General features: G+C 41.0%; 58 protein-coding genes, 1 tRNA gene and 1 pseudogene (1 of these 60 running past the window's edge). 36 read left to right on the top strand and 24 right to left on the bottom strand.

Translation table 11 applies throughout. The annotated features are described in order from the left end of the window. Positions 1-185: 185 nt before the first annotated feature. Positions 186-929 (bottom strand): annotated as a pseudogene (locus VMUT_RS12150) (SDR family NAD(P)-dependent oxidoreductase). A gap of 225 nt (positions 930-1,154) precedes the next feature. On the opposite strand from VMUT_RS12150, the gene VMUT_RS13175 reads away from it, so the two are divergent. The 12 genes from VMUT_RS13175 to VMUT_RS12095 all read left to right on the top strand — a co-directional run bounded on the left by VMUT_RS13175 (position 1,155) and on the right by VMUT_RS12095 (position 10,897). Next, positions 1,155-1,304: an ATP-binding cassette domain-containing protein gene (locus VMUT_RS13175; protein ID WP_013605699.1), complete on the top strand. Its 150-nt coding sequence runs from the start codon at positions 1,155-1,157 to the stop codon at positions 1,302-1,304. Between the two features lie 39 nt (positions 1,305-1,343). Further along, a complete protein-coding gene (locus tag VMUT_RS13170; RefSeq protein WP_237699670.1) occupies positions 1,344-1,793 on the top strand; it encodes a P-loop NTPase family protein in 450 nt (149 codons plus the stop codon). Continuing rightward, positions 1,753-2,217 carry an ABC transporter permease gene (locus VMUT_RS13045; RefSeq protein ID WP_237699669.1) on the top strand — a complete coding sequence of 155 codons (465 nt, stop codon included), beginning with the start codon at positions 1,753-1,755 and terminating at the stop codon, positions 2,215-2,217. The genes VMUT_RS13170 and VMUT_RS13045 overlap by 41 nt, the downstream gene beginning before the upstream one ends. 178 nt (positions 2,218-2,395) lie before the next feature. Next, positions 2,396-2,818 (top strand): DsrE/DsrF/DrsH-like family protein, encoded by a 423-nt coding sequence (locus tag VMUT_RS12135; RefSeq protein WP_202795177.1) that lies wholly within the window; start codon positions 2,396-2,398, stop codon positions 2,816-2,818. Positions 2,819-2,827: 9 nt separating this feature from the next. Beyond that, on the top strand, positions 2,828-3,103 hold the full coding sequence (locus VMUT_RS12130; protein WP_048057330.1) for a sulfurtransferase TusA family protein: 276 nt from the start codon (positions 2,828-2,830) through the stop codon (positions 3,101-3,103). A gap of 18 nt (positions 3,104-3,121) precedes the next feature. Continuing rightward, positions 3,122-3,547: a hydrogenase iron-sulfur subunit gene (locus tag VMUT_RS12125; RefSeq protein ID WP_048057085.1), complete on the top strand. Its 426-nt coding sequence runs from the start codon at positions 3,122-3,124 to the stop codon at positions 3,545-3,547. After that, positions 3,537-4,916: a CoB--CoM heterodisulfide reductase iron-sulfur subunit A family protein gene (locus VMUT_RS12120; RefSeq protein ID WP_202795176.1), complete on the top strand. Its 1,380-nt coding sequence runs from the start codon at positions 3,537-3,539 to the stop codon at positions 4,914-4,916. Before VMUT_RS12125 ends, VMUT_RS12120 begins: the two co-directional genes overlap by 11 nt. Next, positions 4,903-6,873, top strand: coding sequence for a CoB--CoM heterodisulfide reductase iron-sulfur subunit A family protein (locus tag VMUT_RS12115; protein ID WP_013605694.1), 1,971 nt, complete (start codon positions 4,903-4,905; stop codon positions 6,871-6,873). Before VMUT_RS12120 ends, VMUT_RS12115 begins: the two co-directional genes overlap by 14 nt. After that, positions 6,866-7,159 carry an ArsR family transcriptional regulator gene (locus VMUT_RS12110; RefSeq protein WP_013605693.1) on the top strand — a complete coding sequence of 98 codons (294 nt, stop codon included), beginning with the start codon at positions 6,866-6,868 and terminating at the stop codon, positions 7,157-7,159. The genes VMUT_RS12115 and VMUT_RS12110 overlap by 8 nt, the downstream gene beginning before the upstream one ends. Next, complete coding sequence (locus VMUT_RS12105; protein WP_013605692.1) at positions 7,152-8,267, top strand: 4Fe-4S dicluster domain-containing protein; 1,116 nt, start codon at positions 7,152-7,154, stop codon at positions 8,265-8,267. The genes VMUT_RS12110 and VMUT_RS12105 overlap by 8 nt, the downstream gene beginning before the upstream one ends. A gap of 137 nt (positions 8,268-8,404) precedes the next feature. Beyond that, positions 8,405-8,998, top strand: coding sequence for a LysE family translocator (locus tag VMUT_RS12100; RefSeq protein ID WP_013605691.1), 594 nt, complete (start codon positions 8,405-8,407; stop codon positions 8,996-8,998). Positions 8,999-9,034: 36 nt separating this feature from the next. Then, positions 9,035-10,897 (top strand): type II secretion system F family protein, encoded by a 1,863-nt coding sequence (locus tag VMUT_RS12095; RefSeq protein WP_013605690.1) that lies wholly within the window; start codon positions 9,035-9,037, stop codon positions 10,895-10,897. A gap of 2 nt (positions 10,898-10,899) precedes the next feature. On the opposite strand, the gene VMUT_RS12090 is transcribed toward VMUT_RS12095, so the two are convergent. The 4 genes from VMUT_RS12090 to VMUT_RS12075 all read right to left on the bottom strand — a co-directional run bounded on the left by VMUT_RS12090 (position 10,900) and on the right by VMUT_RS12075 (position 13,656). Then, positions 10,900-11,703, bottom strand: a complete 804-nt coding sequence (locus VMUT_RS12090; protein WP_013605689.1) for a nucleotide-binding protein — start codon at positions 11,701-11,703, stop codon at positions 10,900-10,902. Positions 11,704-11,818: 115 nt separating this feature from the next. Continuing rightward, positions 11,819-12,067, bottom strand: a complete 249-nt coding sequence (locus tag VMUT_RS12085; RefSeq protein ID WP_013605688.1) for a TMEM134/230 family protein — start codon at positions 12,065-12,067, stop codon at positions 11,819-11,821. A gap of 52 nt (positions 12,068-12,119) precedes the next feature. Next, on the bottom strand, positions 12,120-12,773 hold the full coding sequence (gene rnhB, locus VMUT_RS12080; protein WP_048057084.1) for a ribonuclease HII: 654 nt from the start codon (positions 12,771-12,773) through the stop codon (positions 12,120-12,122). Continuing rightward, a complete protein-coding gene (locus tag VMUT_RS12075; RefSeq protein ID WP_048057083.1) occupies positions 12,748-13,656 on the bottom strand; it encodes a hypothetical protein in 909 nt (302 codons plus the stop codon). Before VMUT_RS12075 ends, rnhB begins: the two co-directional genes overlap by 26 nt. A 13-nt stretch (positions 13,657-13,669) precedes the next feature. Here VMUT_RS12075 and VMUT_RS12070 point away from each other — a divergent pair, with 13 nt between their 5' ends. The 6 genes from VMUT_RS12070 to VMUT_RS12045 all read left to right on the top strand — a co-directional run bounded on the left by VMUT_RS12070 (position 13,670) and on the right by VMUT_RS12045 (position 19,909). Then, positions 13,670-14,926 (top strand): transglutaminase-like domain-containing protein, encoded by a 1,257-nt coding sequence (locus tag VMUT_RS12070; protein ID WP_237699668.1) that lies wholly within the window; start codon positions 13,670-13,672, stop codon positions 14,924-14,926. A 44-nt stretch (positions 14,927-14,970) separates the two neighbouring features. Beyond that, complete coding sequence (locus VMUT_RS12065; protein ID WP_013605684.1) at positions 14,971-15,915, top strand: AAA family ATPase; 945 nt, start codon at positions 14,971-14,973, stop codon at positions 15,913-15,915. Next, positions 15,912-17,009, top strand: a complete 1,098-nt coding sequence (locus tag VMUT_RS12060; protein WP_013605683.1) for a DUF58 domain-containing protein — start codon at positions 15,912-15,914, stop codon at positions 17,007-17,009. The genes VMUT_RS12065 and VMUT_RS12060 overlap by 4 nt, the downstream gene beginning before the upstream one ends. 150 nt (positions 17,010-17,159) lie before the next feature. Further along, entirely contained in the window at positions 17,160-17,567 is a 408-nt protein-coding gene (locus VMUT_RS12055; RefSeq protein WP_237699667.1) for a hypothetical protein, read from the top strand. A 21-nt stretch (positions 17,568-17,588) separates the two neighbouring features. Next, positions 17,589-18,752, top strand: a complete 1,164-nt coding sequence (locus VMUT_RS12050) for an acyl-CoA dehydrogenase family protein (protein ID WP_013605681.1) — start codon at positions 17,589-17,591, stop codon at positions 18,750-18,752. Beyond that, on the top strand, positions 18,749-19,909 hold the full coding sequence (locus VMUT_RS12045; protein ID WP_013605680.1) for an acyl-CoA dehydrogenase family protein: 1,161 nt from the start codon (positions 18,749-18,751) through the stop codon (positions 19,907-19,909). Before VMUT_RS12050 ends, VMUT_RS12045 begins: the two co-directional genes overlap by 4 nt. On the opposite strand, the gene VMUT_RS12040 is transcribed toward VMUT_RS12045, so the two are convergent. Continuing rightward, on the bottom strand, positions 19,901-20,563 hold the full coding sequence (locus tag VMUT_RS12040; RefSeq protein WP_013605679.1) for a uracil-DNA glycosylase: 663 nt from the start codon (positions 20,561-20,563) through the stop codon (positions 19,901-19,903). The two genes, VMUT_RS12045 and VMUT_RS12040, sit on opposite strands and share 9 nt — an antisense overlap. Before the next feature lie 53 nt (positions 20,564-20,616). On the opposite strand from VMUT_RS12040, the gene VMUT_RS12035 reads away from it, so the two are divergent. The 3 genes from VMUT_RS12035 to VMUT_RS12025 are packed head-to-tail and all read left to right on the top strand — an operon-like array spanning position 20,617 to position 23,293. Further along, a complete protein-coding gene (locus VMUT_RS12035; RefSeq protein ID WP_013605678.1) occupies positions 20,617-21,066 on the top strand; it encodes a PUA domain-containing protein in 450 nt (149 codons plus the stop codon). Between the two features lie 51 nt (positions 21,067-21,117). Further along, entirely contained in the window at positions 21,118-22,242 is a 1,125-nt protein-coding gene (locus VMUT_RS12030) for a tryptophan--tRNA ligase (protein ID WP_083805510.1), read from the top strand. 31 nt (positions 22,243-22,273) lie between these two features. Continuing rightward, complete coding sequence (locus VMUT_RS12025; protein WP_013605676.1) at positions 22,274-23,293, top strand: dipeptidase; 1,020 nt, start codon at positions 22,274-22,276, stop codon at positions 23,291-23,293. Positions 23,294-23,331: 38 nt separating this feature from the next. On the opposite strand, the gene fbp is transcribed toward VMUT_RS12025, so the two are convergent. The 3 genes from fbp to VMUT_RS12010 all read right to left on the bottom strand — a co-directional run bounded on the left by fbp (position 23,332) and on the right by VMUT_RS12010 (position 25,940). Next, complete coding sequence (gene fbp, locus VMUT_RS12020; RefSeq protein WP_013605675.1) at positions 23,332-24,537, bottom strand: fructose-1,6-bisphosphate aldolase/phosphatase; 1,206 nt, start codon at positions 24,535-24,537, stop codon at positions 23,332-23,334. A gap of 97 nt (positions 24,538-24,634) precedes the next feature. Further along, a complete protein-coding gene (locus VMUT_RS12015) occupies positions 24,635-25,624 on the bottom strand; it encodes a DNA cytosine methyltransferase (RefSeq protein WP_013605674.1) in 990 nt (329 codons plus the stop codon). 37 nt (positions 25,625-25,661) lie between these two features. Then, positions 25,662-25,940, bottom strand: coding sequence for a DNA-directed RNA polymerase subunit M (locus VMUT_RS12010; protein WP_083805509.1), 279 nt, complete (start codon positions 25,938-25,940; stop codon positions 25,662-25,664). Between the two features lie 136 nt (positions 25,941-26,076). On the opposite strand from VMUT_RS12010, the gene VMUT_RS12005 reads away from it, so the two are divergent. The 3 genes from VMUT_RS12005 (at position 26,077) to VMUT_RS11995 (ending at position 28,070) form a co-directional block, all read left to right on the top strand. Next, positions 26,077-26,658 (top strand): alpha/beta fold hydrolase, encoded by a 582-nt coding sequence (locus VMUT_RS12005; RefSeq protein WP_048057082.1) that lies wholly within the window; start codon positions 26,077-26,079, stop codon positions 26,656-26,658. Positions 26,659-26,749: 91 nt separating this feature from the next. Continuing rightward, positions 26,750-27,268 (top strand): hypothetical protein, encoded by a 519-nt coding sequence (locus VMUT_RS12000; protein ID WP_013605671.1) that lies wholly within the window; start codon positions 26,750-26,752, stop codon positions 27,266-27,268. Further along, complete coding sequence (locus tag VMUT_RS11995) at positions 27,246-28,070, top strand: P-loop NTPase family protein (protein ID WP_048057081.1); 825 nt, start codon at positions 27,246-27,248, stop codon at positions 28,068-28,070. Before VMUT_RS12000 ends, VMUT_RS11995 begins: the two co-directional genes overlap by 23 nt. 43 nt (positions 28,071-28,113) lie before the next feature. On the opposite strand, the gene VMUT_RS11990 is transcribed toward VMUT_RS11995, so the two are convergent. From VMUT_RS11990 to VMUT_RS11975, 5 genes are all read right to left on the bottom strand, one after another. After that, positions 28,114-28,365 carry a hypothetical protein gene (locus VMUT_RS11990; protein ID WP_013605669.1) on the bottom strand — a complete coding sequence of 84 codons (252 nt, stop codon included), beginning with the start codon at positions 28,363-28,365 and terminating at the stop codon, positions 28,114-28,116. 224 nt (positions 28,366-28,589) lie between these two features. Next, positions 28,590-28,688 (bottom strand) — tRNA-Thr (locus tag VMUT_RS11985). Between the two features lie 43 nt (positions 28,689-28,731). Then, positions 28,732-28,866, bottom strand: coding sequence for a hypothetical protein (locus tag VMUT_RS13375; RefSeq protein ID WP_308507377.1), 135 nt, complete (start codon positions 28,864-28,866; stop codon positions 28,732-28,734). 173 nt (positions 28,867-29,039) lie between these two features. Then, complete coding sequence (locus tag VMUT_RS13370) at positions 29,040-29,219, bottom strand: PaREP1 family protein (RefSeq protein WP_308507376.1); 180 nt, start codon at positions 29,217-29,219, stop codon at positions 29,040-29,042. A 32-nt stretch (positions 29,220-29,251) separates the two neighbouring features. After that, entirely contained in the window at positions 29,252-30,688 is a 1,437-nt protein-coding gene (locus tag VMUT_RS11975; protein WP_013605668.1) for an MFS transporter, read from the bottom strand. A gap of 78 nt (positions 30,689-30,766) precedes the next feature. Here VMUT_RS11975 and VMUT_RS11970 point away from each other — a divergent pair, with 78 nt between their 5' ends. After that, entirely contained in the window at positions 30,767-31,963 is a 1,197-nt protein-coding gene (locus VMUT_RS11970) for a mandelate racemase/muconate lactonizing enzyme family protein (protein ID WP_013605667.1), read from the top strand. Positions 31,964-32,008: 45 nt separating this feature from the next. Continuing rightward, positions 32,009-32,386 carry a hypothetical protein gene (locus VMUT_RS11965; protein ID WP_013605666.1) on the top strand — a complete coding sequence of 126 codons (378 nt, stop codon included), beginning with the start codon at positions 32,009-32,011 and terminating at the stop codon, positions 32,384-32,386. Here the strand turns inward: VMUT_RS11965 and VMUT_RS11960 are convergent. Continuing rightward, positions 32,369-33,607: an MFS transporter gene (locus VMUT_RS11960; RefSeq protein WP_158304815.1), complete on the bottom strand. Its 1,239-nt coding sequence runs from the start codon at positions 33,605-33,607 to the stop codon at positions 32,369-32,371. The genes VMUT_RS11965 and VMUT_RS11960 overlap by 18 nt on opposite strands. A 19-nt stretch (positions 33,608-33,626) precedes the next feature. Continuing rightward, positions 33,627-34,448 carry an ABC transporter substrate-binding protein gene (locus VMUT_RS11955; protein ID WP_013605664.1) on the bottom strand — a complete coding sequence of 274 codons (822 nt, stop codon included), beginning with the start codon at positions 34,446-34,448 and terminating at the stop codon, positions 33,627-33,629. Between the two features lie 208 nt (positions 34,449-34,656). Between VMUT_RS11955 and VMUT_RS11950 the strand changes: the two genes are divergently transcribed. The 7 genes from VMUT_RS11950 (at position 34,657) to VMUT_RS11920 (ending at position 42,388) form a co-directional block, all read left to right on the top strand. After that, positions 34,657-35,589: a hypothetical protein gene (locus tag VMUT_RS11950; RefSeq protein WP_013605663.1), complete on the top strand. Its 933-nt coding sequence runs from the start codon at positions 34,657-34,659 to the stop codon at positions 35,587-35,589. A 32-nt stretch (positions 35,590-35,621) separates the two neighbouring features. Beyond that, complete coding sequence (locus VMUT_RS11945) at positions 35,622-35,957, top strand: hypothetical protein (RefSeq protein WP_013605662.1); 336 nt, start codon at positions 35,622-35,624, stop codon at positions 35,955-35,957. A gap of 118 nt (positions 35,958-36,075) precedes the next feature. Further along, positions 36,076-37,617: an aldehyde dehydrogenase family protein gene (locus tag VMUT_RS11940; RefSeq protein WP_013605661.1), complete on the top strand. Its 1,542-nt coding sequence runs from the start codon at positions 36,076-36,078 to the stop codon at positions 37,615-37,617. A 341-nt stretch (positions 37,618-37,958) separates the two neighbouring features. Next, complete coding sequence (locus tag VMUT_RS11935) at positions 37,959-39,623, top strand: hypothetical protein (protein ID WP_237699666.1); 1,665 nt, start codon at positions 37,959-37,961, stop codon at positions 39,621-39,623. Positions 39,624-39,856: 233 nt separating this feature from the next. Continuing rightward, positions 39,857-40,237, top strand: coding sequence for a DUF779 domain-containing protein (locus VMUT_RS11930; RefSeq protein WP_013605659.1), 381 nt, complete (start codon positions 39,857-39,859; stop codon positions 40,235-40,237). Positions 40,238-40,296: 59 nt separating this feature from the next. After that, positions 40,297-40,944 (top strand): protein-L-isoaspartate O-methyltransferase, encoded by a 648-nt coding sequence (gene pcm / locus VMUT_RS11925; RefSeq protein ID WP_013605658.1) that lies wholly within the window; start codon positions 40,297-40,299, stop codon positions 40,942-40,944. A 37-nt stretch (positions 40,945-40,981) separates the two neighbouring features. Further along, the gene (locus VMUT_RS11920) at positions 40,982-42,388 is read left to right on the top strand and encodes an MFS transporter (RefSeq protein ID WP_048057327.1); all 1,407 of its coding nucleotides are present in this window, start codon (positions 40,982-40,984) and stop codon (positions 42,386-42,388) included. Positions 42,389-42,493: 105 nt separating this feature from the next. On the opposite strand, the gene VMUT_RS11915 is transcribed toward VMUT_RS11920, so the two are convergent. The 3 genes from VMUT_RS11915 to udp are packed head-to-tail and all read right to left on the bottom strand — an operon-like array spanning position 42,494 to position 44,776. Then, positions 42,494-43,777 (bottom strand): purine-cytosine permease family protein, encoded by a 1,284-nt coding sequence (locus tag VMUT_RS11915; protein ID WP_148224777.1) that lies wholly within the window; start codon positions 43,775-43,777, stop codon positions 42,494-42,496. Continuing rightward, positions 43,728-43,937, bottom strand: a complete 210-nt coding sequence (locus VMUT_RS12735; RefSeq protein WP_148224776.1) for a hypothetical protein — start codon at positions 43,935-43,937, stop codon at positions 43,728-43,730. Before VMUT_RS12735 ends, VMUT_RS11915 begins: the two co-directional genes overlap by 50 nt. A gap of 5 nt (positions 43,938-43,942) precedes the next feature. Next, positions 43,943-44,776, bottom strand: coding sequence for a uridine phosphorylase (gene udp / locus VMUT_RS11910; RefSeq protein WP_013605655.1), 834 nt, complete (start codon positions 44,774-44,776; stop codon positions 43,943-43,945). Between the two features lie 57 nt (positions 44,777-44,833). On the opposite strand from udp, the gene VMUT_RS11905 reads away from it, so the two are divergent. The 3 genes from VMUT_RS11905 to VMUT_RS11895 are packed head-to-tail and all read left to right on the top strand — an operon-like array spanning position 44,834 to position 49,479. Then, on the top strand, positions 44,834-46,252 hold the full coding sequence (locus VMUT_RS11905; RefSeq protein ID WP_237699665.1) for a phosphohexomutase domain-containing protein: 1,419 nt from the start codon (positions 44,834-44,836) through the stop codon (positions 46,250-46,252). 46 nt (positions 46,253-46,298) lie between these two features. Then, entirely contained in the window at positions 46,299-47,174 is an 876-nt protein-coding gene (locus VMUT_RS11900; RefSeq protein ID WP_013605653.1) for a hypothetical protein, read from the top strand. A 22-nt stretch (positions 47,175-47,196) separates the two neighbouring features. Beyond that, positions 47,197-49,479 (top strand): DEAD/DEAH box helicase, encoded by a 2,283-nt coding sequence (locus VMUT_RS11895; protein ID WP_052298560.1) that lies wholly within the window; start codon positions 47,197-47,199, stop codon positions 49,477-49,479. Here VMUT_RS11895 and VMUT_RS11890 read toward each other — a convergent pair. From VMUT_RS11890 to hmgA, 5 genes are all read right to left on the bottom strand, one after another. Continuing rightward, positions 49,457-50,467 carry a lysylphosphatidylglycerol synthase transmembrane domain-containing protein gene (locus VMUT_RS11890; protein ID WP_048057078.1) on the bottom strand — a complete coding sequence of 337 codons (1,011 nt, stop codon included), beginning with the start codon at positions 50,465-50,467 and terminating at the stop codon, positions 49,457-49,459. The two genes, VMUT_RS11895 and VMUT_RS11890, sit on opposite strands and share 23 nt — an antisense overlap. 46 nt (positions 50,468-50,513) lie before the next feature. Then, complete coding sequence (locus VMUT_RS11885) at positions 50,514-50,780, bottom strand: hypothetical protein (RefSeq protein WP_013605651.1); 267 nt, start codon at positions 50,778-50,780, stop codon at positions 50,514-50,516. A 144-nt stretch (positions 50,781-50,924) separates the two neighbouring features. After that, on the bottom strand, positions 50,925-51,536 hold the full coding sequence (locus VMUT_RS11880) for a cysteine hydrolase family protein (protein ID WP_013605650.1): 612 nt from the start codon (positions 51,534-51,536) through the stop codon (positions 50,925-50,927). A gap of 71 nt (positions 51,537-51,607) precedes the next feature. Continuing rightward, the gene (locus VMUT_RS11875; RefSeq protein ID WP_052298559.1) at positions 51,608-52,027 is read right to left on the bottom strand and encodes a hypothetical protein; all 420 of its coding nucleotides are present in this window, start codon (positions 52,025-52,027) and stop codon (positions 51,608-51,610) included. Between the two features lie 108 nt (positions 52,028-52,135). Further along, positions 52,136-52,931, bottom strand: the 3' portion of a protein-coding gene (gene hmgA / locus VMUT_RS11870) for a hydroxymethylglutaryl-CoA reductase (NADPH) (RefSeq protein ID WP_013605649.1). Its footprint extends 455 nt past the window's final position; only the last 796 of its 1,251 coding nucleotides appear in the window; its start codon lies beyond the right edge, outside the window — the gene reads right to left on this strand; its stop codon occupies positions 52,136-52,138.

The raw sequence follows: 52,931 nt of genomic DNA, 5'->3' as shown, positions 1-52,931 counted from the left end.
GGCTCTTAACCCGTAGGTCGTGGGTTCGAATCCCACCGGGCCCGCCAGTTTTTATTGCTCATTAATGAAACGAAAATATTATTTATAATCGTGTTCTTTTCAATATTGTTACGCTATGCCGTATATGTTATTAATGAAAGGTTATGTGTTTTGTTTTTATATTTGGAATAGATTTTCCTATGCTTTTACGTTATTGTCCAGCCTCCATCAACAATTATTAGGGCTCCCGTGATATAACTTGCCTCGTCTGATGCCAGGAATGCGACTACAGATGCTATGTCCTCGGGTTCTGCCAATCTTCCCACCGGTATTATTTGTTCCATCATCTTCACCTGCTCCTCACCGCCTGGTTGCATCGCACCTGGCGTCTTAACGGCATCTGGTGCTATGGCGTTTACTGTTATTCCGTAGCGGGCTAATTCAAGGGCTAGGGCTCTGGTGAAGCCGACAATTCCTGCCTTAGACGCACTATAATGCGTTAATCCGGCGAAGCCCATGACGTTTCCTGCTATGGATGATATGTTTATTATCCTGCCATACTTCTGCTTAATCATGTAGGGCACTACGGCTTTCGTTACGTTGAATGTACCGTTTAGGTTTATGTTAATTACCTTATATCAATCATCAAATGACATCTCGAGGAAGGGCTTGAATGGGTATATCCCAGCATTATTTACAAGGATGTCTATATGACCATATGCATCATAGACCTTCTTAGCTATGTCCTCGGCCATCCTTAGGTCAGTTACGTCAAGCCTTAATGCCATTCCCTGACCACCTAGACTCTTTATTTCGTTGAGGGTTTCATTTTCTTTACCGGTTATATCCGTGGCAATAACGATAGCACCATCTCTTGTTAATCTTAGGGCTATGCTCCTTCCTATTCCCTGGCCTGCCCCTGTAATTATCACAACCTTATTTTTCAACATAGGCATAGTTATAGTTATAACTTAAAAATATATAAGTTTTCTTATCACAAATTATAATAATTAAATATTATTCTATTTTATTGTAAATAGATATACTGCTTTATAGAGATTTATTCCTAGTTGTAAGCTAATAACGATAGTACATTAATGCTTAGTCTTGCAAATATGCGAATACTAAGAGTAGGTAATTTAAATGATACGTGATTCCTTACGTAATTGATTCATATGCAGATCATTGAGGTACACGATTTAGTTAAGATTTATAGTAATAATGTAAAAGCTCTTGATGGGGTTTCATTAGATGTGAATTATGGCGAGATCTTCGCAGTACTTGGTCCTAATGATGCTGGTAAGACAACATTAATGAGGATATAAACGACACAGATAAGACCAACAACAGGTTTGGCCTATGTGATGGGTTATGACGTGGTTAGGGAGGATGATAAGGTTAGGAGGGTTATTGGCTATGTTCCCCAGGAATTCAGTGTTTGGATGGATTTAACCGGTTATGAGAACCTACTTATTTATTCAAAGGTTTATGGAGTGACAGGCAATGAGGCACGTAGGATAAAACACAATAGGACTGAGCTCTACACAAGGGCTATTCAGCCAATACTTTGGCTTGTTGTCTTTGGCCCAGTAATGGCTAGGGTTAGGGCATTACCCACCAATGGTATTCCCTACGTTGCATTTATAACGCCTGGCGTAATTATGCAATCTTATGCAATCCGTGGCCTTCGTATCCATATTCTACGGCCTAACAATAGTTTGAGAAAGGGAGTCCGGAATTTTGAAGAAGCTATTAACAATGTCTGTCTCCCGAATGTCCATTGTACTTGGCAGGTCCTCTGCATCAATAATTAGGGCCTTATTCCAATTTGCAATAATAACGTCAATAGCCATAGCACTAGGTGTTAAGATTGAGCCCAATCCATTTTATCTACTACTTTCATTGATCATAGTGGTGATTACGTTCATTGGATTTTCAGTGTTCTCCATATGGATCGCCACTTACATGAAGATCAGGGAGAGATTTATGGGAATTGGGCAGGCAATAACAATACCACTATTCTTCGCGAGCAATGCCATATACCCAATTAGCATCATGCCTGTGCCGATCAGGGTTATCGTACTTATAAACCCACTAACATATGTAGTCGATGCCCTGAGGAAGACTATGATAATCGGCAGCTCATACGGATTGGCAATTGATGCATTGGCTTTAGTGGTTTTCGCTGTGTTGTTTATTGTGTTGGCGTCTATTGAGTTTAGGAGGATAATTGATTGAGGATTAATAACAAGGTTGGGAATTCGTATTCCTTGTTAAGTTAATTTAAATGCATAATTATAAATGGACTCGTTATGGTTTAATTATATTACTAAATACTAAAATATTTTTGTTGTTATACATTTGACGTGAAATACTGTTTATTATTCACTTGAATATAATAAAGACTGGTGATAGTATGGGTGGTAAACAGAAGAGGATGGCGGTTTCCGTGTTCTCAGGCAGTGTGGATAGGTTGACTGGTTTAGCTATGCTTGTTTCTGGTGCGGTGGCCATGGGTATGGAGGTTGAATTATTCCTACAGTTATGGGGAGCATATGCATTTAGGAAGGACGTTATTCAGAGAAACACGAACTTCAGTGAATTTCAGAACCTGAGTTCTGAGGTTGCTAGAAGATTGCAGGAATTGAGATTACCGTCATGGTTTGATTTATTGAGGGAGGCTAAGAAGACGGGCAACCTAAAGATCTATGTATGCTCGACGGCAGCCAACATATGGAATGCCAAGAAGGAGGATTTCGTCGACTTAGTCGATGACATAATAGGTGCGGGTGAGTGGGTAGATAAGATGTCTGAGGCTGACATAACACTCTTTGTGTAGGTGATGGGCATGAGTGAGACAAAGGGTGAATTAAGTCCGGAGGAGCTTAGGAAGCTCAAGCCAAGCAAGACTGTGGATGCCAGGGGTATGTCATGCCCCGGCCCCTTACTTACTGCGAAGCAGGCAATAACGGAGGTACCAATTGGGGGTATACTTGAGGTTCTTTCATCAGATCCAGGTACGAAGAGAGACCTACCTCTCTGGGCTAGGAAGATGGGTCACGTATACCTAGGAACAATAGAGGAACCGGGTTACTGGAGAATATTCGTAAAGAGAATGAAATAATGGGTGGGGTGATATGGGATGGTTCTTAAAAAATCAAATCCACAAATTCTTATTTTTACAACAAACATAATCTCAGACCCTGGAGTATGCTCCGCTGGTTTAATGCACCTGAGTTATCCTGCGCAGACCACGATGATTAAGGTCCCATGTTCGTCAATGATAAGGCCCGAATGGATATTACTGGCGCTCGAGAGTGGTTTTGATGGGGTGTTCGTAGCTGCTGATGGTACAGATTGCCCATACCTAACTGACTGCACTGATAAAACCGCTAGGCGTGTTAAGGAGGCCCAGGAGTTATTGAGCGACAGGGGTATAGAGCCTGAGAGAGTTAAGATGGCCGCTATTTGTTCAGTATGCGGTGAGGCCTTCGTTAGGTTAGTGAATGACTTCTATTCCAGGTTAATGGAACTAGGGCCCATTAAGGTGAAAACACATGAGAAGTAATATATCACAGAAGATCCTTGAGATGGCGGAGCTGATCCAAGGGTCCTTCGAGTATGACGTAGTGGTTATTGGTGGTGGTATTGCCGGTATGGAGGCCTCACTTGACTTAGCTGAGATGGGGTTTAAGGTATTACTTGTTGAGAGGGAACCTACGATAGGAGGTAAGATGTTCCTACTGAGTAAGGTGTTTCCGACACTTGACTGTGCAAGTTGCATTTCAACTCCTAAAATGGCTGCCGTGGCTCATCATCCAAACATAGATTTATGGACATACTCCGAGGTTACTAGGATTGATGTTAAGGGTAAAGGTGACTTCGAGATCACTGTATTAAGAAAGCCGAGATTCGTTAATGAGGAATTATGCACAGGCTGTGGTACATGCGAGGAGGTTTGTCCTGTGGTCTTACCTAAGGAGTATGATTATGGCCTTAGGGGAAGAAAGGCTGCGTATATTCCATTCGATACTGCTGTACCGAAGAAGGCTGTAATTGATATAGATAATTGCATATTCTGTGGACAGTGCGAAAGAGAATGCCCTGCTGGTGCCATTGACTTCACGCAAAAACCTACGATATATAAGATCAAGGCACATGCAATAATAATAACAACTGGGTATAGATTATTCCCTGCGGAAAGGAAGGAGCAGTATGGTTATGGTAAGATCCCGAATGTGATAACCGCAATGCAGATGGAGAGGTTATTATCGCCAACGAGACCATTTAACTCAGTGCTTAGGCCATCGGATGGTAAGGAACCAAGTAGTATTGGGTACGTACTTTGTGTTGGCTCTAGGGATAAGACGGTTGGTAACCCAAGGTGCTCCCAGGTTTGTTGTATGTACTCAATAAAGCAGGCTCAGTTAATCCTTGGTGCATTACCGCTAGCTGATGTGACTATTTACTGCATGGATATAAGGGCTTATGGTAAGGGTTTCGAGGAGTTCTACCAGAAGGCTAAGGCAATGGGTGTTAAGTTCGTGCGTGGTAGGGTGGCTAAGATTGAGGAATTACCAAGTGGTAATGTTAGGGTAGTTTATGAAGATATCGATGATGGGAAGGTGAATTCAGCAGAGCATGATTTGGTGGTTTTATCCGTGGGCCTATTGCCAAGTAATGATAGTATTATCTCAATAATTCATGGAGCAAAAATAGCCGTAGATGACTTGGGATTTATAAGGGTAGATCCATCAGCACCTACTCAGACAAATATAGAAGGCATATTCGCGGCAGGTTGCGCAACAGGTCCTAAGGACATTCCTGATACCATACTAGAAGCGGCATCGGCCGCAGCAAGATGCGCGGCTTATCTAAAATCGCTTAAGCAGGAGAGGATGATACCAGTAGAGGTGGTTAGCAATGGAAAGAAGTGATAAAATTAGGATTGGTGTATATGTATGCCATTGCGGTGGTAATATTTCTGACGTTGTTAATGTAAAGAGGGTTGTTGATGAAGTACGTAAGGAGAAGGGTGTAGTTGTTGCTAAGGACTTTATGTTTATGTGCTCTGAGGCTGGTCAGAAGTTGATTGAGAATGATATAAGGAGTGGTAAGGTAAATGCTGTTGTTGTCGCTTCGTGTTCTCCAAGGCTTCATGAGGCAACATTTAGGGCCGCAATAGCGAGAGCCGGTGGTAACTCGTACATGTATTACCATGTTGATGTTAGGGAGGAGTGTTCGTGGGTTCATGAGAACGATAAGGAAGAGGCCACCAATAAGGCGATAAGGCAGGTTAGGGCAGCTATAGCATACTTAAGGCATGCTGAGCCTCTTAGCAGGATTAGGGTGAATTGTGAGCGTTCAGTGCTCGTAATTGGTGGTGGTATTGCTGGGTTAAGGACGGCATTGGATTTGGCTGAGTCAGGACTTACGGTATACCTTGTTGAACGTACTCCATTTCTTGGCGGTAATGCTGCCAAAATAGGCAACGTTAAGGTATTTCCATATGAAAAAACAGCTATTGACGTAGTGAGGGAGTTAATAGAGAGACTTAGGAAGATGAGTAATGTAGCTATATATACTAATGCCGAGGTAGAGAACGTGTCTGGTTATGTGGGTAACTTCGATGTTACCATTAAGGTGAATCCACGCTATTTCAGAGGCAAGCCTAATGGACGAGAAGTTGAGGAACTTAGAAAGATATGCCCAAGGAAGGCCAGGGATGAGTTCAGTTACGAGGTCTCTGAAAGAACTGCAATAATGTTTCCTCCATTCAATGGTACTTACCCTGAAATACCGGCGATAGACATGGCATTATGTGATAAATGCGGCCTATGTACTAAGATGAGTGATAAGATTGATCTCTCTCAGGAACCACAAATTGTTCATCTAAAGGTTGGCGCAATAGTTGTAGCCACTGGGTTTAAGCCGTATAAGCCTGAAAAGAGTGAGTATGGGTATGGCTTACCTGGCGTAATTACATTGCAGGAATTGGTGGGCATTATTAATAGGTATGGTGATGTGGTTATTAATGGTAGGAGACCGAGGAGCATAGCCTTTATCTACTGTGTAGGGAGTAGGCAGAGAAGGGTAGATGGTAAGAAGGCGAATGAGTATTGCTCTAGGTATTGCTGCATAGCTGCATTGGACGTCGCGGCGGCCATTAAGGAGTTCCTGAAGGATGTCAAAATATACCATGTAGTTAGGGATGTTAGGTCTTACGGGATAAATGAGTTATTATTTGAGGAGGCCAGTAAGCAGGGACAGGTTATCATAAAGTATGATGTTGATGAGGGCGAGCCGCAGGTCACATACATTAATGGTAAGCCTATTGTTAAGGTTAAGGATGTTCTAACTGAGCACATGGAATTAGAACTGCCCGTTGATTTAGTGGTTCTTGTCACGGGAATGGAGCCGTCTGACGGTACTGTGAATATTGCAGAGAAATTGAAGATATCCAGGGGCACCGATGGTTTTCTCCAGGAGGTTCATCCTAAGCTTAGGCCTGTGGAGACCATGCTGAGTGGAATATTTATTGCGGGTACTGCACAGGCACCGCGTGGTGTTGGTGAGACCTTGGCATCGGCATCAGCAGCTGCGGCAAAGGTCATGTCGCTGGTCCTTAAGGGATATACCGAGCTAGAACCCTTCGTTGCCTTTGTCGACCAAGATAGTTGCAGGGGTTCTGGGCTATGTGTGAGTGAATGTCCGTACGGCGCTATCGTAATTAAGGAATATGCAGGCAGTAAGAAGGCATGGGTGAACGAAGTACTTTGCAAAGGTTGTGGAGCCTGTGTGGCTGTGTGTCCAAGCGGTGCCGTTCAACTTAGGGGTCTCAGGAATGTGCAGATTGAGGATATGATAAGGGCAGCAGGTGGTGCTCATGACTAGGAGGGAACTCTCAATGGATAAATTAAAGAGGGAATTAGGGATTCAACCACCTAAGGAACTTACGGAGTACGTTAGGGAAATAACAACTATAAGAAGTAAGATAGTTAATTGCTTAAGAAGAGATGGGGAGCTAACTGTTAAGGAGATTTCCTCAAAGACGGGATTGCCCGAGGATATAGTCTTTTGGCATCTCATGACCATGTTTAAGTACGGCTTAGTGGAATCAACTGAAAAGACCGATGATGGTTATTATAGGTATAGATTGAGGGGTGAGACTCATGGCTAAGGTAAATCCTAAACTAATAGATGAGCTAAAGGAACTTGGGGCATTTGATATATCTGCCTGCTATAGCTGTGGCGTCTGTACAGCAACCTGTCCCTTAGCCCAGGAGGGGCATGAATTTCCGAGGAAGATAATAAGGTACGCAATCCTTGGTCTTGAGGATAAGCTAATTTCAAGTACTGAGCCCTGGCTGTGTTACTACTGCGGTGAGTGCACAGAATCATGCCCAAGAGGTGCAGATCCAGCTGGTTTTATGATGGCCGTTAGGAGGTATTTAACGACACGTTATGATTTCACAGGCTTCTCAAGGAGATTCTATAGGTCAAAAGTAGTGGAGTTCATCTCAACAATCCTCCTCTTCGCTATTACAGTACTCGGCGTATACTTCGTACATGGGCCAATCATCCTCACAAGGGTAGATCTAGATTCCTTCCTGCCGCTGCATATCGTGGAGATGGGCGATATAGCAATACTGGTGGTGCTTTCTGCCCTATTATTAACCAATGTTTATAGAATGTATAGATTCACAGTTGCGGCTAGGGATATATCCTTCATAACGTATATAAGGGAGCTAATAAGGACCGTAGTGCCTCACTTCCTTACGCAAGTCAGGATGTTGAAGTGCAATAGAAATACCTTAAACTGGATAATGCATATACTAATTGTTTATGGATATGCAACGATATTCGTATTCGTAATAGTATTCCTGGACCTATTCCAAACAAACACCCTTTACCCAATATACAATCCGATAAGGCTCGGTGGATACATAGCATCAGCGGCATTGCTTGTTGGCGCTGGCTATGCTATTTATGGTCGTTTAAGGAAGAACGCAGTAATGAGGCAGTACTCCCACTCCACGGATTGGTTCTTCCTAACCCTATTATACCTCGTGGTGATCACAGGTGTGCTTGTTGATGTGTTTAAATACCTGGGTCTACCCATAGAGACTTACATAGCGTATACGGTGCATCTCGGTTTCGTAACACCACTATTAGTGTTGGAGGTACCCTTCGCAAAATGGTCACACCTGGCATATAGGCCATTTGCCATATACTTCACAAGGATCAATGACTTAGCCAAGACAAAGGTCATGCGAACCACGGCATAATTTAATTAAAAACTATTGATTTTCTTCAATTGCTAAATATTAGCAAGTATTCTTCATCATCTGTTGGGTCCATCATCACCTCTTAATTTAGAATTCATACGTAAATTTTTAATTTTAAGTGCTAATGAGAATTATTAATGCTTCATCAGTTCTATGACTTTGTACTTGGAATGGTATTTGGTTTCTTCCTCGCAGTTCCCCCTGGTCCCATGAATGCATTAATTGCCGCTGAGGCAACTCGTTCGCCAATTCATGGAACTAGTGTTGGTCTTGGAGCTATGTCCGCAGATGGTATTTTAATGATAATAACATACTTCTTCTCCAGGATTTTGGGTCACTACGTGTATTACCTTTATTTCGTTGGTTTTGCCGTTATGATGTATTTAGCCGCGTCAATACTTAGATCCACCTTCTCGCCCAGGAATACTAGTGGTAATAGGTCTCCATTCCTTAATTACTTCATGGGAGTTTCCATGGGCTTAACCAATCCCTATCAAGTGTTTTGGTGGCTTACGGCAGGTTTATCATTCATAAGTATATTTGGTATCTCTAGTATCATTGGTTTGTTTCTTGCCATACTTATTTGGGTCTTTGTGTTTCCGTACGCTGTACATGTTGGTAAGGTCTATGGTGGTTCCAGGGTTGATTTTGCCATTAAGCTCATCTCGGCATTAGGCATTATTGCATTCGCCGTTTATATAATTATTCGTGCGCTGCTTTACTTCATGTAGAGGTAAGTTTATAAAGTTGAAATTATAAAATAGAATGTGGACCTAGACGAATTAGCATTATCGGTAATGGGACCACTAATCCTAAGGCTAAAGAATACGAGAATTTACGAGAAGCTAGAGAAAAACCTTGCATCATCACTATCATTCACAAGCCCTGAGCGGTACCTGGCCCGAGTCTTATTCATAACAACAATAATGCTTGTAATAACGGCCCCACTTGGCGTAATCCTCATAATACTGAACCTAAATAACGCCCTAATTCTGCTTAAAATGAAGTTGTTATTTTCAACACAATATGGGATTAGGGATCTTATCTTAATAGTCATAGGTATTGTTCTCATATTCATGCCACTTATTGTCTATGAAATAATGATAAGTATGCCAAGAATAACATCGAGCGACTTAGCCTTTAAGGTCGATACGGAATTACCGTTCTTTGTTGCTTATGTATCTGCAATAACAAACTCTGGGCTTTCCGTATTTAGGGCTGTGGAGAGAATTGCCGAGGCCAAGATCCTCGAGGTCATGGGTAAGGTGGCTAGGTGGTCATACATTAGGTTTAAGGTTTTTGGTGAGGATCCACTTACGGCATTGTCAAACGTATCATCAGCATTAGAGAGTAGATCCCTTAGGGAGTTCATTAGCGGTTATATAACTACCGTTAGGACTGGCGGTGATGTTGTCCACTACATAAATACTAGATTACATGACATAGTTAGTAATGCCATAGAGCATATGAATAGGGCTGCTGAATTCCTGGGAATGCTCATGGAGAGCTACATAGGATCTGCCGCAATACTCCTAATAGGCCTTGACGTACTTTATCTAGCACAAGCCGTAACACCGTTTGGCAATAGGTACGCAGCCTTCATGCAGGCAATAAACTCAAACTACATGTTTGGCTTGTTTATTGTACCTGCCATATCCATAGCCTTCATATACCTTGGTGAGGTTTCGGCGTTTAGATCGCCATATACTGATTATAGGCCGTATAAGTGGGCTGGCGTGTCTATAGCCGTAGCTGCCGTACTTGGCGCACTTGAATATATGGTATTATTCCACAAGGATCTAGGCAATAGGATCTATATACGCGGCTTACCGGTGCCTCTTGATTTCACGATTGTTTTTGGATTAACTCTTGCCCTATCCTTTGTACCAACTGCCATTTACTCAATGAAGGTTGTTGGCGAGAGGTGGGAGATTGATAGAGAGTACGCGGAATTCCTTAGGGATGTGACTGAATTAAGGAAGAGTGGTTTCACGCCTGAAAAAACCTTTGAGACCCTGAGGTATACTAGGAAGTATGGTGCCTTTGATCAGTACCTAGACAAGATGGTTAAGCAGATTAGGTATGGTGTTCCGATTAGGGAGGTTCTATCATCAATAATGCCCAAACTACATAGTTATTACTCAAAGGTCTTCACGTTCCTACTCACCGAAACAATAGACCTTGGTGGTGCATCGCCACAGGTTCTTGATATGCTCGCTAGTTTTGCGTCATCAATAGTAAGCGTCCAGGAGAATATGAGGGCTAGGCTGAGGCCGCTGAGATATGTGCCATACATAGGTGCAATCATACTAATAGTTACATTGGTTGTTTTAATATTCTCGGTAGTTGCGATAGTGACCAGGGTCGGACCTGGTGGTGTTGCGGCAGGTGGGTCAACGTCTAGTCCATTAATTAATTTACTGGCTACATCGTTCTCATTTACAATAACCATAGACTCCTTTATAATGGGGTTAATAGCTGGTAAGCTTGGTGAGGGAGAGTTATCACTTGGATTTAGGCATGCGGTTGTGTTAACGCTGATGGTGGTTATCTTCTATGCGTTGTCGCCATTCATAGCGAGTGGCTTATTTGGAGCCATGTCTGCACCATCGTCAAGCGTACCATATTAGGATTAATTGGTTGGTATAGTCTCCATTAAATAGTCTACGTATTTAAAAATTGAGTCAAGGGCTGATGATTCGTAGAATGATAGTTTCAAGCTCTCTATTTCTAATGCCTGCCTTACTATTGGGAATAATTCATCGTATGGAATTACATGAGGTTCGATACCTACTATGTCTCTCAAAAGTTTCGTCCATGGATAACCACTCAAGGCATCCACTGGGTACTTAATATTAAGCATGTTTAGTATGGGTTTCAATAATTTATTGGTAGCCTTCACGTCTCGTATAAGATTAACTACATTGCTAACGGACCTTAAACTACTATGATCAGGTATTGCCACCAAGATTACATTTGTACTAACCTCAAGAAGTGTAATTAAAGTATCGTAGGATAGGCCAAGGGCTGGTGTATCGATTATGACGTACATTGGTGATATGGCCTCCACGGCATTTAGCAAGCCCCTAAGGAGGTATCTATCAATTCTAACTTGACCTGGATATGGACTTAGGGATGCGGTAAAGACGAGCTTAAATAAATCACTATCAATCTGCCAAGTCTTTACGTATAATGTGGAAAGTGGATCAGGGATCTTGCCCATGAAGTAATCAGCGAGGGTATTCATCATCTGTGTTTCAACGTTACCAAGCAATAACATGGTTGCGGTTCCACTATCTAAACCTAGGTCAATAAGCACGGTGGGGTATTGAGATCTTCCCCTTAATTCATAGGCGAGGATAACGGCCATATTCACGGCTATTGTTGTTTTGCCAGTACCACCCTTAGTGCCACTCGTTATTAAGATCGTCTTCACAAGATCACCAATTACACTATGTTTATACAGTAAGTAAATAAGAATTACTAGAACTAATGCCCGTGTTCCTTAATATAATGATTTTATTTTTCATTCTCATACTTTAAATTAAGAATTATCTCTTTGGTTTCTTGAGCGGCCTTCTCTTAATGTCATCAGGGCTCGGCTTATTACTTTCCATTTCAAGTCTAACGAGTAGGTTCTCAATATCCCTGTTTATCATTAATATTCCCAGGACATTTAGGAGAAAGCCTATTATGAAGAATGATGATGAGAGCAATACATTATTGATTATTGATAGGAGCACAAATCCAATAACCATGAATACTAATCCAATTATTGTGATCATTAGGCTAATCCTCATATGCGTAAAGCCAGTAATTTCCTAGGTATTTATATTTAATGAGCCATGGCCCTCATAAGTACTTATCTAAGTGATTACTAAGCATTTTCTTGGCGGTCGACCAACTCCTTCTAACTATTGGTGGTAGGTCACCATGTTTCTCAATCCACCTCTTAAGGAAGGCAATTGTTCTTGGGTCACTAGGGTAACCGCTCCCAAAATCTCCAAATTCTCTATGTAGCCTCTCAATTATTGAGTCCCTAACCACCTTAGCCACTATACTTGCCGCAGAAACTACTGGTATTAACTTATCAGCTTTGTTCATTGCGATCACATTAACATTACCACCGACCCTCTCCATGATCATATCCCTAAACCTCTCGGGCTTGGGATCCGGCGAGTCAATATAAATAGTATGAACTTGAATATTACTTAACGCCTTATTAATCAATTTAATGGTTACCTCTACTTCAAGAATGTTCAGAGCATTCATATTCACATACCTATCAATTATCACTGGTTCAATGATTTCATAGTCTATGTAATTTAGGATTGACTTAAGAATAATGAATAATCGAGACCTGCTTTCAGGGCTTAGTTCCTTTGAATCCTTAACACCAATTTCTCGTAATTTATTCATATCATTAGTAACCACTATTGCTATAACCATGGGTCCAATGACTGGTCCTCGGCCAGCCTCATCAATGCCTCCTATAAATCCCTGCATTGAGCACCTCCTTAACTAGTCTCTTAAATTCCTCACATTTAATTGGTCTATTTCCATAAATAGCCATCTCATAATAATTAATCACCCTATTAACAGTATCATTAAGCTGGTAATTATTCCTTAGTAAATATTTACTAAGATCTCTATGGGTTAAGGAGGGATCCCTAACGCCGAGTTTCTTTACGAACTTTATAAATGCATCGTTAATGCAATCCTTATTATCACGTATCTGAATTCTAAGAAAAGGTAGTGATATTAATAGGGTGATCATTAACACTGTTGTTAGTAATGAAGAATTAACGATAATATGCATAATTATATTGCTACTTTCCCCTTTCTTATTCACGCTATGCATAACGGTGGATTGAGCATTATTAATATTGCCATTACTCATTATGAAATTACCACTAACATTATTACTCATAATTGATGATCTCTCTGTCATTTGACCTACATGGTATGTTCGTTGACCAATCACCACATAATCAGAGGTACCATATATAGTAATATTAACGCCCGGCGTTGCGGTAACTTCATTACCAACGTTACCTGAACTTATCGATGCATTTATTGGTGTTAATTCTGCAATGCTTATTGTACCATTAGTGTATATAATACCATCAACCAGAAGGTAATTATCACTGATTAAGCCAATTCCAGAGAAGATCTCATACGGTTGATTTGATAATTCTCCTGGTGATATTACAATGATTATTCCATTGCTTTTAGATGTACCGTTTATTAGGGTAACGCTAAGTACAGGCCAGTTAATGATATTGTAAAAACCCACGTAGGTATTACTGAATACGGTACCTGGGGTAATAATCAATGCTACAATTAGGATTAGTATTGCCATGGGTATTAATGATTTATTAATCAGCATTACTGAGCAATAAATGATGAGCTTACTAATAATGCTTTTGCTACTTGAGTCGATGCAGAGCAATTTATCAGCAATGTCTCTTAATATTTCCTTAACGTATGTTGGTAGTGCCTTCTCAGTCAATGTATATCGATTATCGTATGGAAACCTCACGGGTTACTTAATGGCGTCCCAGGGCGCTTATGAAGGTGAGTTTGCCGGTTTAATTAGGCTGGGTAATTTGACGTATATTGGGATATACAATGGAGTGATAATTCGTTCGTCGTTCATAGGTTACTTTACCCCTATTATTGCCTATGAATCGATATCAGTACCTACGGTATTAACACCAGGTAATTATTCGAGCTTTGAGGCAACTGCTCGATCAGAAATACCTATTTACCTAAGGTATTTAGTGTTTAATGAGTATAGCAATGGAACGCTAATGAATACATTATCTTTAATAACGGTTAATACCTCAAGGCCACCATTAACTATTTGGTTTAGTAGTGGGTATGATTGTAATGAATACAATATAAACGTAACATTTGATGAGCCTGTAAGGGTTATACCAATACCCGTTATTGTTAATACACAACCACCAATAACATACTTTGTGAGTAATGTATCGATAGTGAGCGTGGCGCCTCAAACAGTATTAATGCTACTTGAACCAGGCGATATAGTTGTTGCAGAATCACCAATTACTGAGGCTAATTATACAATGTATGTTTGCAGGAAACTAATGAGTACCAGTAGTAATGGTTATAGCTTCTTATACGTAATGGAGTATTTAGGATCTACTGGAGTTTCAATTCCTAATTCAATTATTATGAACACACTCGGTATTAAACAATCAAGTAATTTAATGAATATTGTTAATAGGGTATTTTATGTATTATCGAGTGGTAAGTATAGGCTTATTACGTATTCCGTAGGTCCTGAGAACCTAATCAAGACTGGAAGGGGATCTATTATTGATTTTATGGTGTTCGCAATGACAGCTTTAAGGATTTATGGCATACCCACGAGGGTAGCTCTTGGCTTTTACGGTATTAGTAGTGGTAATAATTCCTATGTATTTAGCCCGGGATCAAATATTTTATGGGATGAGTCGTTTATCGGTAATGGTTGGATAATGTTCATGCCAATACCCTCTTATGTTAAGCCATCAATGGGCATTAGCCTTAGTAATTTAGCGTCCTCAGTAATTATCGGCTTAATACTTGTACTACCCTGGTTTATTGGTTACTTAATATATATATTACTAAGCCATGTAAAGGCGCGCTGAGTTTAAAATTTAATCCATGCTGAATTATCTTTAGGTAAATAGTGATGAGAACGGTTGATTCAAAGCAAATTATGGATAGGCTAATGGGGGAGGTTTCTAAGTCTGTAATTGGTTATGAGCAAGAGGTGAAGCTTTTGTTTGCGTGCTTAGTTGCAGGTGGTCATGCATTGATTGAGGGTTATCCAGGTTTAGCCAAGACAACTCTAGTTAAGGCATTCGCTAAAGCCCTGGGTCTCTCCTTCAGTCGTATACAGTTCACTCCTGATTTATTGCCAAGTGATATAACTGGTTCACTCATTTTCAATCCTAAGATCGGAGACTTCGAGGTTAGGTTCGGCCCGATTTTCGCAAATATAGTCCTTGCTGATGAGGTTAATAGGGCTCCTCCTAAGGTTCAGTCCGCATTGCTTGAGGCTATGCAGGAGAACCAAGTAACAATTGGTGGTAAGTCCTATGAGTTGCCAAAGCCTTTTATGATAATTGCCACACAGAATCCAGTCGAACTCGAGGGAACATACCCACTACCAGAAGCACAACTGGACAGATTCATGATAAGAATAAAACTGGGATACCCAAGTGAGGATATTGAGTTTAAGATAACTGAGAACATAGACCTTGGTAGCATAAGCTCAATCAATACCGTAGTGAGTAAAGAGGATATTGAGAGTTTGCAGGCGTTAGTGCGATCGATATATGTCGATGATTCGATCATTAGATATATAGTGAATTTGATAAGGGCTACGAGGAATGCCCGTGATGTGAAGCTCGGTGCGAGTCCGAGAGCTGCACAAATACTAAGTAAGTTGGTTAGGGCTTGGGCTTTATTGGATGGTAGGGATTACGTGATACCTGATGATGTAAAATTATTAGCACCTTATGTGCTTAATCATAGAATAATAACCCTTGGCGCTGATAGTACTATAATAATTAGGCAATTACTTCAGCAGGTACCAACTCCACTTATGGAGAGGGTGCTTCGTAAATCATGATACGCGTAATACCAAGCAATAAGTTATTGATTATATACCTCGCCCTATCTGGCATTACTTATCTTGGGTTATTGACCAATAACCTATTTGGGGTTTACTTCGGGCTGGCGCTATTTATAGTATTTACATCATATGTATTATCATGGTACTTACTAACCATACTCACTGCATTATATTCACAACTAGCCTTTAGTCAAGATAATGTGGGATTAATGGTAGGTTCATCAACGGTAATTGGCATCAGGATTTTGTCTAAGATACCATTACGATGGGAAGCAAGGCTTACATTAATTCATCCGCCTCATATTCAATCCAGTGTTATAAAGATTAGGGTTAATGATGGTGATTTTATGGTTAAATTAACGGGTAAGTGGATTGGGGAGGTTAAGATTATTGGTGGGATTATTGATTTTGAGGAGCCCTTAAGGCTTTTATTAATCCAAAGCCTGCTTCTCAATAATGGTGTTAATGTTGTTATAAGGCCAAGACAACTTAGCAGTGCAATTAGTAAGGTGGAGATTGATGGATATACTGAGTATGGGGCGTTAATGGAGGGTAGACTAGGCGATTTTAAGTCATTGTCTGTGTATGATTATGAACGATCTGCATCAACAATACACTGGCTAACGAGCGCCAGGGTTAATGAGTTAATGATGATTAATAGGAGTGATTATGGCTCATGCCCAATATTCATAATGAATTCATCATCAAGGGTATTAATACCACAAAATAACGAGAGACCTATCGATAAAGCCCTTCAGGCAATAAGCGATTTATCCCAACGCTGCGGTGAAGTAAGTGTAGTACTTGTGAGTAAGGATCATGTAGAGCAGAAAATATTGAGTAAAGTCATTATTCCCTATTTAGAACGTGAAATAAGGATTAAAATGATTAGGAGTTGTGATATTAATAACGTAACTATGAACATACCAGATTACTTTCGCAAATACATAGATTATAATAAATTGCTTGAGATAGCATATATAAGGTCTCCCTTGGGGGATGAGCCGTCTATTGACGAATTGAATAAGGCATTAAGTACCGTGAGTAATAGGGATAGGGTTATTTTACTAAATATTGATTTGGGTAATTAGTCACAATTATTAGTGATTATAATGAAGCTTAATAATTATATTTCCTATATCCTAATTAGTATCATATGGTTAATACTTGAATTAACATTAACACAATATGCACAATGTTCCAGTACAGCGTTTCTTAGTATATTGGTTAATGCTATATCCATGGTAGTGGTATCGTATAGATCCACTTATCATAAATACTTATTCGTAATAAATATTGTATTATTGACGTACATGGGTTTTCTAATACCTGAGGCATTAGTAATACCTTATACTGTAATTCTCATGGTGAGTATTGTGTTGTATTCGTCATTAATCGGCATACTTAAGTTCTACCCTATACTTCTATCCTTGTTTATAATATACCTATCATATATTGTGGAAAGGGTCATAATAAAATTGCCAATACTTAATGGATTTAAATCATTAATTGAAAGTGCAGGTATAAATGTGGGCTTATTCATAGTCGTATTTACTTGGTATTTTTCATTATTTATTATTTCAATTGTCATAATATTACTAATAATATTTTTGGGTAAGAAGGTAATGATCTACAGTAATATTTATTAGCACACTATTTTATTAAGTTATATGCCAGATCCTTTTTTAACGGAGGAGCATCAGCTCATTAGAAATAGTGTTAAGGAGTTTGCTGAGAGGTATATCGTTCCCATAGCCAGGAAGATGGATCTAGAGGACTACTACCCAAGAGATTTGATAAGAGAACTTAGTAAGCAGGGCTTTCTAACGCCATCAGCACCACCTGAGTATGGTGGACCCGGGATTGATCTTAGGGGTAGTGTTGTGGTTGTTGAGGAGTTGAGCCGGTATAGCCCAACCCTCGGCTTCATTACCGAGATAGTAAATGACAACATAGTATATGCGTTACTCAGGTATGGTACTGATAGACAGAGGGAGGAAATACTACCAAAGATTGCCAGCGGTGAATGGGTAGCATCGTACGCGCTTAGTGAGCCTTGTTGTGGTAGTGATGCTGCTGCTATTGAGACTAGGGCTGAGAGGAGGGGTGGTGAATGGGTAATAAATGGTAGAAAGATCTGGATCACGCAAGGAGCCTATGCGGACATTTACCTACTCTTCGCAAGGACTGGTCCTAAGGAGGCTAGGCATAAGGCAGTAACGGCATTCCTCGTGAAGAGGAGTGATTGCGTTGAGGTTAGTAAGTTGGAAATGATGGGTATGAGGGGTGCCGGTGAGGCTGAGGTTAAGTTTAATGATTGTGTAGTTGGTGATGATGATGTATTGGGCAAGGTCAATGAGGGATTTAGGATAGCCATGGTTACATTGGACCTTGCAAGAATAGGTATCTCAGGCGTAGCCCTTGGACTTTCCCAAGGTGTACTTGATGAGGCTCTTGAATGGGCTAAAACCAGGACTGCATTCGGAAAGCCATTGATTGATTGGGAATGGGTTCAGTTCCAGTTAGCCGATATTAAGGCTAAGCTTGAGATTGGTAGGACAGTAACATATAAGGCTGCCTGGCTTTATGATAATAAGGACCCATCATTCGTGCTCTATGCTTCAATTGCTAAGCTATACACGGCCCAGATGGCTGTTGAGATAGCGAGAGATGGCGTTCAAATACTTGGTGGCTTTGGTTATTCAAAGGAGAGCTTCTCGGAAAGGGCTTATAGGGATGCTAAGGTCCTTGAGATTGCCGAGGGTACTAATGAAGTTCAGAGGATGGTCATTTACAAAATACTAACAAGAGGATTACCAGAGGTAGAATTATGATATCGGTAAAACACCCACTATTAACTAAGGACCATGAAAGATTCATGGAATTAGTTGATGAGTTGAGCAAGAGATTCATAGAACCTGTTGCTGATAAAATTGATAGGGAGAATTATTATCCACGTGAAGTAATTAGGGAGTTGGGTGAAAATGGGATACTAGCACCAGTAATGCCGAGAGAGTATGGTGGTTATGGCATGGATATATTAGGTACGGCATTATCTATCGAGGTGATATCGAGATATAGCGGTTCCATGGGAATACTAACCGAGGTACAGGGTTTTCTGGTAACCGATGCTTTTTATACGTATGGTAATAAACAGATGAGGGAGGAGTTAGTTCCTAAGTTAGCTAGGGGTGAATTAATAGGTTCATTTGCGCTTAGTGAGCCTTGTTGTGGTAGTGATGCTGCTGCTATTGAGACTAGGGCTGAGAGGAGGGGTGGTGAATGGGTAATAAATGGGAAGAAGATGTGGATAACCCAGGGGCTTTATGCTGACGTGTACATAGTATTCACGAGAACTGGTCCTAAGGAGGCTAGGCATAAGGCAGTAACGGCATTCCTATTAAGGAGGAATAAGTGCATTGAGGCAAGCCCAATATATGTCATGGGCATAAGAGGAACAGGCACTTCTGAGCTTACTTTTAATGATTGTGTAGTTGGTGATGATGATATTGTTGGTAAGCCTAATGAAGGGTTCAGGATAGCAATGGAGGCGTTAAACCTGGGAAGGATTGCCGTGGTCTCAGTTACCCTGGGCCTTGCTGAGGCAGCACTTACAGAGGCCCTTGGATGGGTTAAGAATAGGAGAGCATTTAATCAACAATTAAGTGATCTGGAGTGGGTTCAGTTCCAGTTAGCAGATATAATGGCGTATATGGAGACCATGAGATCTATTGTGTATGACGCAGCCTCGCGTTTTGATCGTAAGTATGAGGACTACTACGCATTTGCATCAATAGCTAAGTTAACATCCGTACTCATAGGCATGGATATTATTCGAAGAGCCGTACAATTAACGGGCGCTTATGGCGTGTGGAGCAATAGTAAGTTGAATAGGATTTACAGAGATGCTAAATTAATGGAAATTGGTGAGGGTACAAATGAGGTACAAAGAATGGTAATTTACAAGTGGTTAAGTAAATACCTAGGTTGATTCACAACCAGAGTATTCCATAGCCATCCTTAAAATATTCACTAAATCACGAATCCTTAATCTACCCGTATTAGTATTTCTTGGACTGGGATGGTAACTCATGAATATCCTAATACCATTAAAGTCAATATACTCACTATGCCTAAACTCAGCCCTAATTCCTAGGGCTAATTTAATGCCGAGGAATGCGATATGCCCAAGCGCAATAATTGCCCGAGGTCCAACATGCTCAAGCTCATACCTAAACCAATTACCTATGCAAGTATGAAGCTCCTCATTACTAGGCCTATTATTTGGCGGTACACACTTAACGACGGATGTTATGTATATGCACTTCAAAGTCACACCGTCATTCCTGGAAATACTATAGGGCTTATTAGATAGACCAGCCTCGTATAAGGCCCTAAATAGGAATTGGGCACTACTATCCCCAGTGAACATACGCCCAGTCCTATTACCACCATGCGCTGCAGGCGCCAATCCGACAATCATTATACGAGCATTATTTAGATCGCCCCATGGCGGTACTGGTCTCAACCAATACCTATCATTCATGAATCTTGGCAGCGGCTTAACTCTCTCCCTATAACTTACTAGTCTTGGACATGCCCTGCACTCTATTAACTTGCTTATGAAGTCGTTATACCAACTCACAATGTTAATACGTATTAAACCTTAAAATTAAGGTATTCCTTAGGTCCAGAGGGATGGATCAATTAACTAAGGACATAATTAGGGGAGTTATATCTTACATTTACGGGCCTGATGTATTAAAGAGATTAAGTGGTGAGTTTAGAATTGAGGTTGGTAAGACAGGTGGTTTGAGGAGAATATACCTTGGTAATAAGCTTGTCTTCACAATTAGGGCGAGTGATGGTCGTCCATTACCGACGATCGAGGGTGCGCGGTTAATTGATAGGATTGTTGTTGTGAGTAGGGATGCGGCGCCCTTTGTGAGGCAGGGTAGGAGTGTCATGGCTAAATTCGTCGTTGACGTTAGGAATGCTGTTCCCGGTGATGAGGTTGCTATTTACTCGGAGGATGGTGAATTACTCGGTGTTGGTAGGCTAGTTCTATCTAAGGAAGAGGTGCTGAGTGTTGGTAGAGGTGTTACGGTGAAGTTAAGGCATCATGTAAGGGATAATGGAGAGAAATAACCAATAATGCTTATATTTAGTTAGTTCTTTAATGGGCGTGGTGATTACTATCTGGCGAATGAGTATACAGTAACGCCTTGGGAGGTTAAGGGTAAGGTAGACTACATGAGGCTTGCCCATGAGTTCGGTGTTCAATTAATAACAGACAATGAAATTAATACATTGCGTGAATTAACTGGTGAGGTTCATTACCTAATAAGGAGGAATTTCTTCTACGCGCATAGGGATTTACAATCAATCCTAAATAGACAGAGAAATGGATTGAAATGGGCGCTATACAATGGTAGAGGACCGAGCGCTGATCTTCATATTGGGCACTTGGTTCCCTGGATGCTAAGTAAGTGGTTTGTGGATAAGTTCAATGTTGATTATTTCTTCGAATTAACGGATGATGAGAAGTTCCTAGTGAAGGAAGGATATGCCCTGGAACAAACCAATAAATACGCGTACGAAAATGCCCTGGATCTAATAGCCCTTGGTTTCACGCCCGATAGGCTCCATATAATTATTGACAGTGAGGATATTAAGTATTTATATAAAATAGCCATTAAGATTGGGAAGAAATTAACTCTATCGACTGTTAAGCACACCTTTGGGTTCACGGATTCAACTAATGTCGGTGCTGCCTTCTTCCCAACCCTGGAAATAGCAGTAGCGTTCCTACCAACTGAGCTATATGGTGAGAATGTACCCGTTTTAATACCAACGGCTATAGATCAGGATCCATACTTCAGGTTGGCTAGGGATGTGGCTGATGAATTAGGTTATCCAAAACCATCTACGATATATAGCAAGTTCATACCCGGTTTAACTGGTGAGGACAAGATGAGCGCATCAAACCCTGACTCAGCAATTTACGTAACTGATAGCGAAAGGGATGTTAGGAGGAAGATAATGAATGCCCTAACTGGTGGTCAACCAACGGCTGAGCTTCAACGTAAGTATGGTGGTGACCCGGACAATTGCGTTGTTTATAAGTATCATCTACTTTTCCAGGACAGTGATGAGAGGGTTAAGAAAATCTATGAAGATTGCAAGGTTGGGAAGTTACTATGCGGTGAGTGTAAGATGATGTTGTTTGAAAGGATTAGGGAGTTCATGAAGGAGCATAATGAGAGAAGAGAGAGGGCTAAGGATGTAATTAATCAGTATAGGATTTCCGTAAAGTTCAAATAATCCTAATTAGTATCGCCTTAGTAAATGCGCTATGGTTAATTATCCAGTCATTGATCTTCATGAGGATATAGCCTATTACTTAATGAATTCAGGTAGGCTTGAGGAGGAGTTTCAGGACTTTGATATTGATGCCCCAGGTAGGCAATCAGATATACCTAAGTTAATTAGGGGTAACGTTAAGATAGTATTTGGTGCGGTATTCCCGATACATGACACGTATAATCCATTGATTGGTGAGAGAATATCCTCAGGTTATGGGACACGGTCGATAAAGTCCTACACACCAGCAGCATCGAAGTTAATAGGATTCGAAATGATAAAAATATACTTAGTACTAACGAGAAGATTTAGTAGGTTTAGAATTATTGAGAGTTATTCCGATGTCGAGCAAATACTGAATAGTGATCTCATTGGATTACTGATGTCAGTTGAGGGTGCTGACATGATTGATGATCCATACGACCTATTATTACTTCATAGACTTGGTATTCGGGCGCTCGGTATTACCTGGAATTTTGATAATAGGTATGGTGCGTCATGTTTCACGAGGAAGGACTATGGATTGACAATGGATGGTGAGGAGCTAGTTAGGCTAGCTAATGAGCTTGGTGTCATAATTGATTTAGCGCATGCCAGTAGGAATACAATGATTGATGTTTTGAATATATCGAAAAAACCAGTAGTAATAAGCCATGCCAATGTACAGGGTGTGCATAAGCATTTGAGGAATATTGACGATGATGTATTGGAACTCCTTAGTAGGAATCACGGAGTTGTGGGTATAACCATGATACCATCTACAATAGGGCCACGGCCAAATACAGACTCGTTAGTGAAACACGTATTATACATACATGAGAGGTTTGGACCTGACATAATTGCTATAGGGACGGATTTCCTGGGAATCGAGAAGACCCCCGAGGATTTATCAAACATTGGTGAGATTACCAGGTTAATAAGTAAGTTGGTTGAGTATGGACTTGGTGATAATGATATCAGGAAAATAACCTTTGAAAATGCCCTTAGAGTCATAAGAAGTAATCTTTCGTAGGTTTTAATTATTTAATAAATAATATTGAAATATTAGGTTTAATCGTGACTAGGACCAGTAACTGATTGTCCTACCTGTGATGACACGAATTGAATGTATTGAAGCCTATTCTTCTCATACTCATCAACAGGCACGGACTTTAACTTCGAGAGTATTTGTGGTAATGTCGTGTACTCCATCTCCTCAGGCGGTAACCTATGGGGCATTACTGGGCCCATTCTCCTTATGTAATCCGTTATCTGAGCAGCTAACTGCCTGCTATAATCAAAGGCTGGGTCATCAAATAAATCAACAGGTCCTTCTAGATAACCGTCATGAACCTGGAAACCAATAGCTATTACCTTTGGTGGCCCATCAAACCTGGTCATCTTAGGCCCCATGGCAATCCTCTTCTCCAGGTCAATACTTATCATCTTTGAGGGCATTAATGGACCAACATGGCTACCCCTCATCCAACCCTCAACAAGATGCGGATAAGCAAAGGCCTCAAGGATCTCACCAACAGCTGGTAAGCCATGTTGCGCCCTAACCATGGCTACTGGATCATCCTTACCTACATAATGACCTGCAATTAAATTCAGCCTTTCAACACTAGTTACAGAGGCCTGAACAAAATCGGCCTTTCTATATATCCTTCTTATTATGTATCTACCTGGAGTACCTATTAGGCCTAGTATATCATAACTATTCTCGGGAGCATCAAGTAGGTAAACCTTACCTTCATATACATCAAGTATCTCGAATCTAAACCCTTCATGCATTGCTGGGTCAATAACAAGCCCAGCCGTGTTAAATGGGTCGGCAAATATTTTATAGAATGGTAAATTGAAGGCGCCTGGTTCGGTCTTATCCGCAGCAAATACCACGAGAGGTTCACTGGGTCTTTCCTCAAACTCCATCTCGGCAACCTGGGGACCTAAACCCCTGACATTTCCACTGAATGTGTCCTTAAGTAGGTCCTGGCCTGCACCGTAGAGTTTAACCTTCTTTGCGATGTTTTCTGTGGCCTCCTTAAATATTGACCAAGCTAATCCATGAATATCAGGGTTATTCTCACCCTTCGTGTGAGTCATGAGTAATGACATGTCGTCACCAACATTATACACAAAATAATCAATCAATAAGCCCCTCTTTTGTTCCTCCTTTAGTCTTTCAGCAGCGAATTCAAGTATCTTTGGATGCACCCAAGCGTGTCCAGGTAAGCCACCTATGTCGGCCTTTATTATTGAGACCGTGGTCTTCATTGATAATAATTATTAAATCGATGTATTAATACTTTACCCTTACAATATTTATAATGCTTATAGTGGTTTAACAAGGCAAAAGTAATTATAAGGATCACTATATTGTTGGTAAAGGCAAATTAGCACTAATGTTACTTCTCTCCAGGTATTTAAGGACAGTCCCGGCAATTGCAAGGGCAAGCGGTGGTGGAACAGCCTCACCTATTTGGTTAAATTGGGAGTCCTTAGGTCCAAAGAATATGTGATCATCAGGAAAGCCCATTAGCCTTGCCTGTTCCCTAACAGTCAGTACTCTATCCTCAAAGGGATGTACAAAACGCACGCTACCCATGACAGTAGGGGCTGGCTTCCATGGATTAAGTCTCACGAAATTCCTAAACGAGCCAGTGGCACCCCTGAATCTATAAAGAGCATCATCCCAATTAAGCCTTGTTATTCCTCTAATCTTTCTATCACTAATAGTTACATATTCATGGTTAGGAATACTTGGGTCACCAGGACTTGGTAAATCACCAATGGCATCCCACACCGTTAACACCCTACCCAGCCTCTCAGGTCTTATGGGTATATTACTAATGAAGACCCTACGCCTAACACTTGGCGTTCCATAATCCTCCGCATGAAGTACATTGAAGTATATCCTCTCATAACCAACCCTGGCGAACTCATTGATTAAGGCATCCCTTAATGGTCCATCCATTATATGGACAACATTCTCAAGAACAAAAACCTGTGGCTTTAATTCACCAACAAGCCTAATGAACTCAAGGGTTAGCCTGCCCAGTTCATCAACATAAAGCCTATCGAGCGGGTTCTTAGCCCTTCTGGGATTCGTTTCAGTAAATGCCTCGCAGGGACTACCACCAATCACAACATCGGGTTTATCACCAATATACTTAATTACATCCTCACCCCGAATATTCTTAATATCATCAACGAGCATAACGGCATCCGGGAAGTTATAACTATATGTCCGTGCGGCATTAATGTCAATTTCAATACCAAGTACTACATCGAAGCCGGCATCAAGAAATCCTCTACTGAATCCTCCCGCACCTGCGAATAGGTCAATTACGGAGTATCGCATTATTACCTAACAAACAATAAGTAACTTCATTTTAATCCTAATCCTCCTCCTGTTCACTCTCCGTCTCGTAGAGATTATCAAGGAGCTGCTTAACGTAGTCCTCCTTAAGCTCCTTCTCCTCCTCGCCAGGCTCCTTCTCCTCATAACTCTCTACTATTACGGCACCCTTCTTCTCAACACTCTTCTTATCAACATAGGACTTAGCATCACTGCTCTTCAATTCCTCCTCATAACCACACCTCTGACACCTCAGGTAAACCTTTCCCTCCTTCTTCACGGGGACCATCAACCCTCCACATCTAGGACAAAATCTCATGCGAATTAACGTAAGCAAAGAACTTACTTAAAAACCTTATGACCACCTTAATCAGGAATTACACAATGGTACAAATTAAGGTAATGATTAGCGAGATCTGGGAAAGTAAAATAAAAGGTTGATCTAGGTTTTTGCCGTGAGCGAGAATTGGATGAGAGTGAATGGTAGGTCGGTGAGGTACTTAGTGCATGGTGATGGTAAACCAATGGTCATGGTACACGGCTTTAGCTTCAATGCTAATGACTGGATTAACTGCTGCGGAAATGATTTCCCTGGATTTAGGATATATGCCATAGACATGCCATATGGACCCAAATCAAGAAGCACGCATTTCGCTATAAACGACCCAAATGATTATGCAAATCACCTATACTCAATAATTAAGGCATTGAATATCGAGGCACCTATACTTATTGGTGCAAGTTTGGGAGGTGAGACTGTCCTTAGGTACTTAGTATTGAATTATCCGGCGGTTGCTGGTATTGTTGTTGGGCCTGTTAGGGTGCCAAGCATCAACCTATCCAGGATAAAGGTCCCAGTGATGGGCATCTGGGGAAGCAAGGACAGGGTCTCTGGTAGGGAGAATATGGAGGCTATGAGGGGGGCTGGCTTTAGGGTTGAGGTAATTGATGGTGCTGGTCATCCTGCCTATCTCGATAGGCCCAGGGAATTTGTGAAATTAGTACTTGATTTCCTCAAATCCATTAATGCCATTTAGGATTATTAATATCAATACCCATGTATTATCTACATAATAATTACTTATTATAAGACATAGCATAATTTAATACTGAATTATAACCTATACCGTGGATAGGTTGGATCTGGCGTATGTAATTGGAGTTGTGCTTGGTAGGGAGGATATTGATGGCATTAGAGTTGCGTATACAACATACATGAGTACCCTGGGTAAGTGGGTTAAGGATCCTGATAATGTTGTTCAATACCTAGTGGATATTGGCAAGGCTAAGGTTGTTAAGAGTGGTCAGGGTAGGAGTGTGATATTTACGGATAGAGAAATGATGAATAGGGTAAATAGCATATTAACGCCCAGGGAGGATGTCGACCCACTAACGCTGGTCATTGAAGGCATTAGGAAGTTGGCAAATCCACTGTCTGGCTATGCGGATATTGGTGATGTTATTAAGTACATAGAGGGTAGGCTCAATGTACCAACTAAGGAGGCTGAGGAATTCCTGGTTAAGGTGATTAAGTTTCACAGAGGTAGATTTGTGTTTGCGCATGGTGGTTCCCGCAGGTTAAAAATTGGTTCATCATACTATGGTCTGGTAAAGGTGGTGGGTGATGCAGAGGTTCTTAGTTCCTAATAGGGGTTCGAGTATAAGATTGCTTGGCCCGTCATGGAGGGCTGCCAGGGAGAAGTTGTTGGGTATGGTTCATGAGGATTACCAATTAATGGCGATAATTGGTAGGGCAGGTACTGGAAAAACGACATTGCTCCTTAGTCTTGAGGGCATTGGTGATGGAATATTCATGTATGCCGACATGACTGAGGTTAGGGATAGGGATTTATCAGCGATAGTCTCTACGGTATTTGCAGATAATATTCGTGAGGTTAGGGAGATTCAGGAGAAATTGAAGAGAATGAGCATAAAGGGATTACTTAGGGCATTTGCAAAGGCGGGTCCTGATGAGGTTGTTGAAAGTGCAAAATTGAAACCAATGGAAACACTAAAACTACTCAATGATGCAGTGGAATTACTGGGCATGGCGCCATTAGTAATTGGTATTGATGAGGGATTACTCAGTCAGGATGATCCTAGGTCCATGGACTTCATAAACGCCATACACGCATTTAGGAATAACATGCAGGCAATACCGTCGACCAAGATAATAATTACGTTGCTCCCAGACGTGGTTAACCTAATATCGAAGATAGACACACCACTATTCGACATACTGAGGCTAGGGGCAATAACACTACCTGACTACGTAACTCCAGAAGACCTAAAGGAGGTAGCCCAGGAGTACGGACTAGGCAAAACCGAACTAAGCAAAATAGAGGCACTCGGGCCACTAACCATGAGACAACTCATATGTCTAATGAACACAAAGATGGACATAATAAAGTGCGGAATAGACACAGCGGGGGAAATATCAATAGAATAAACTAAAGAGTCAATGTAAATAAAAACCATAGTAAGCACTCGAACTATTTGCATCTTCTACATGCTCTTATACATTTATTAAGTATAATCTCAATCACATAGCCAACTATATAGATTAGTGCTGCATATGTAGCAATTATAAATGAGACAAGGCCCATTAGGACTGTGAATGTGGAATACTCATGCAGGGCTTTAATGACTGGAACCATGGAGAACGCAAAGGATAATGCAATTAATACTAAGCTAGCTATAGCTGACCAGAGCATGGCATTACCTACCTCATCAATTAATCCCATTAAAAGATAATAAAGAGAATGTGACTTAAATATTTTTCGAATTAAACGCACTACTTGTTAGTTATCCTCATATTTTATGGCCTTTTCACGTTCTATTACTGCGTTTATTCCTAGGGATATCACATAGGCTATAAAATAAAAGGGCAAGTACCCTTCCAGCTATCATCATTTAGAAGAAGTTAAATTAAATATAATAGAGTACTATAATGGAGAGACAACGAACGTGGAGCCCCGGCCGGGATTTGAACCCGGGACCTCCCGCTTACAAGGCTTGCACGGGGCTATTGCCCCAGGGCGCTCCGACCAGGCTGAGCTACCGGGGCGAAACACTTGTTTCCCTGAGGAATTTTAAGCTTTTCGTGATGGTTATTGAACGGCCTTCTTCGTAAGTTCTCTAGTCTTACTTATTAATGTCCTTGTATCCTTGGCTGCAGACTCATCATCTGGGTATGGACTTAGTATGCCCTGTTTATCTGGCCCATTGTATTGGGACTCATGCAATCATAGCGCCATGTTTGTGTATATGTCAATGTCATCGCCTATTACCTGGCCACTGTTTTCAGCACAGTTGTTGACATAACAGCTACAATCCAGTAAGCCTTTCCAATCCTCGTTCTGAAACCCCTTAATTTCTTTGTACCTGGGAATAACTTCCTTAATTCATTATATCTTATCTACAGTATATGCCGCCGCTCTAGCGTCTTCCATGCCTGGAATGCCCTACCTGCTACGTTCATCATAAGTCCCTGATTTAGGAATGACTCGGCGAGCTCAGCTTCATACATTGCCTCCCTCAACCTGGCCTCCCTGTACTTATTAAGATCGAACCAGGGCTTAGGTAATTGCTCTATCATGGGGGATAATGGATGATCTCACTTAAAAATACTTATGGCTTATTTACTATCTTTCTTTGTTGTGTCATTGGTACCCTGGTCCTACTCCAGGAGGTTGTTATAGCAATTACTATTAGGGCTAGGGATGCTCTAAATGCCATGTGTAGGCTGTTTATGAAGGGTGCCATTAGGCTTGGTGTTAGTGTTGATGATCCCACGAATATTTGGAAGGCAATGCTTCTTGGTATTGCCATTGAGGATACTACAATGGCAATTATGAAACTGAGTAATATGCCTATGTTGCCGATGGTTCTATTCGTTCCCGAGGCTATTCCATACATGTCCCTCGGTACATCGAACATCACCATCTTACCATTGGCTGCGAAGAACATCCCAGCCCCAATGCCGCTTATTGATGCTATTATTGTTATGTAATAAAACGGTGTTGTTAGCGTCAGTAATATGTCGTATAATACGTATGCCACGGCCTGAAGTGTGAGGCCGATTGAGGCTATTACCCTGGCGTCGGATCTATCCGCCAATTTACCGCCGAATGTCGCCGCTATTGAGCCAAGTAGGTAACCAGGAACTAGCCATATAGATGCGTAGAATGGGTTTAACCCCCTAACCCCCTGTAAATACATTATCAGTAGGAATAGTATTGCATTATTAGCCATGTACTGGAAGAAGTAGGAGAAGCTTGATAGCGTGAACATCCTGATCCTGAAGAGTCTCAGACTTATTAATGGAGACTTCGTCTTGGTCTCTATATAAATAAATAGCAGGAATAAGACTACGCCTACCAACATCATCACACCTACGGTAGTGTTATAGCCAACGCCCGCGTAGGTTATACCAGCCATCGATAGGAGACCAAGGGATAGCCCAAGGGTTATTGCGCCATATATATCAAACTCCTGCCTAACCCTAATACCCCTGTCCCTTAGGTATGCTAAGCCCGTTATGAAGCTGATTATGGCTATTGGCACGTTAATGTAGAATATCCACCTCCAACCAATAAATGTTGTTATGATACCGCCAGCCAGTATACCAGCCACGGCACCCAGGTTCCAACCCATTGACGTGGTTCCAAACACGAACCCTCTCTCCTCGGGCTTAAAGTAATCACTGGCTATGGCCATGGTATTACTAGACATGAGCGAGCCTCCAAATGCCTGTACTGTTCGGAATCCAATAAGCTCTATGGCATTGGTTGATAAACCACATAATGCACTACCTACACCAAACAGTATTACGCCTATATTGAACATCTTGGCTCTACCCCTTAGATCGCCGAGCTTTCCTAACTGTGTTGAGAATATTGTGACAGCGAGTATGTAAATTAGTATTACCCAGACAAGTATTGATAAGTCGGTGTGTAATGCCGTTAGCATTACGGGTATTGCAAGGACAACTATTGTGCTATCCAATGCAGTCATAAATGATGCCAGGGTGAGTAGCGTTAATACAATGAATTGCACCCTATCCATTAAGGTGTCATTACAATTAGTCGCTTTAAATCTTTATTACAAAACCAAACTTAAATATAGGGGCATTATCAGGACTATATGGTCACAATTAAGGATATAGAAATATACCCAGTTAGTGACCTGGCAACTGCAAAAGCCTCTCCATGGGCCTCCGTCTCAATAATAATAAGAGTCGTCACGAATGATGGACAAGTTGGTCATGGGGAGGCAGTACCAACACTTAGGGTCAACCAGGTTGTTAAGGCCATTGAGGAGGTTAGGAGGTTCATGATTGGTAAGGATCCATTCAGGATTGAGTACCTATTCAGGGAGTGGTATAAGCACGAGTTCTACATTAGCCGTTCATTTGAGGCGGCTACGGCATATAGCGCCGTTGATATTGCCCTACACGACCTGCTGGGTAAATACCTTGGTGCGCCAATTTATCAATTAATTGGTGGTTTGGTTAATGATAAGATTAAGGCCTACGCAAACGGTTGGTATAGTGATTGCGTAACACCGGATGACTTTGCTAAGAGAGCTAAGGAGGTTGTTTCCATGGGCTTTAAGGCCATGAAGTTTGATCCTTTTGGTCCATACTTTGACCAAATGGATGAGGAGGGTCTTGAGGAGGCCGTTGAGCGTGTCAGGGCTGTCAGGGAGGCTGTGGGTAAGTACGTGGACATACTTATTGAGACTCATGGTAGGTTTGATGTGAATACTGCCGTTAGAATGGTTAAGGCCATGGAGGAGTTCAATCCATTGTTTGTGGAGGAGCCTGTTCATCCCGATCTAAATTTTGAGGGTTTGGCTAAGATAAAAGCCGCCGCACCCACTGTAAGGATTGCTGTGGGTGAGAGAATAATTAGTGTGGAGGAAGCATTACAACTTCTTGAGATGGGGTTAGTCGATGTCTTACAGCCTGACATAACAAATGCCCTGGGCTTCACTGGTATGACTAGGATTAGGGCGTTAACCGAGGCATACGGTATCGAATTAGCACCACATAATGCCTTTGGCCCCGTTCAGCATGCCGCAACACTCCAATTTGATGCAAGCACGTATAACCTATTAATTCAAGAGAGCTTCTATGAATTTTGGCCCCAGTGGAAGAAGGACCTTGTTAATAACGCCTTTAGGATTGAGGATGGGTATTACAGGGTGCCTAATAGACCTGGTCTTGGCATCGATGTTAATGAGAAGGTGCTCAATGAAATGAGATTTGAGGGTATGGAGCCGTTCCATGAGGAGGAGCCTGTATGGGTCATAAAGGGTACATGGAGAAAATATAGGTAGTCCTGGAGTTATTGATTTAAATAAGTTATTAATTCCATTTTTTAAATGCCAGATGACATAAACGCAGTAATAGATCAGCTCACGGATCTAGAGAAGAAGATATTAGCCCACATATATCACTACGGGCCAGACACACCCTGGCTGCTGGCCAGGAGATTACTTGGTGCGGCTGGTTGGCGACCAATAGTGCCTGAGGATGAGGTTGAGAAGGCTGTTCAGCGCCTAGTCCAGCTGGGCTTGTTACAGGAGTTTAGGGGTTCGCTTAAGGGTAGGGTGACATCGTCAGTTAAACCATGGTTAAAGGTTAAACAAAGAAATCCCGAGAGACGTGGTAGAGGTATTTACTATGACTTGACGAAGATAGGTAGGAAGGTTGCTGGTGAGGTCTGGAAGAATTATGTTAGGTCAGGTCCTAAAAGATGATTGGTCTCTGTCTATGACAATTAATAGACTTAATATTGAAAGTACTAGGGATAGTAAACTCATTACTATTATTGGTATGAACCATGGATTACCTTTGAACTGTGACTCCGTGGTGCTGTAGATCTCGCCAATTATTATGACCATGAGGAACGCACCCGCCTCGGACATTAAGCCTAGTAACCCCGTTGTTGTACCTGTTATTTTTGTTCCAACAATCTCGAGGGATAATTGAAGACCTAGTGGTGCTAATGATAGTAGTAAGAATCCTATTAAGGCAGCAATTATGAAGTAAAGTATTGGGTATTGTAGTCTTATTGAGAATAGGATTAGTAGCAGTGTTAATATTGATGTATTTATCGTGAATAAACTCCTTGTGTGAAGTTTACCATATATGTATGGTATTAATATCATTCCAAGGGAACCACTAATTAACATAACCATACCCGCTAAATCACTATATATCTGAGGAATGTTTCTAGAGTATAGTATTGGTTCTATCCATTGCGTTAATGCTGCGAAGATCCCTGTGCCTACGAAGAACAATATCATGAGTATTACTATGGTTCGCATCCTCATAATGCTCATTATATCACGCATAGATATATTAGTGCTAATTTCATAACCACTATGCGTATTCACATAGGTGGTTTTGCCAATGATGATGAAGGTTATGAGTGATATCGTAGAAATTAGTGAGTATACTATTATGTTTATCATAAGGTAATTATATGATGGTGTTGGAACTAATAACGGTGATATTACCAATGCGAGTGCCATTCCTAAGATTTCACTCATAGCGCCTACGCCATTAGCCAAGGCCTGTTCATTTATTGGGAACAGTTCACCCACGAGCTTAGTGACACTATCGTAAATGAATGTTTGACCTATACCAGCTAAGCTCTGAAATAGTAATAATAGTGTGAAATCCTTACCGGCAATAAGCCTTAACCATGAGAATAATGCGATTATTGAGCCTCCTAATGATATAGTGAATCTATAACCAAGCCTATCAGCGAGTACTCCACTAATGAGTGCTAATGGTATTGATATTAATGGCCAGATCGATACCATGAGCCCAATCATCAGTAGGTTAACGTGGAAAATAAGGATCATTTGAGGAACAGCTATTCCAGAGAACTCAAGCCAGATCATCTGAGATGATGCCGTAATGAAACAATAACTTAATAGAATTGCCCATCGCCAAAAAACTGAGTCTCTCATAGAAACCATTAACTATTGGCTAAGTTAAAAATATTCTATACCAGGGATCATATAAACTTGGCCTAACAATGCTTGATGTGCCTCTTACGGTCTTTTCTCCGTTCTTTATTGCATTAATTAGCAACTGAATATCAAGTGGAAAACTCGGTCCAAAGTGTGCAAGTGTGTCATTTGGTGTGTATAGCATTGGTTTACTTATCCAATTTGTTTCCTGCGGTCTATATACCTTGGTCTTCCCCTCATAAATCACTAATTGGGGATTGGTCCTATTAACTATGTTTAGAACGTCATCCCTATTAGTGATTAGCTCAATACATTTAAGGCCCTTGACGTACTTAATACCGACCTTATCAAGTGCTGATACTATGTATGATGATTCACAAGGTATCACGTAATCCCCTAGGGATAGAACAACTAAGGTATCTCTTAAATCTATGGAGTACCTTAGTAAGTCCATGTATATGCCCATTATCCTATGCGTCTCCTCATCTAGGTCAAGTAACTTACCTATCATCTCGAAGGAGCTCATTACTGCATTTAAATTTACGGGCATTGGTACCGCAAGTACGGAGGCAATACTACTCATTGGTTCAACCAGCTGCCGTTGCACTGGGTATGAGAGTATTACTAAGTCGGGGTTCAGTTTCTTAATTGCTTCAATATCCGCTGAGGTAAATGAGCCTATTTTAATGGTCCTCATGGCCTCTCTAGGCCTGTAGCTCCAGACATCAGTGCCAACTACTCTATTACCTGCGCCTATTATGAATAGGAACTCCGTTATTGATGGGTTAAGGCTTACGATCCTACGCGGTGTGTCGTCTAATGCCTTTGTTAGTAACACGGGTCTTAATAATGCATTAAAATTTTAGTTTAATGCTTGTTTATTTTCCCGATGATGAACCAGGACTTATATGATCAATGATTAGGTCTTCTCGCCACTGATTTTCAGTTGGCTCATAATTAATCATCCGATCATTAATTTAGCCGTCATCATCAATTAATGTTTAAGGGAAAGGTTTATTAGTACTTTGGCCTCTCGTGGCTTGATTATGCCATTTGACAAAGTGAGTAAATCAACAAAGGAAATTAATCAATTAATTACTTCGGATTATGGAAATCATGATTATTTAATAAAACTTATCAATAAAATATCGAAATTAAGCCCAGACACCAAGGCAGTATTTTGTAAATGGGTTAAGTATGGTTTCATGGAGGGTGTTCAAGCTGAGATATCGCCAATGGGTACCGTAATAATTACTGACTGGTCCTCAGAAATTGATCCTATGATTCATGACCTAATAAACAATAAAGTGGCTACCCTAAATAATGATGGTTTTGTGGAAATACCGCAAATGATGGCACTTGCTGACCAAATTAACCTAGACCTGGCGTGTGACTTTGATGATGGGCATCTAATTATTGATGAAGAGGTTATCTACCCAAGTCCAATGATAATGAGACTACCGCACTCGAAGGAGGTGATTGAAGAACCATATGATGATCTAACACGCTTATTGGCATCTAACATGAAGAAGCTTGATTATTATTTAAATGGTAAGATCATGCATGTTGGGATCAATGTTAAATCCCTTGGTATAATGAATACCATAGTGTTTAAGAATCCAATTGATGTTCTCATAATAACTAATAATAAGTACTTAATAGCGCACAAGGTGCTAGATCCAAGTAAGACAGTGCATAGGGGTTTATCAGCATTGGAGAGTTATTTAATGGATGGTATGGACTACGCAATACTTATTCATAGGTACACGTATTACGAGGCCCATGTGGAGACCTTCAATAAAATAATGAGTAGGCCGTACATAAGGGATTCGGGCTTCGCCGTGGTTCCTAACGAATTAGACTACATAATATTCTTTAAGTGGCCCAGGTATAACACAATAATGAGCAAGTCTCAAAGCGTGGTTAGTAGGCGGTCGTTAATTAGTGGCATAGTTAATTTCATGCTTAATGCCCGTTAAACATTTATTACTATTAATCACGTTTTGATTTAATGTCATTAGTTTGGGTTTATCACGGAAATGAGTATAAAAGAGTCTCGGATTTAAATCCAAACCAAGTAATGCTTATGATAAATAATAGTTGTGACGGTATTAGGCAATTAGTTAATTATGTAATTAATAATGTACTCTCTGTAAGCGAGTATAGAGGTGTAACGGCAAGAATCTACAGGGGTAATGACGAGCATTTAATACACTTTTTCATTAATCTAGTAAATGGTAATGAGGAAGTCATGATATTAGTATCGAGAAATCCAGCCGATACATTGTTCAATTATTATACGTCAGCGTCTCCAGAGAATATTATTGAATGTAGTTATGGTAAATAATGACTTAATTATTATTTTATTAATCTATTTTGATAAATATTATATAAATAATCAATACATTGTTAAATAATAGAGTAGATCAGTAATACTTATTAATAAGCGGATACACTAGTGTCTAATGCCTACGGTATCTTATGGGAAGTTTACCCTGGAAATACCCGTTAGGGTCAAGTTGTTCATAGATGGTGAAGAGGTGTCCTCAAGCAAGGGTAAGACATTCACAAGGGAGAATCCCGCACAGTTTGATCAAACAATAGCAATTATTGAGGAGGCATCCACGGATGACCTTAACAGGGCAGTTGACCTAGCTAGGGAGGTATTTGACAAGGATAAGTATGGTTGGGTCACGAACTATAGACAGAGGGTTAGGATACTATTTAAGACCTCCGAAATAATTAGAGAGGAGGCTGAGAGAATCGCTGTTACGGTGGCTCTTGAGAATGGAATGCCAATTAGGCAGGCTAAGGCGCACGTGCTTGCCGCTGCTGAGATTTTCGAGTTCTATGCTGGCCTTGCCGATAAGGTCTATGGTGATTCAATAGTTCTCAGTAATGGTAATGTATCACTAATATTTAAGGAACCAGTTGGAGTAGTCGCCGCAGTATCCCCATGGAATTTCCCAATGACCCAGGCAGCTAGGAAAATAGCGCCGGCATTGGCTACGGGTTGTACGGTAGTTTGGAAACCAGCCAGCTATACACCAATGAGCGCCATGGAGATCTATAGGGCATTAGCTAAGGCCGGGCTTCCTAAGGGTGTGGTCAGCGTCATTTATGGCCCTGGGGCAACTGTTGGTAATGACTTAGTTAGGCATCAAAGGATTGATTATGTAAGTTTCACTGGTGAGACAACAACGGGTAAGTTAATCATGCAGCAGGCAGCAGCTGGCGTTAAGAGGATTGGACTCGAGCTCGGCGGTAAGAACCCAGCTCTTGTATTTGATGATGCGAACATTGAGGAGACCGTTAGGGCAATAGTATTTGGCGGTCTCAGGAATACTGGACAAGCCTGTGGTGCAATAAGTAGGGTGTTGGTTCACGAGGGTGTTCATGAAAAACTGGTTAATAGGTTAGCTGAGGTTGCTAGGGGATTGATTATTGGTTATCCACTTGATGATAATACTGACATGGGTCCGCTGGTCTCTAAGTCTCAGGAGGAGAAGGTGCTTGGTTACATAGACTTTGGCAAGAAGGCAGGCTTTAAGGTGGCTCTTGATGGTGGCAAGTTAAGCAGTGGAATTTATGACAAGGGCTACTTCGTAAGTCCCGTAATATTTGATAACGTTGATCCCAAGAGCAGGCTTGCTCAGGAGGAGATATTTGGCCCAGTCATTGCGGTCATACCATTTAGAACGGAACAGGAGGCCATCGAGATAGCAAATAACGTGATTTACGGACTCACAGCGTCCATATTCACCAAGGACCCAGCAAAAGCCCTCAGGGTAGCCAGGAAGCTTCAGGCAGGTACTGTATGGATTAACGATGCCTACACACAACCAACAGAAGGCATCTGGGGCGGGTATAAGCAGTCCGGTATTGGACGTGAGCTTGGTCTCTACGGTCTTGAGGAGTTCCTTGAGATTAAGCAGGTCTATGTCGATACCACGGGTAGCCTTGATAGGCCGCACTGGAGGACTGTGATGAAGATCGATAAGTTATGAGTAAGTATCTATTAACGAGTTTGAATTAAAACTGATTTTATTTAATTTTCTACTTAATAACTAATAAGATATTTTTAATATTACTATGGTATCTTATTGAATATTATTTAATAGTGAACAGCATATAATGATTAAGTGAGCACTAAGTAATCTTGCGAATCCTGATGCTCCCTAAGGGCATCGTAATTATGAGTGATATATTATCGAGTGCATTTAATTGCTTTATGATTAAAGTCCAATAATGATTAATGATTTATATAAAATGATTTTCAATTCTGCTCGATTCTTTTTTATGAACAGCCGGAGTAAAAAAATCGTGTAGCTATGCTTTAGTGATGGTTATGAGTTCCAGATTCAGGTTGTTATTTATAATCGTCTTAGTAATCGTGAGCATATCCATTGCAGCCATATTTGTTACATACTCACCAAGGTTCTTTACTCCGCGTGAAACTATGAGTAAGGTGGACAATGCTATGGTTAACAGGTCATCGCTAATAAGTTTAAATATGCCAATCTACGTGGTTGGTACATCAACACTGGTTCAGAAGTTAGTCAATATTGGCATTAATCAGTCGCTTATTAGGTCTGTAGGTCTTAATCAACTCGCTGAACTACCCAATGATAGTGTTATTATTATTGATTGGCCTTTGATTAAGTCAAGTCTCGTCATTGGTGGTCCAATGAATAAAGTAACCATTAATTTAACCAGTCCTATTATTCATGAGTTAGCTGGTGTTATCGCTAAGGGGGATGTTGTGGGCATTTATGCTAATGGAAGTGATGAGGGTGTTGTTGAGTTTGTGTTAGCTTATTCATGGGCAGTAGCCACAAATAATAGGCTATTACTTAACTTGGGAAAACCAAGCAATGATTACCTAATAGCGTATCCAATAATACCGGTTAATACTCACCAGCCGGTGGTAATCATAGTTAGACGTGTTGGGATTGGAGGACTAGTAATAGGCCCAGTATACTTAAACCAACTACCAATGGTCATAACGAATATAATGAAACCAGCAGCAATGGTTACAACTAGTAATGTTATCGATACGGAGGACCCATGTTATGTTGAGTATACTAAATTCGAAGGTGCCGGTTACACAAATCCGGCGCCTGGAATATACGTGAGTGGTAATGGGACGTTAGTATGGGCAGTACCTATGTTCTCTTCAGGTCCATATAGTGCTTATGGTATAGAGGCTTACATGGATGGTAATGGAACATATTATTGGGATACTTGCCTTGTAGCGAACAATCTTATTACTGAAACAAATACTGGACTTCATTATTTCCCTATTAATGTCCTTGGATATGAAGCCTACACAGAGAGTACAACTATGTATGATAATGGTGGTCGTGTAGATTATCAGGTTGGTGCCATTGACTATTACTCCGGTTATCAATTATTTAATGAGGGTATAACTGATGCCCTGGTTGGTGATCAAACCGGTGCTTTTAGCACTAATTCGTGGAATCCACCGCCAACAAGTAGTACGAGTAGTTACGAAGTATTCCTTGGCTTAGATTTGGGGGAGGTACCATCTGTCACAGTTGGAATAGACCTTCCTCTTGGTGGTAGTGAGACCATTAGTGCTTCGCAAAATCCTGCAGGGTCCACAGTATTATATGATACATACATACAAGTGTCTAATATTACGTGGACGTTTAGCATAGGCTATGGCGCTAATAACGAGGCATTTCCAAACTCCTTTGAAGATCAAACGCCAGCTGCCGTATATATACCAAATCTGTCGTCTCCATATATTTATGCTCAGTTTAACATTGACTTTGAAAATAATGCTATGACTGCATATTATCCATGTCTTTATGATACTGTTCAAATAATTTGGGTCGATACTACGTGGGATATTGTTGTAGTTCCACAGTCAAGCGGTACAGTGAGTCTCTCACAGTCAGGTCTTATATTAAATAATGTGAATGCACCACCTAACACTTACATAACCGGTATTGCATCATATACAACGTATATAATATGTAGAGCTTAATGGCGTGGTAATCAATAATTTCGTTTCGTCAAAACAATATGTTACCTAAATACTCCTTCCTATAACTTGGGTAAATTTGGTACGGAATAATAACAAGTCACGATTACGAATGGTTTTAAATTAATAAAGCGTAAATTTTATTATTATTCACAGTTATATATTGAATATATTTTATTAATTTAACCATTAAATGATCAGTAAAATTTTTAAGTTAGACATCCACATACGGGAATGTGTTGAATGTTAGTGTTGAGTTTGGGGATGATGTTAAGGAATTGATTAGGAATATGAAGGAGAAGTATGGTGATATTATCATAATTCTCGGGCATGGCTGTTGTTCACCCACTGAGCCACAGATATATAGAGCTAGTGATTTCATTGTTGGTAGTGATTATGTTGAGGTTGGTAGGGTTGATAGTGTGCCATTCTACATAGAGCGTAACCTTGCGGAGTCCTACAATGGTTGGATTCTCACGCTTAAGGTCGAGCCGCTTAATGGTGTTATTGATGACTCATTCTCGCTTGATGTGCTTGAGGGCGTGAGGTTAAGGCTTGGTTTTAAGGCTATGAAGGTTTCATTATCGAAGAACCTAAGCATGGAGTTTCCCCAATAATGGCGATTAGGTTATTGAGTGAGAAGAGTTATTTAGGATAGTGCAAGTAAGTAATTGTAATGATTGATTTTGCGTCAGCAAGGAGGAGACTAATCAACATACTTAAGGACGAGGGGATAATTAAGAGTGACAGGGTCGAGAGGGCAATGCTTAATGTACCCCGTGAGGAATTCCTGCCAAGTTACCTAAGGCTGTATGCCTATGAGGATACACCATTGGAAATAATGTATGGTCAAACAATATCTGCGCCTCACATGGTTGCAATGATGTGTGAATTACTTGAGCTTAAGCCAGGGCTTAGGATCTTAGAGGTTGGTACAGGTACTGGTTATCATGCTGCTGTGTGTGCTGAGGCAATGGAGAGGATGGGCACAGTATATACGATTGAATATTACCCAGGACTTGCGCTTTATGCAGTCCAAAGTCTGGCTAGGTTAGGTTATTTAGATAATGTTCATGTGTTTATTGGTGATGGGTCCAGAGGACTGCCAAAGTATGCACCGTTTGATAGGGTATTGATCACAGCCGCCGCTCCTAAGGTACCACCTAGGTTATTCGAGCAGTTATCAAGTGATGGTATAATGGTAATACCAATTGAAGAGAGACTTACGCAGGTACTCTACGTTGTTACTAAGGAGGGCAATACGCCTCGTATGAAGCCAGTAACATACGTATCCTTTGTTAAAATGAAGTATAGTGAGGAATAATGCTTATAATTCGATATTGAAAAATGAATTAATTAATATGATAAAATTGAGTAGGAATAGAAAAAGATTAATATTATTCACAACATCATTAGCTGCCTTTCAAACACCATACAATTCCACAGTACTATCCTTCATAACACCCGTACTAGGTAAATATTTCCATGCACCATTGGATGTCTTAATATATGTCCCAATAATCTACCTAATACCATTACCAACATTGATGATAACCCTAGGCAGATTAAGTGATATTTACGGCAAGGTTAAAATGTTTAAGTTAGGTTTTGTACTATTTCTAATTGGTTCATTACTTGGTTCATTGGCGCCAAACATATACACATTAATAATTGCGTCGTTAGTTATGGGATTCGGTTCATCAATACTATCCCCAGGTTCTGCAGCAATCGTAAGCCAGGTGTTTCCTGAAGGCGAACGAGGATTTGCCCTTGGCATAAATGCAATGGCTGTTTACCTAGGCTTAACATCAGCCCCATTCTTCGGAGGCTTAATAACGCAGTTTCTTGGTTGGAGGTTCGTTCTCATAATAACGGCAATACTAACCGTACTTGGATTTGCAATATCCTGGTTCTCAATGGAGAGTATTGAATTACCCAGGCGTGTTGTTAGGATTGATTACGTAGGCGTCATCACATTCACTACAGCAATTCTTCTAGTGGTCATGTACTTAATATTATCGGCCGTGAGTGATTGGTTATATTACCTATACCTATTAATTATTGGTTTCGCGTTCTTTACGGTATTCATAATCGCTGAGAGAAGAATTAATTATCCAATGCTTGACTTAAGCTTATTCACTAGGAATATTTCATTCATGGCAGGTAACATAACAGCACTACTTAATTACATAAGCACATACTCAGTGCCATTCCTATTCTCGCTATACCTACAGGTTGTCCTTGGTTACAACCCATTCATTGCAGGTTTAATTCTAGTCTCTGAACCTGTGTTCATGGCTGCATTATCACCAGTTAGCGGTAAGCTCTCAGATAAGTATGGCTCCAGGGAAATAGCAGCATTAGGTATGGGCTTAATAGGCGTGGCATTCATAATGCTCCTACTACTCAACATTAAGTATGCGATTTACGTAGCCCTCTCCCTAATGGTCCTTGGGATAGGCTTTGGCCTCTTTTCAGCACCGAATACGAATTCCGTGATGAGCTCAGTCACGGCCGATAAGTATGGAATTGCCTCGGGTGTTCTAGGCACAATGCGTTTCATGGGCCAACTACTGAGTATTACCGTGGCGAGCGCCATACTCGTTAGTTACCTGGGCAGATACGCAAGTCTATATCTATTCACGGGTATAATGATGAGTAATATCACGGTATATCAATCATTCATTACAGGATTAAGGATAGTGCTAATAATATCCGCAATATTCAGTTTCATTGGTGTTTACACGTCATTATTACGTGAAAAATAAATGAAACCCATGGGTAAGGCTAGTTATGGTATGTTATTCACTAAATATGTGCAATTGGAATGATTACTAATATGCATTTTAAGAAATACGATACATGAAGTTATACTAGGGTAATAACCATGACAATTTCTTAACCTTAATCGCTAGTAACATTAATATTAAGTACACTAAGCCACCTATTAGAGCTCCTGTGTACTCAGGCGGTAGGTACTTCGGGAACGTCGTTGGTATTGCAATTGGCAAGTAATTCATTAATACACTACCAATTATGAAGGATACTATTGCAGCTATGCCAATATGTCTCAGGGGCTCCCTCGGTATATCGTAGAAGTACCTCTTAACATCATCCAGCGTGTGCACATTCCTCTTCAACCTTAAGTACCAATCAAAGATTAGTATGAATGTTAACGGGAATATTGTTAAACCCACGAAATTAAGGAAGCTCTCTATTATTGATAGTATCCATATTGAGACTATTATTGCCGCAATACCCAGTATCAAAATAGCCACTGGCTGCGTTAACCTAGCCCTAAATTCATTTCTGAACCTCCTTATCACTGGGTCTATTGCAACAAGTAAATCTATGGCTGATGGGTAGAGGTTCATTGCGTTAGTGTGTATTATCGCTAACGAAGCACCCAGGGCAGCTATTAAGACCCATGCTGGCGTTGATGGTGGAAATGATATGGCTGCAATATTCCAATTATTGGCGTAGTACTGCCCAGCGAAGCCCAATATACCCATTAGGTATATCGGTACTATGATGCCTATTGGCGTAGCTAAACCGTAGAGTATATTGACTTTACCAGAGGGCTTGGCGAATCTAGACGTTGTTGAGGTCTTATAAGCCCATGATAGTGCTCCAAAGGCGAGCATTAAGTCTATGGCAGCGCCCCATTGGGCGTTTGCGCTTGATGTTGTTGACCAGAGAGTTGACCATGAGACGTGGTAATGAATTATTAAGTAGTATGTTAGTACAGCGTAACTTATTAGTAGTATTATCGAGGTGTATCTGTAGAAGTACTCCAGCCATTTAAACCCAAGTATTACCAGGAATATCTGTATTGTGCCCATTATTATGTACCAATACATAATCGGCGTGTGAGTCACCGCAGATAATATTTCTGAGCCTACGGCATTGTTCAGGGCAAACCAACCAATGTTTATCACTGTGTATAACAATGAGAGGGCCTGCGCGGTTCCATAACCAAAGGTCTTCCTGGCGATCACAAGTGCCGTTAATGGTATTTGCCTACCCATTTCCGAGAATAGTAGTGTTGGTATTACACCAAGTATGAAGGCGAGGGTTATTGCTATTAGCATACCTCTGAGACCAAGGTTAAAGAGTAGGTAACCAGCAAGAGGTGTCGCGGCTGATGCGGATGCCATCGCCCAAAATATTGAATAGGTTATAGGACCTGTATCTCCTTAGTCTAGATGGTATTGGCAGCACGCCTATAGTCTCTAACTCCTTACCGAACCTACCAAACTCAGGTAAACCCTTAGCCAACTCCTCAAGCTTCTTCTCATCAAACTCCTCTAGTACCATGCAAATCACCTCTTCATCCATTCCCTAATCACATTAATCGTCAGGTACCTAAGCCCCAGGTTTGCCTTAATGCCATCCCACTCATATAGTATCCTAATGGCTTCATTGGCCACCCTAATAGCATCATCAACTCCAGCGTCTGGTACAAATTCATTGGTTTTCCTATTTGCTATGGCAGCCATAATACCCCCAGCTCTTGCTCCATGGATATTGGCTATGGTGTATATAGTCGCGGCTTCCATCTCGAAGTTGAGTATGTTCATTGATGATAAGGTATTAACGAGATCTCTTGACCAAGGTGGCTGGTAGTCCTTAAAACCTGGCCTGCCCTGCCCAACATAGAAGTCTGCGGTTGATGCTGTTAAGCCAACGTGATACCTAACGCCCAGCGTTTCTGCGGCTGTTACCAGGGCTAGTATGACATCGTAACTAGCTATAGCCGGGTATTCAGGCATTGCATAGGCGTTGCTAGCTCCGTCAAATCTAACGGCCCCTGTATTTATTATAACGTCACCAATCCTAATCCAATCATGTAATGCTCCTGTGGTTCCGACCCTGATGAAGGTGTTAGCACCAAGCGTGAGTAACTCCTCAATGGCTATTGCCGCTGCTGGTCCACCAATCCCAGTGGATACGGCCGATATTGGCGCGCCCTTGTAGATACCCGTGTATGTCACATACTCTCTATGCGCAGCCACAGCACGGGCAGAATCCCAATACTTGGCGATTCTAGGCACTCTATCAGGGTCACCAGGTGTTAAAACATATGGTGCTATATCGCCAGGTCCAGCCATTAAGTGGTATACCTTTGTACCCACTGTTGGTCTTAATGCTGCCATTAGCTGGCAAACAATGATAATTTTTAAAGAATTATCTTTAACATAAATAAAATGAATATGAAAATGGCATTTCACTTTGGTACTGATGGTGTGCGTGGTGTGATTGATAGGGATTTTAATGAGGGGCTTGTAGCAATACTTGCTGAGTCCACCTTTCGTTATTGGTCACGCAGGTATGGGTTAAGGAGACTGCTCATTGGTTATGATGTTAGGAAAAAATCCAGGGATTACGCAAATGTAGTTGCAAGTGTTGCTGCTGAGTATGGTGTTGACACCATGATTACAGAGAGGCCTACGCCAACTCCTGTAGTTGCTTGGTATGGTTCTCGCTTTGGTTTTGATCTCATTATTCAGATCACCGCCAGTCACAACCCACCAATATATAATGGCTTTAAGGTAATAACGAGTAAGGGGTCGCCGGCTTCGGATGAGGATACGAGTGAAATAGAGAGGCTGTATAGCCAGGAGTGGCAGGATATTGTTAGGTCAGTATCGAGTATTAGGGTTGTGAAGCCTCAATTAGTAGATCCGGGTCCTCAATACGTGGATCACGTGATTAACGATGTTCTCAAAATGTTTAAGCCGAGAAATAGGTTGAGGGTTGTCGTTGATCCCTTATTTGGTACGGCGATTAATTACACCGCTAGAATACTTAGGGAGTTGGGTATGGAGGTTGTTGAGGTTCATAATAACTATGACCCAAACTTTGGAGGTAGGAACCCCAATCCAGAGTCTGAGAATATACATGATACAATTCAGGAGGTTGTGGGTAAGGGTTATGATGTTGGTATTGCGCATGATTGTGACGCGGATAGGATAGCAGCTGTTGATCCTACCCATGGCTACTTAAGCCCGAATAACGTGATAACAATTGTACTTGAGCACTTAGTCAGGAGAGGCGTTATTAGGAGGGGTGTTGTTAGGGCAATATCAACGACACACATTGTTGATTCAATAGCTAGTAAGTATGGGATTAGAGTTTATGAGGTTCCCGTTGGCTTCAAGCACTCAGTTAAGCACTTAATTAGTGGCGATGCTGAGGTTGCCGGTGAGGAGAGTAGTGGTTTGGCATACTCGTGGCATGTGCCTGATAAGGACGGCATATACACCGCGGCGTTACTAACGATGATAGCCTCTGAGCAAGGTAGCTTAGTTAACGTATTTGATGAGATAATTAAGGAATATGGCAAGTCATTCTATAGGAGGGTTGATGTACCGCTTAATAATGGTAAGGATTTTGTCATTAGGAGTAGGGAGGTCATCGTCGAGAGGCTTCATAACATAGGTAGTATTAGGCAGGTAATAACCATTGATGGTGTTAAGGTTGTCTTTAGCGATAATTCCTGGATCCTAATCAGGGGTAGCGGTACCGAGCCCAAGTTGAGGATTTATGCCGAGGCATTCTCAGAGGATAGGTTGAACCAGATGGTTGATTACGCAGTCTCATTGATTAGGTCCCTTGGTTTGAAGCCGTAGTATTAATAGCTAAGGTTAATAATGATGCATTATTAGTACTCGTAATGTGAGGATATTCATTAAGTGGTGCGGACTGCCTTGGTGTATGTTCGCGGGTTCCTGGTTATTTGAGGGTTTGGAAGTTGTTAAGTATGTTAGGGATGCCACGCCAATAGTGCCGCCTGAGTCCATAGTGGAATTGAACAATATTAGTGGCGATATACTCAGGCAATTATTAAGTAGGCTTAGGCAATTAATATCATTAGCCAGTGCGGTTGCTTGGTCTAAGAAAGTTGGTCTTAGGGTCCTCATCTATGGCTCAGCAATATCCGAGCCAATTAATGACTTCATCAGGGCGGCGTTGGCGGGTGGTGCGGATGGCGTATTAACGGATGACTTCATTGGCATTAATAGTGACCTTATTGATGTTGTTCACGTTAATCAAAGGATTAGTAATAATTCCGTGAATTACATAATACTGAGTCCCGACAAGCCATATCCGCAGTTGATTAAGCCGTATGGGATAATCATTAAGGATGCCATTATTGATAAAGACTGGTTATTACGGTTTAGGGACAGGGTTAGGTCAGTTTACGGTAATAAGGAATTCCTGGTAATGCTTGATAGTGCTTCGTTAAAGAGGGAGATCATTGAGGAGCTGTCGAATGTAATCGATGGCATAGTTATTACGGAAATTCCAAGCATTGTCTCCCTGGATTTCGATGAGTATAGGGCTTTCAGTGTTTTTAGGTGCGTTAATTGCTATGTTGATTTTGAGACTGAGGGCGAGATTAGGAAATGCCCTAGATGTGGCAGTAGGTTGAGACCGATAATTAGGCATTGGGATAAGTTAATGATGATCGAGCCAAAGGTGCTCAGGCTTAAGGCAAATGATGAAATCGAACATATGCGCATAAATCCACCCAAAGTTATTAATTCCTAGTGTAAACTATGGCCTTAGTACAATGATCAGGAACGACAGACTTGTGGTTGCCAAGTACATGCTTGAGGATGAATTCATAGGCGAACTAGGTAGTGACAGGGCTAGGATTATTCTATATGTACATGAGGACAAGCCCTCAGAGCCTAGTTATGGACCCTCCATAGATTCCCTGGACTTACCGAGGGAATTAACAAATAGATTAAAGGGTATTGGTATTGATAGGCTCTATGATTTTCAGTGGCAGGCTTATCAGGCTATTATTAATGGTGATAATACGGTGATAATGGCTGGAACGGGTGTTGGTAAGACAGAGGCGTTTTTACTGCCGTTAATATCAATGATGAGTAGGGAAGATATCAAGGTAATAATAATGTACCCGACAAAGGCCCTTGCCAGGGATCAATTACTAAGGATGCAGCGATATCTCTCTGCGATTGATATATCAGTAATGCCGTACGATGGCGATACACCCAGTAATGCTAGGTCTAGGATTTACTCCTCACCGCCAAGCATTCTCATTACGAACCCAGACATGGTTAGCGAGGCGCTATCTCACGTTAGTAAATTTAGGGAGCTCCTTCATGAGTATAAGGTAGTAGTGCTGGATGACTTCCATGTTTATAATGGCGTTTTTGGAGCACATGTTCATTACGTACTTAAAAGAATGAGGAGGTTCATGAGGAATTGGCAGTTCGTAGTTTCCACAGCAACCGTGGGTAATCCACTGGACTTCGCCAGGGAATTGCTTGATGTTGGTAATGCTACATTGATAAGAGGACCTGAGGGTAGGAGAGGTTTAGTTAGGCATGTCCTAATAAGCCCAATAACTAGGAGTAGGCTTGCCGAGGCAGCAGAGTTGGCTAGGACATGTATAAAGAGGGATATGAAGTGCCTCGTCTTTGCTGATAGTCATAGGTTCGTTGAGTTAATTAAGAGGTTTGTTGATAAGGCTGGGTTTGGTGATAGGGTTAGGGTTCATAGGGCTGGGCTCGCTATTGAGGAGAGGCATGAGGTCGAGGACGGCTTTAAGGAGGGCAGGTACCTAGTATTACTATCCACGCCAACCCTGGAAATGGGTATTGATGTTGGTGACGCTGATGTTGCGGTTATGGCAACAATACCACCCAGCTACTCGAAGTACCTGCAGAGGAGCGGTAGGGTTGGTAGAAGAGGTCAGAGGGCTTATGTGGTTCAGGTTCTTGGTGATGATCCAATGAGTACTTACTATAGTTCAAACCCACGTGAATTCTACACGAGGAGACCTGAGGATTTATATGTTGAGTGGAGAAATGATGAGATTGCAAGAAGGCACTGCCTATTAATGGTTTATGAAAGACCCGTGAGAAGCGGCTCTGTGGATATTTACTGTGAAGAAATCCTTAAGTCATTAGTTAATGATGGCCTAGTCGAGGTTAGGGGTAATTACTACGTCGTGAGTGGTAGAGGTCGTGATGCCGTTAAGGCAATACACGGTATTAGAGGTATTGGTGATGTGATTAGGATTGTTGAGGGCAAGAAAGTCGTGGGTCATAGGGAGTTGCCCATGGCATTGAGGGAGCTTCATGACGGCGCCATCTATCTCCATGGCGGTAGGGTTTATGAGGTTTATAGACTTGATTTAAGAAATAGGGTTGCCCAGGTGAGGAAGTTACCAAGTGATTATGATCTCTATACCACAGCTCTCTATAATTCAGAGCCCAAGATTGATGATATTATTGAGGATGGTTTAATAAATTCTGTGCCTTATCAATACGTTAATTTAACGATTAGGGAAATCGTTCATGGGTACTTGGTTAAGAGGTTTGGCAGTGGTGAGGTTGTGGAGAAGAGGGAATTTAGTGAACCGTTCACGTATGAGTTCAGGACAAAGGGTGTAGTCATTTATGCCCCATTCATAACCTTCAGTCCATTTGAGAATGTGGATATTGTTGAGAGGGGCAAGGCATATCACGCCGCTGAGCACATAATCATTATGGTTGGTGAGAACGTAATTGGTGCGGGACCTACGGACTTAGGCGGTATTTCATATCCAACAGGGCATATAATAATCTATGACTCATACCCCGGTGGATCTGGCACTGCTAAGATGCTCACTAGGAGGATCAATGAAGTACTCAAGATATCACTTGGTGTATTAACTCATTGTACATGCACTGATGGTTGCCCTAAGTGTGTTTATTCGCCGTATTGTGGTAATGATAATCATTACTTATCCAGGAAAAACGCAATAAAGGTTATTGATTCAATAATTAAAGGTGCGTCGTCGAGGATCACGGAATTACCTACCGAGAGCTCCTATGATTAGTATTGATCATTGTTAACTTCCTGGATATACTGAGGAATGCGGGCATTAGTATAATCAGCGGCACTATGTACGTTATTGCCCTAAACCAAACATCATAAATTAAGTAATAATTACCTAGGCCGAGGCTATTTAGTACATATAGGTTCGCGAGTTCCCCAATGCCGGCTGATCCAGGTAATACTGATACGTATGTAAGGATTACATATGACGATGAGATTAAAATCCCAGTGGTGAGTCCAATGTGAACACCGAATGCGTAGAATATTAGCATTACATTGAGACCTGACAGAAACCATTGGGTAATGGATATTATAAAAAGTGCCAAGTTCTCAAGTGGCGTGAATTTCAGTCCATAAGTTTCATTTTGATTTATTAATATGAAATTACTTACAAACTTAATACGTAAACTTATGTACCTAAATATACGTTCAATATATCCACCCAGCCTTGCGTTTACTATTGTTATGAAGAGTACAGTATAGGCAATAAGTAGTATTAATGCCACTATGAGTGCTATTATCGGTACCGTCACAAGATTAAATAGGTAAAGCACGAGTATTATGGACGTCAGTGTTATTGTATCGATAGTATAACGAAGCACAACACCCTCAGTGGCTCTGGTCGTTGGCAACCCCTTATATGTTAAGTAGGCTATCGACACGGCCTCACCACCTATGTAGAAACCTGGTATTAGTAATGATGTGAATGTTTGGGCTGCAGCTATTTTGATTAATTCCGTGGTTTCTATTTTATAGCCCATGCCCCTATTAAAAATAATACTAAGTCTAATCCCAATGAGTATTAATTGAGTTAGGTATATGAGTTCAGATTCGATGAGGTAGAATGGGTACCTAGGCATTTCATATCTAGACGTGGCTAGGCCTGACTTTATCAGTATTATTATTGTAATTATTATCGTAACTATTGAAATAACTATGAATAGGACATCCCTACGCCAATCCTCACTAATACGATTACGTTCACTCAACTTAATTAACTAATTACTTACCGTTTTAAAGAACTTTCACACTATTTTAATCCCTGATATAGTTCTTAGCCGTATTTTCAATGCTCTGCCACACCATATCAAAGCAACCAATATACATCAGCCTAGGTACATCACTATCCAAGGACTTATTAACACAGTCAACAAAGTCAGGTAAAACAGCATTTATGGCCTCATGGACAATCTTCATCCTATCACCAAAATCAATCCTTCTCAGAGAATCAATCCAGTGAGAATCACTATGAAGCAATACTTTGACCAGGTCTTCAATCCTAACATCAAAGTCTTGACCCATTAATTTTTCTATTCTTAACCAATATTTAAATTTTTCTCAAAGTGTAATACATAATATGTAATCATAAAATCAAAGTGAATTACCATCACAAAAACAATCATATTAAAGCTATTTGAGAAAGTTAGGATTAGAGGGATGCATAATCTATGCAAATCTAATTCCATCAACCTTAGTGAGTATGCCCCTATATAGAAATGAGACCTGCCTAAGAGCAGCGTAATAATCGAATTCATCTAATGCGGATATTCCATCAATTGGTACAACGACATTATACCAATTAAGTGCAGCACTACCTGCAGTGTGTAGTACGCATATATTGGCCACAGTACCGACTATTACTAGGTTCATTGCATGAACTACATGCCTAAGCACATAGTCAAGGTCAGTACCGAAGAACGCATCATACCTGCGCTTCCTTATTATGATATCATCAGGCACGGGTTTAAGTTCATCCACAATTTCCGCGCCCCACGTACCCATGACGCAGTGCTCACCCCAAATCCTAAACTCTGGGTCATTCTTAAAGTGCCAATCCTGTGTGTATATTATTGGTACGTTAGAATCTCTAGCCTTCATAAGTAGCTTCCTTATTGCTGGTATTGTAGCCTGCGCAGTTGGTACGTATAACTTACCGTTCGGCTTTACGAAGTCATTCTGCATGTCAACAACGATCACGGCAGTATTTGACGCAGTTAATGTAACCTCCTCCTTAATCTCCATCTCAGGTATTTTTACACTACCCACTATCCTCGTCATTCAAAATAGGATTGGATGAATACCCTTAATATATTTGAGGCGGCAATTTTTACCTAAATAATTTAATTATTTTAAATCATCCTTTGAACCTTAAGCATGAACTGCTTAATCTTTGACATCACATTCTCAACGTGCCAAACAGGGTTAACAAAAACCATCAACCAACCCTTAGAACCCATTTCGAAGAAGGCAATTTTGAAGTTTGAGAAGCGAATAATGAGGTATTGATATGGACCGAGGAGGTCATCATTGATTTTAGAGGTATGATCGACGAACTCTATGAGGGAGAGGAGGTTTTTAAGGGATTTAACGGTGAGGGTGTTTGGGATGTGATAAATAAGTGGGATGCCATTTGAATCAATGATAGCGGCGCCAATAATTACTTCACCGTCTATCAACTCACTAAGCATTATCCGCTTAAGCTCGGTTTGAAGCGTCTTCTCAACGACCTTTTTATCGGGAGAAACATAAATTACCAAACTAATCCCCAAAGTAACTTATTAAATGCAACTCTTTATAAGCCTTATCATTTCAATTTATGTACTATAGAGAGTACGTAGGAATATGTAGACAAACATATATTTATAACATTTAGATTCTCATACACTATTCCTCTTACCAGCCCTACCAAGCATTTCATGAGCCCTTGCAAGCTCATCCCTCGCTAAGGCAAGAATCAAGTTAACCTCACCAGAAAGTACGGCAGCAGCCACTATCTCAGCAAACCTCAATGCATTAATTCCAGGTGGGTTACCCGAACCATATACACCAAGCATTTGAAGAGTTTCTCTCTGTGTTGGCAGTCCGGTACCACCGCCAACAGTACCAACCTCAAGACTTGGCAATGTTACTGATACATATAGGTCACCATTGTCGAGAGGCTCCATCCAAGTGATACCCATGCTAGATTCAACAACCTGAGCAACATCCTGCCCAGTGGCTATGAATATTGCCGCAATTATATTAGCGAAATGAGCATTAAATCCATAGGAATGAGCCAATGCTGAACCGAGTAAGTTCTTCCTATTATTGACCTCGGCAACGTCCTCAGCAGTGACGCCCCACCTCTCAAGGGTACTCCTTGGTATTACCGTCTCACTAATCACGGTCTTACCCCTACCAAGCAGGAAATTCACGGCATTTGCCTTCTTATCAACACACATATTACCACTGAGTGCAACTAAGCGAGCCCTTGGGAAGTTACTGAGTATGTGTTTAATGGCTTTGTCTGTGGCTATGGTCACCATATTCATACCCATAGCATCGCTAGTTGTGAACTTAAACCTAAGCCAAACATTATTACCAACAATGAATGGTTGAATACTAACAAGCTTTGCATGCCTGCTGGTTGATTCAGCCACGCCCTTTATTTCATTGAAGTGTTCATTAATCCAA

The sequence above is a fragment of the Vulcanisaeta moutnovskia 768-28 genome (genome assembly GCF_000190315.1).
GTDB classification, from domain to species: domain Archaea; phylum Thermoproteota; class Thermoprotei; order Thermoproteales; family Thermocladiaceae; genus Vulcanisaeta; species Vulcanisaeta moutnovskia.
This window is presented reverse-complemented; position numbering and strand designations above follow the sequence as displayed.

Bases quoted from the DNA above. Each gene is read 5' to 3' on its own strand.
- VMUT_RS13175 (WP_013605699.1), top strand. From the start codon at position 1,155: ATGCAGATCATTGAGGTACACGATTTAGTTAAGATTTATAGTAATAAT.
- VMUT_RS13170 (WP_237699670.1), top strand. From the start codon at position 1,344: ATGGGTTATGACGTGGTTAGGGAGGATGATAAGGTTAGGAGGGTTATT.
- VMUT_RS13045 (WP_237699669.1), top strand. From the start codon at position 1,753: ATGTCCATTGTACTTGGCAGGTCCTCTGCATCAATAATTAGGGCCTTA.
- VMUT_RS12135 (WP_202795177.1), top strand. From the start codon at position 2,396: ATGGGTGGTAAACAGAAGAGGATGGCGGTTTCCGTGTTCTCAGGCAGT.
- VMUT_RS12130 (WP_048057330.1), top strand. From the start codon at position 2,828: ATGAGTGAGACAAAGGGTGAATTAAGTCCGGAGGAGCTTAGGAAGCTC.
- VMUT_RS12125 (WP_048057085.1), top strand. From the start codon at position 3,122: ATGGTTCTTAAAAAATCAAATCCACAAATTCTTATTTTTACAACAAAC.
- VMUT_RS12120 (WP_202795176.1), top strand. From the start codon at position 3,537: ATGAGAAGTAATATATCACAGAAGATCCTTGAGATGGCGGAGCTGATC.
- VMUT_RS12115 (WP_013605694.1), top strand. From the start codon at position 4,903: ATGGAAAGAAGTGATAAAATTAGGATTGGTGTATATGTATGCCATTGC.
- VMUT_RS12110 (WP_013605693.1), top strand. From the start codon at position 6,866: ATGACTAGGAGGGAACTCTCAATGGATAAATTAAAGAGGGAATTAGGG.
- VMUT_RS12105 (WP_013605692.1), top strand. From the start codon at position 7,152: ATGGCTAAGGTAAATCCTAAACTAATAGATGAGCTAAAGGAACTTGGG.
- VMUT_RS12100 (WP_013605691.1), top strand. From the start codon at position 8,405: ATGCTTCATCAGTTCTATGACTTTGTACTTGGAATGGTATTTGGTTTC.
- VMUT_RS12085 (WP_013605688.1), bottom strand. From the start codon at position 12,067: ATGAGGATTAGCCTAATGATCACAATAATTGGATTAGTATTCATGGTT.
- rnhB (WP_048057084.1), bottom strand. From the start codon at position 12,773: ATGCAGGGATTTATAGGAGGCATTGATGAGGCTGGCCGAGGACCAGTC.
- VMUT_RS12075 (WP_048057083.1), bottom strand. From the start codon at position 13,656: ATGCTGATTAATAAATCATTAATACCCATGGCAATACTAATCCTAATT.
- VMUT_RS12070 (WP_237699668.1), top strand. From the start codon at position 13,670: ATGATGAGCTTACTAATAATGCTTTTGCTACTTGAGTCGATGCAGAGC.
- VMUT_RS12065 (WP_013605684.1), top strand. From the start codon at position 14,971: ATGAGAACGGTTGATTCAAAGCAAATTATGGATAGGCTAATGGGGGAG.
- VMUT_RS12060 (WP_013605683.1), top strand. From the start codon at position 15,912: ATGATACGCGTAATACCAAGCAATAAGTTATTGATTATATACCTCGCC.
- VMUT_RS12055 (WP_237699667.1), top strand. From the start codon at position 17,160: ATGGTAGTGGTATCGTATAGATCCACTTATCATAAATACTTATTCGTA.
- VMUT_RS12050 (WP_013605681.1), top strand. From the start codon at position 17,589: ATGCCAGATCCTTTTTTAACGGAGGAGCATCAGCTCATTAGAAATAGT.
- VMUT_RS12045 (WP_013605680.1), top strand. From the start codon at position 18,749: ATGATATCGGTAAAACACCCACTATTAACTAAGGACCATGAAAGATTC.
- VMUT_RS12035 (WP_013605678.1), top strand. From the start codon at position 20,617: ATGGATCAATTAACTAAGGACATAATTAGGGGAGTTATATCTTACATT.
- VMUT_RS12025 (WP_013605676.1), top strand. From the start codon at position 22,274: ATGGTTAATTATCCAGTCATTGATCTTCATGAGGATATAGCCTATTAC.
- fbp (WP_013605675.1), bottom strand. From the start codon at position 24,537: ATGAAGACCACGGTCTCAATAATAAAGGCCGACATAGGTGGCTTACCT.
- VMUT_RS12015 (WP_013605674.1), bottom strand. From the start codon at position 25,624: ATGCGATACTCCGTAATTGACCTATTCGCAGGTGCGGGAGGATTCAGT.
- VMUT_RS12010 (WP_083805509.1), bottom strand. From the start codon at position 25,940: ATGAGATTTTGTCCTAGATGTGGAGGGTTGATGGTCCCCGTGAAGAAG.
- VMUT_RS11995 (WP_048057081.1), top strand. From the start codon at position 27,246: ATGCAGAGGTTCTTAGTTCCTAATAGGGGTTCGAGTATAAGATTGCTT.
- VMUT_RS11990 (WP_013605669.1), bottom strand. From the start codon at position 28,365: ATGGGATTAATTGATGAGGTAGGTAATGCCATGCTCTGGTCAGCTATA.
- VMUT_RS13370 (WP_308507376.1), bottom strand. From the start codon at position 29,219: ATGATAGAGCAATTACCTAAGCCCTGGTTCGATCTTAATAAGTACAGG.
- VMUT_RS11975 (WP_013605668.1), bottom strand. From the start codon at position 30,688: ATGGATAGGGTGCAATTCATTGTATTAACGCTACTCACCCTGGCATCA.
- VMUT_RS11970 (WP_013605667.1), top strand. From the start codon at position 30,767: ATGGTCACAATTAAGGATATAGAAATATACCCAGTTAGTGACCTGGCA.
- VMUT_RS11965 (WP_013605666.1), top strand. From the start codon at position 32,009: ATGCCAGATGACATAAACGCAGTAATAGATCAGCTCACGGATCTAGAG.
- VMUT_RS11960 (WP_158304815.1), bottom strand. From the start codon at position 33,607: ATGAGAGACTCAGTTTTTTGGCGATGGGCAATTCTATTAAGTTATTGT.
- VMUT_RS11950 (WP_013605663.1), top strand. From the start codon at position 34,657: ATGCCATTTGACAAAGTGAGTAAATCAACAAAGGAAATTAATCAATTA.
- VMUT_RS11945 (WP_013605662.1), top strand. From the start codon at position 35,622: ATGTCATTAGTTTGGGTTTATCACGGAAATGAGTATAAAAGAGTCTCG.
- VMUT_RS11940 (WP_013605661.1), top strand. From the start codon at position 36,076: ATGCCTACGGTATCTTATGGGAAGTTTACCCTGGAAATACCCGTTAGG.
- VMUT_RS11935 (WP_237699666.1), top strand. From the start codon at position 37,959: ATGAGTTCCAGATTCAGGTTGTTATTTATAATCGTCTTAGTAATCGTG.
- pcm (WP_013605658.1), top strand. From the start codon at position 40,297: ATGATTGATTTTGCGTCAGCAAGGAGGAGACTAATCAACATACTTAAG.
- VMUT_RS11920 (WP_048057327.1), top strand. From the start codon at position 40,982: ATGATAAAATTGAGTAGGAATAGAAAAAGATTAATATTATTCACAACA.
- VMUT_RS11915 (WP_148224777.1), bottom strand. From the start codon at position 43,777: ATGGCATCCGCATCAGCCGCGACACCTCTTGCTGGTTACCTACTCTTT.
- VMUT_RS12735 (WP_148224776.1), bottom strand. From the start codon at position 43,937: ATGGTACTAGAGGAGTTTGATGAGAAGAAGCTTGAGGAGTTGGCTAAG.
- udp (WP_013605655.1), bottom strand. From the start codon at position 44,776: ATGGCAGCATTAAGACCAACAGTGGGTACAAAGGTATACCACTTAATG.
- VMUT_RS11905 (WP_237699665.1), top strand. From the start codon at position 44,834: ATGAAAATGGCATTTCACTTTGGTACTGATGGTGTGCGTGGTGTGATT.
- VMUT_RS11895 (WP_052298560.1), top strand. From the start codon at position 47,197: ATGATCAGGAACGACAGACTTGTGGTTGCCAAGTACATGCTTGAGGAT.
- VMUT_RS11885 (WP_013605651.1), bottom strand. From the start codon at position 50,780: ATGGGTCAAGACTTTGATGTTAGGATTGAAGACCTGGTCAAAGTATTG.
- VMUT_RS11880 (WP_013605650.1), bottom strand. From the start codon at position 51,536: ATGACGAGGATAGTGGGTAGTGTAAAAATACCTGAGATGGAGATTAAG.